Raw genomic sequence first — 57,671 nt, 5'->3', positions numbered from 1 at the left:
GTCTTCCTCGACGAAGGCATCCAGGCCGTGTACCAGGGCATGTGCCAAGCGCTGTGCCACCGGCTTGTCGCGCCAGGCCAGATCTTCGGTCTTCGCCGCGCCCTTCTTGCTCTTGTAGCGCTCGGCGATCTCCAGCAGGCGCTCGGTGGCATCGCTTCGGCGGTTGAGGATCACGTCCTCGACACGCTCGCGCAGGTCCGGCTCCAGTTCGTCGTAGATCGGCATCGCGCCGGCGTTGACGATGCCCATGTCCATGCCGGCGGCGATCGCGTGGTACAGGAACACCGAATGGATGGCCTGGCGCACGGTTTCGTTGCCTCGGAACGAGAACGAGACGTTGGAGACGCCGCCGGAGACATGGCAGTGCGGAAGGGTCTGCTTGATGATGCGGGTGGCTTCGATGAAGTCCACCGCGTAGTTGTCGTGCTCTTCGATGCCGGTGGCGACGGCGAAGATGTTCGGGTCGAAGATGATGTCCTGCGGCGGGAAGCCGATCTCGTCGACCAGGATGCGGTAGGCGCGTGTGCAGATCTCGACCTTGCGCGCACAGGTGTCTGCCTGCCCGGCCTCGTCAAACGCCATCACCACTGCCGCGGCACCATAGCGCAGCACCTTGCGCGCGTGCTCGCGGAACAGCGCTTCGCCTTCCTTCAGCGAGATCGAGTTGACCACGCTCTTGCCCTGCAGGCATTTCAGGCCGGCCTCGATCACGCTCCACTTGGAGGAGTCGACCATCACCGGGATGCGCGCGATGTCCGGCTCGGACATGATCAGGTTGAGGTAGCGCGTCATCGCCGCTTCCGAATCGATCAGGCCCTCGTCCATGTTGACGTCGAGGATCTGCGCGCCGCTGGCCACCTGCTGGCGGGCCACGTCCACCGCCTCCTCGTAGCGGCCTTCCTTGATCAGCTTGCGGAACTGCGCGCTGCCGGTGACGTTGGTGCGTTCGCCGACATTGATGAACAGCAGGTCCGGTGTGATGACCAGAGGTTCCAGGCCGGACAGGCGGGTAGGGCGGACAGGCGTCATGGCAGGCGTCGGCTCAACAGCAGTAGGGCGGGAAGTGCGGGACAGTGGCGGCAACGTTCATGCGGCCTGCTCCCGGGTGCCGGGCAGTGCGCGCGGCGGTAGTCCGGCCACGGCATTGGCAATTGCACGGATATGCTCGGGGTGGAGCCACAGCAGCCGCCGACCAGGTTCAACAGGCCATCCTCGGCGAAGCCGCGCAGGGTGGTGGCCATCTCTTCAGGGGTTTCGTCGTACTCGCCGAACGCGTTGGGCAGGCCTGCATTGGGGTGGGCGCTGACGTAACAGTCGGCGACCTGCGAGAGGGTTTCCACATGCGGGCGCATCGCATCGGCACCCAGCGCGCAGTTCAAGCCGATCGACAACGGCCGGGCGTGGGCGAGAGATGCGTGGAAGGCCTCGGCGGTCTGCCCGGACAGGGTGCGACCGGAAGCGTCGGTGATGGTGCCGGAGATCATCACCGGCAGCCGCGCGCCGCGCGCATCGAACGCTTCCTCCAGCGCATACAGCGCGGCCTTGGCGTTGAGCGTGTCGAAGATGGTCTCGACCATGAGGGTGTCGGCGCCGCCGTCGATCAGGCCCTCGATGGCTTCGCGGTAGGTGTCGCGCAGCTCGTCGAAGCTGGTGTTGCGGAAGCCGGGATCGTTGACGTCAGGGCTGATCGAAGCGGTGCGGCTGGTCGGGCCGATCACCCGATCACGAAGCGCGGCTTGCCCGGGGTGGTTGCGGCCACTGCATCACAGCACGTGCGCGCGACCGCAGCGCCGGCCTTGTTCAACTCGTACACCAGGTGCTCGAGGTGGTAGTCGGCCTGGCTGACCGAGGTTGCATTGAAGGTGTTGGTTTCGACCAGGTCCGCACCGGCCTCGAGGTAGGCGGTGTGGATGTCGGCGACGATCTGCGGCCGGGTCAACAGCAGCAGATCGTTGTTGCCCTTCAGGTCATGGCCTTCCGGTGTGGCGTGATCGCAGCCGGAGCCATGCAGATGGTCATAGCCACCGGCGAAGCGTTCGCCACGGTAATCGTCTTCCTGCAGGTCGTGGCGCTGGATCATCGTGCCCATCGCACCATCGATGATCAGGATCCGCTCGCGCAGGGCGTCGAGCAGGGCGTTGGCACGATCTGGATGCAACCAGGGCAGGGCGGGCATGGCGGTCTCGGGCTCAGGGCTTGTTGGCGATCAGCGAAATCACTTCGAAGTGCGGCGGACGCTTCTCGCGGGTGACCGTCTCCAGGCTGGACACCTGCAGGCCGGCCTTGTCGACGAACCTGCGCAGTTCCTTGTCGCTGAAGCCGAGGTTGACGTGGCCATAGGCCTCCACGGCCGCCTTGTGCTCGTGCCGGGCCAGGCTGCACAGCAGCAGGCGGCCACCCGGTCGCAGTACGCGCGCGGCTTCGGTCACTGCCTGCGCCGGTTTGCTGGCGTAGGTCAACGCGTGCATCAGCACGACCAGATCGAAGCTGCTGTCCTTGAACGGCAGGGCATGCATGTCGCCCTCGCGCACTTCCACGTTGGGCAGGCGGCGCAGGCGTTCACTGGCGGCGGCAACCACGCGCGCGCTGGTGTCGATGCAGATGTAGCGCTTGGCATGCGGGGCAACCAGTTCGGCCAGCACGCCATCACCAGAGGCGATATCCAGCACGTCGCCGGTCTCAAGCAGCGGCAGCGCGGTGCGGGCCAGCGCCTCCCAGGTGCGCCCCGGCGAGTAGTGGCGTTCCATGTCGCCGGCCACGCTGTCGGCCCAGTTCTGGTCGGAGGCGCGGTGGGCCAGCACGGCGGCCACGCGTTCAGCGTCCTGGCGCAGCAGCGGGTCATCGCTTCCGTTGCTCAAGGCATGCCACAATGCACGCTGCGCGGGGTCCAGCTGGGCCTCGTCGAAGCGGTAGTAGGCCGACACGCCGGCACGGCGGTCGCGGACCAGGCCGGCTTCCTTCAGGCGTGCCAGGTGGGTGGACACGCGCGGCTGCGCCAGCCGGGTGATCGCCGACAGTTCGGCCACGGTCAGTTCCTCCTGCTCCAGCAGCGCCAGCAGGCGCACGCGAGTGGCATCGGCGAACACCTTCAGGCGGGTCGACCAGTCTTCCAGATCCATAAACATCTACCTATCGCGATATAGAGATATATTCGCTGAAGGGGCTGTCGCGGTCAAGTCGCCAGCGTACGGAAACTGCCGGGCCCCGGTACAATCGGAGCACCTGGGCGCGCCGTATGCGGCCCATAACTTCATGTACCCGGGAGGGTGTTGTGGATTTCAGCTTTACCGAAGAGCAGTTGATGCTGCAGGACGTTGCGCGGCGCATCGCGCAGGAAAAGATCGCCCCCAGTGCGGAGCATCATGACCGCACCGGCGAGTTCCCGCTGGACAACATCCGCCTGCTGGGCGAGAACGGCCTGATGGGCATTGAAGTGCCGACCGAATACGGCGGTGCGGGCATGGACCCGGTTGCGTACGTGCTGGCGATGGTGGAGGTCGCCGCCGCCGACGCAGCCCATTCGACCATCATGTCGGTCAACAATTCGCTGTTCTGCAACGGCATCCTGACCCACGGTACCGAGCAGCAGAAGCAGACCTACGTACGTGCCATCGCCGAAGGCACGGCCATCGGCGCGTTCGCGCTGACCGAGCCGCAGTCCGGTTCCGATGCCACCGCCATGCGCTGCCGCGCGGTGAAGCAGGCCGACGGCACCTTCGTCATCAATGGCAAGAAGAGCTGGATCACCTCCGGTCCGGTGGCCAAGTACATCGTGCTGTTCGCGATGAGCGAGCCGGACAAGGCCGCGCGCGGCATCACCGCCTTCATCATCGATACCGACAAGGCCGGTTTCGGTCGTGGCAAGACCGAGCCCAAGCTGGGCATCCGCGCCTCGGCCACCTGCGAGATCGAGTTCAACGACTACGTGGCGCAGGCCGAAGACGTGCTGGGCCAGGAAGGCGAGGGATTCAAGATCGCCATGAGCGTGCTCGATGCCGGTCGCATCGGCATCGCTTCGCAGGCCATCGGCATCGCCCGTGCCGCCTATGAAGCGACGATTGAATACGTCAAGGAGCGCAAGGCATTCGGCGCGGCCATCGGTACCTTCCAGATGACCCAGGCCAAGATTGCCGACATGAAGTGCAAGCTGGACGCAGCGCTGCTGCTGACCCTGCGCGCGGCGTGGGTGAAGGGCCAGGGCAAGCGCTTCAGCAATGAGGCTGCCATTGCCAAGCTGACCGCCTCTGAGGCGGCGATGTGGATTACCCACCAGGCGGTGCAGATCCACGGCGGCATGGGGTATTCCAAGGAAATGCCGCTGGAGCGCTACTTCCGTGATGCCAAGATCACCGAGATCTACGAAGGTACTTCGGAGATCCAGCGCCTGGTGATCGCCCGCAACGAAACCGGGCTGCGCTGAGTCGCAGGGCCGCGCCGCCGCAATGGCGGCGCGGCGGTAGGTCCACGCCACGCGTGGATGATGGTCATCCAGATGACGTCATTGCCGTTGGCCTGCAGAGACGCATGCTGCTCTAATGCAGTCCGTTTCTTCGAGGATGACGACGTGATCTATCGCGGTTGGGGAATCATGACGCTGGTGACGCCGATTGCAGCGATCCTGCTGCTGGCGTACTTCTTTCCGCATGACGGCCCCAGGGGCAATACTCCGCTGTCACAGGTTCTGTTGGGCGCAGGCCTCGGCGCAGCGGTGAACGTGGTGCTGGGCCTGTGGCTCAACCGTGCGCCGCGGCGGAAGGGGGAGGCCGCGCCCCACCATTTCTTCTTCGTACCCATGCAGTGGGCCTCGCTGATTCTGGTGGCGGGGTGCGCCGTGGTCGCGGTGATGCGCTGAGGCGTTGCCCGAACAGCGCCAACCAAGGTTGGCGGCTACCGGCAATGCCGTTGTTCCGGTAGATGCCAACCTGGGTTGGCATGAATTCAACTGTGGCAATAAAAAGGCCCCGGATCGCTCCGGGGCCTTCTCGTTCTCAGCGCAGCACCGGATCAACGATCCGGACGATGTGCGGCATCCGCATCGCGCTGGCGTTCCATGAACTCCTTGGACGGTTCGTCTAGCTTGTCGCCCAGCATGCGGCGCACGACCACGAAGAACACCGGGATCATCAGCAGGCCGAGCAGGGTGGCGAACAGCATGCCGCCGATCACGCCGGTACCGATGGCGTGGCGGGAGTTGGCGCCGGCACCGGTGGAGATCGCCATCGGGATCACGCCCATGATGAACGCGAACGAGGTCATCAGGATCGGGCGGAAACGCAGGCGCGCCGCTTCGATGGTGGCATCACGCAGGTTCTTGCCCGCTGCGCGCTGCTCCACCGCGAACTCCACGATCAGGATCGCGTTCTTCGCCGCCAGGCCGATCACGGTGATCAGGCCGATCTTGAAGAACAGATCGTTGGGCAGGCCGCGCAGCATCGACAGGCCGAGGGCACCCAGCACGCCCAGCGGCACCACCAGCAGCACCGCCACCGGGATCGACCAGCTTTCATACAGGGCGGCCAGGCACAGGAACACCACCACGATGGACAGCACCAGCAGCAGGGTCGCAGCGTTTCCGGCCAGGATTTCCTGGTAGGACATGCCCGACCAGTCGTAGCCGAAGCCGGCCGGCAGGTCGTCGTTGACGATGCCTTCCATGGTCTGCATCGCCTCACCCGAGCTGGTGCCCGGTGCCTGCGAACCGACGATGTTGATCGCCGAGTAGCCGTTGTAGCGGCTCAGCGACGGCGGCGCCGACACCCATTCGGACTTGACCACCGTGTTCAACGGGATCATCGCGTTGGTGCCATCGGCGTTCTGGGTCAGGCTGGACGGGCTGTAGAAGCTCTTCAGCGATTCCTGGCCAGTGCGGTACGGGCCATCGGCCTGCATGGTCACGCGCTTGATGCGGCCTTCGTAGAAGAAGTCGTTGACGTACACCGGGGCCAGCATCAGCTGGATGGTGCTGTACACGTCCGACACCGACATGCCCATCGACTGCGCCTGCACGCGGTCCACGTGCAGCTGCAGCTGCGGCGCGTTTTCCAGGCCGTTGGGGCGCACGCCAACCAGGTGGTCCGGCTTCTGCGCGGCCTGGCCGAGCAGGATGTTGCGGGCCTGGGTCAACTGTTCGTAGCCGGCACCGCTACGGTCCTGCAGCCACATGTCAAAGCCACCGAACTGGCCGAGGCCCTGCACGGTGGGCAGGTTGACCACGAAGATCTGCGCTTCCTTGATGCCGTAGAACGCGCCGTTCATGTTCTGGATGAACTCGGGCGCGGTGAACTTGCGTTCCTCCCACGGCTTCAGGCGGATGAAGCCCATGCCCACGTTCTCGCCGGAACCGACGAAGCTGAAGCCGGCCACCTGCAGCATGCCTTCATAGCCATCCTGCTTTTCCAGGATGCCACGCATCTGCGCGAACACTTCGTTGGTCTGGCCCTTGGTCGAGCCCGGCGGCAGCTGCACGATCGCCAGCGCATAGCCCTGGTCTTCTTCCGGCAGGAAGCTGCCCGGCATGCGGGTGAACAGGAAGCCGCACAGCGCGGTCAGCACCACGAACAGGATCATCCAGCGCGGCGCATGGCGCACCGCAGAGGTGATGTGGCCCACATAGGTGTGGCTGATCTTGTCGTAGTACTTGTTGAAGGTGCGGTAGACGATGTTCGGGTTGTCGTTGTGCGTCGGCTTGAGGAAGGTCGCGCACAGCGCCGGGGTGAAGCCCAGCGCCAGGAACGCCGAGAACGCCATCGAGATGGCGATGGTCAGCGCGAACTGCTTGTAGATCTCGCCGGCGGCACCGCCCTGCAGGGCGGAGGGGATGAACACCGCGGCCAGCACGACGGTGATCGCCACCACCGCGCCGGTGATCTGGGTCATCGCCTTCTGCGTGGCCGGCTTCGGCGCCAGGCCCTCCTCGGTCATGATGCGTTCGACGTTCTCGATCACCACGATCGCGTCGTCGACCACGATGCCGATCGCCAGCACCATCGCGAACAGCGTCAGCTGGTTGATCGTGAAGCCGATCATCCACATGCCCAGGAAGGTACCGAGCAGCGCCACCGGGATGACCAGGGTCGGGATCAGCGTGGCGCGGAAGTTCTGCAGGAAGATCAGCATCACCAGGAACACCAGGAACACTGCTTCAAACAGTGTCTTGACCACTTCCTGGATCGAGATCTTGACGAAGGTGGTGCTGTCGTACGGCGAGAACCAGGTGACGCCGGCCGGGAAGCTGGGCTGCAGCTCGTCCATCTTGGCGCGCACCGCTTCGGCCACGTTCAGGGCGTTGGCGCCCGGCAGCAGCTGGATGGCGAAGGCGCCGGTCGGCTTGCCGTTGTACTGGGTGTCGAAGCCGTAGTTGTTGGCACCGAAGGCGACGCGGGCGATGTCCTTCAGCAGCACGCGCGAGCCATCAGCGTTGGCACGCAGGATGATGTTCTCGAATTCCTGCGGCGAGCTGAAGCGGCCTTCGGCCGAGACCGTGGCGGTGAAGTGCTGGCCTTCCGGCGACGGATCCGAACCCAGCGCGCCGGCGGCGAACTGCACGTTCTGCGCACGCACCGCGGCCAGTACCTGGCTGGCCGACAGGCCGTAGCCCTGCATCTTTTCCGGGTTCAGCCAGATGTTCATGGCGTACTCGGAACCGAACTGCTGGGTGCTGCCGACGCCGGGGATGCGCGAGACCTGGTCGAGCACGCGCGAGCCCACGATGTCGTTCAGCGCGTCACGGTTGATGGTCGGGGTATCGGACTGCAGCGCCACCACCATCAGGAAGCCGGCGTTGGCCTTGGCCACCACCACGCCCTGCTGGGTGACTTCCGAAGGCAGGCGTGGCGTGGCCAGCGAGACCTTGTTCTGCACCTGCACCTGGGCGATGTCCGGATCGGTACCGGTCTCGAAGGTCAGGGTGATCTGTGCACGGCCGTTGGAGGCGGACGAGGAGCTGAAGTACAGCAGGTGATCGATGCCGGTCAGCTGCTGCTCGATCACCTGGGTGACCGACTTTTCCGTGGTATCGGCGCTGGCGCCCGGATAGGTCGCCGAGACGGTGACCTGCGGCGGGGCGATGTTGGGATAGGACTCCACGCCCAGGTTGAGGATCGCGATCACGCCGCTGAGCGAGATCAGGATCGCAACCACCCAGGCGAAGACTGGATGTTCGATGAAAAATTTAGGCATGACGGAAGGTTCCCGTTACTGCTTGTTCGAATCGGTGGCGGCCGGCTTGGCCGCATCGGCCTGCTCGGGCTTGGCCGCGTCGGCCGGTGCCTTGCCTGCAGCCGGTGCAGCGCCCGCCGGGGCGGCGCCGCCTGCGGCCGGCTTGCCGTTGGCGTCCTGGCCAGGGGTCCACGGCTTGGCCACCGCCGGTGCACCTTCCTTGACCTTCTGCACGCCGGCCACGATCACCTTGTCACCGGCGGCCAGGCCGTCGCTGACCAGCCAGTTGCCGTTCTGCGCGCCATCGGTCTTCACGTTCTTGCGCACGACCTTGCCGTCGGCGCCGACCACCATCACGTAGCCGCCGGTGGTATCGCGCAGCAGGGCCTGCTGCGGCACCAGGAAGGCGTTGTTGCGCTCGCCCAGGTTGGCCTGGAAGCTGACGAAGGCGCCCGGCAGCAGGATCTGCTGCGGGTTCGGCAGCAGCGCGCGCAACGACACGGCGCCGGTGGCCGGGTCGACCGTGGTCGAGGAGAAGTCCAGCGTGCCCGGCTCACCATAAGTGGTGCCGTCGGCGAGCTTGACGTTGACCGTGGCCTTGCCGTCGCCGGACAGCGCCAGCGCGCCCTTGGCCTGCTGCGCGCGCAGCTGGGTCAGCTCGTCCACGCTCAACGAGAAGTTGACGTACAGCGGGTCGAGCTGGTCGACGGTGGTCAGCAGGGTTACATCGCCCTGGCCCACCAGCGCGCCCTCGGTGACCTGCTGCTTGTTGGCCACGCCACTGATCGGCGCGGTCACTTCGGCATAGCCCAGGTTGATCCGCGAGGAGGTCACTGCCGCTTCGGCCTGTTTGACCGCGGCCAGCGCGGTGCGCTCGGCCGATTCGGCGTTGTCCAGGTCGGACTTGGAGACGAACTGCTGCGGGGCCAGCGAGCGTGCGCGGTCGGCGGCGACCTTGGCGTTGGCGTAGGTCGCGCGGGCCGAGGCCAGCTGGGCCTCGGAGGCGTTGAGCGAGGCACGCAGCGGCGCCGGGTCGATCAGGAACAGGGTCTGGCCCTGCTTGACCTGCGAGCCTTCCTGGTAGACGCGCTTGAGCAGCACGCCGGGCACGCGTGCGCGGACGTCGGCGCTGCGGAACGGCGACAGGCGGCCGACCAGTTCGCGCTGCAGCGGCAGGGTCTGCGGCTTGGCGTCGATCACGCCCACCTCCGGCGGCGGGGGCGTCTGCTGTTCCGGCTTCTTGCAGGCAGCCAGCGCGACAGCAACGGCGCACGTCAAGGCAAGGGTGCGGAGTGGGGCGGTCATCAGGAGGAACTCCGGGGTTGGTTTGTAGACGGGGCCGGCGACGGCTGAGGCGCGAAGGCGCGCAGGAAGCTGTCGACGGAGAACTCTGCCCAGCGCCGACGCAAGAGCGCGTCATCACGGTGGGGGGTATGGAAGCGCTGTTTGTCGAAATCCTGACCGGCGATCATGCTCAGCAGCAGTTCGGCCATGAAGTGCGGGTCGTCATGCCGGAGCTGGCCCTGCATGCAAACGGTTTCAATCCATTCAGCAAGATGAAGCGACAACGCGCCGGCACCATGCCGGTACAGCGTACGCGCCTCTTCGGGAAACTGGGCCGCCTCGGCCGCGATCAGCCGGCAGGCCTGCCCTACGTGCGGTTGGTTGAAATGCTCCAGGAAGTCGGTGGCGAACTGGAGCAGGCTGGCACGCAGGTCGTCACTGCGGAGTGCACGAACCATGGCCCCGGTGGCGTGGCCGACGTGGCGCTGCATTACCCGGCGCAGCAGTTGCTGCTTGCTGCCATAGCGCGAGTAGAGGGTCTGCTTGGAACAGCCGGCATGCTGGGCCACCGCGTCCATGCTCATCTGGATGCCCTGCTGGGCCAGCAGTTCGCGCACGGCATCGAACACGCGCTCATCGCGTGCGTCGAGGGCAACGGGGAGGTAGGCCGGGTTCACGCGGTGGACTATACCGTCCAGTTCAGGATTGTGGAATCGAATCGGCGTCGCCGCGTGTGTCTTCCGGTAACACGCTTTGCCGATCCTGTCGGCAGTGCTGAAGCGGGCGCCAGCTCCATACCGGAGCGAACTGAATAGGCGTCTAAACCGCAGCAAACCCGAATCTGCTTATTCCGTCCTGCAGCAAGGCCTTTTCGTGCGGTAGGGCTACAATTTCATTTTCCCAACTGAGCAAGCGCATCGCTCTGCCATGAAACCGCAAAAAACCGCAGCCAAGACCGTGAAAAACAAGACGAAACCAGCAGAGTCGGAGGTCGCAGTGACCGCTGGTTTCTCCCTGGAGCCGGTGTACACGGCCTTGCGCAAGCGCTACCCCGCGGCCGCACAGGCCGAAGCAGTGGCCTTCGCCACTGACTTCTACAAGCGCATGGAGTCGGACGAGTTCCCGCACCACAGCGCTGAAGAGTGGGCCGCTCTCGCGGCTGAGACGCTGGAATTCGCCCGGGCCCGCAAGGCTGGCAAGGCCAACGTCCGCGTGTTCAATCCGACCGCGAAGGCCAACGGTTGGGAATCGCCGCATACCGTGCTGCAGATCGTCAACGACGACATGCCGTTCCTGGTCGATACCGTCACCATGTCGCTGGCCGAGCAGGGCGTGGGCGTCCACGTGCTGGGCCACCCGGTACTGCGTTTCACCCGCGACAAGGCCGGCAAGCTGGTCAAGGTCGGCGAAGGTGATGCCGAGTCGGTGATGCTGCTGGAAATCGACCGCCAGCCGGCCGATGCGATGGCCGCCATCGAGCAGGCCATCAACAAGGCGCTGGATGAAGTGCGTGCGATCGTGCGCGACTGGCAGCCGATGAAGGACAAGGCGCTGGCACTGGCCGACGACCTGGGCAGCCGCCAGCTGCCCGTCGACGACGCGTCGCGCAAGGAAGCACAGGAGTTCCTGCGCTGGGCCGCTGACAACCACTTCACCTTCTTCGGCTACCGCGAGTACCGCGTCGAGAAGCAGGGCAAGGAAGAGGTGCTGGCGCCGCTGAACGACACCGGCCTGGGCCTGATGCGCGGCAAGGACAAGTCCGCCGCCCGTCCGGTCAAGACGCTGGCCGCGCAGGGCCTGAATACCACGTCCGGTTTGAAGGATGCGCTGATCCTGACCAAGACCAATGCCCGTTCGCGCGTGCACCGCGCCGGCTACATGGACTACATCGGCGTGCTGGAGTTCGACGCCAAGGGCAAGATCATCGGCGAGCAGCGTTTCCTCGGCCTGTTCACCTCCAGCGCCTACAACCGTCGCCCGTGGGAAATCCCGCTGGTGCGCCAGCGCCACGAGCATGTGATGAAGCAGTCCGGGCTGGCCCCGGCCAGCCACAGTGGCAAGGCCCTGCGCCATATCCTGGAAACCCTGCCGCGCGAAGAACTGTTCCAGTCCAGCGAGGACGAACTGTTCCGCACCGCGATGGGCGTGCTGGGCCTGCAGGAACGCGTGCGCAGCCGCCTGTTCCTGCGCCGTGACAAGTACAGCCGTTTCATCTCCGCGCTGGTCTACCTGCCGCGCGAGCGCTTCAACACCGACGTGCGCCTGCGCATCGAAGCGATGCTCAAGGACGCGCTGCACGGCGAGTTCGTCGACAGCTCGGTGGTGCTGGGCGAATCGCCGCTGGCGCAGGTTCACCTGATCGTGCGCCCGAAGCCGGGTGAAATGCTCGACGTCGATACCGCCGAACTGGAGCAGAAGCTGGCCCAGGTGCTGCGCAACTGGCAGGACGACCTGCGCGAAGCGCTGGTGAGCCGCCACGGCGAGACCGAAGGCCTGCGCATCGCCGCCCGCATCGGCAAGGCGCTGCCGGCCGGCTACATCGAAGACAACAGCACCGCCGTTGCCGCCAACGATGTCAGCCAGCTCGACGCGCTGACCGGCCCGGACGACCTGCGCCTGAGCCTGCAGGCCGTGCCGCGCGAAAGCGGCGATGGCCTGCGCCTGAAGCTGTATCGCCAGCTGGATGACATCCCGCTGTCGGACGCGCTGCCGATGATGGAAAACATGGGCCTGCGCGTGATCGCCGAGCGTCCGTACCGCCTGTCGGTCGACAACGCGCCGGTGTACGTGCAGGACTTCGAGGTCGAGTCGACCGCTGGCGCGATCGATGCCGCCAGTGTCGATGAAGCCTTCGGCGAGACCTTCGCCCGCGTCTGGCACGGCGACGCCGAGAACGACGGCTTCAACCGCCTGGTGCTGGCTGCTGGCCTGCACTGGCGCCAGGTCGCCATGCTGCGTGGCTACTGCAAGTACCTGCTGCAGACCGGCGTGCCGTTCTCGCAGGCCTACGTGGAAGGCACCTTCGCGCGTTACCCGCTGCTGGCCCGCCTGCTGGTCGAACTGTTCGAGGCCCGCTTCGATCCGGCCACCGGCCATGAGAGCAAGGACGACATCGCGGCCGGTCAGGCCCAGCTGAAGGCCCACTTCGATGTGCTGGCCGCTGGCGACGATGCCACCCTGAAGGTGCTCAAGAGCGTGGTCGATGCCCGCAAGGGGGACCGCGACGCGCAGATGCAGGCCACGCGCGATGCACTGCTGAAGCTGATGGATCGCGTGTCCAGCCTGGACGAGGACCGCATCCTGCGCTCGTTCATGGGCGTGATCGACGCGACCCTGCGTACCAGCTACTACCAGACCGATGCCAACGGCCAGCACGGCCATGTCATCAGCTTCAAGTTCGATTCGGCGCTGGTGCCGGACCTGCCGAAGCCGCGCCCGTACCGCGAGATCTTCGTGTACGGCCCGCGCGTGGAAGGTACCCACCTGCGCTTCGGCGCGGTTGCGCGTGGCGGCCTGCGCTGGTCGGATCGCCGCGAAGATTTCCGCACCGAAGTGCTGGGCCTGGTCAAGGCGCAGATGGTCAAGAACACTGTCATCGTGCCGGTCGGCGCGAAGGGCGGCTTCTTCGCCAAGACCCCGCCGGTGAACGGCGATCGCGACGCGATCTTCGCCAACGGCGTGGCCTGCTACAAGCTGTTCATCCAGGGCCTGCTGGACATCACCGACAACATCGTCAACAACAAGATCGTGCCGCCGGTGGATGTCGTGCGCCACGACATGGACGATCCGTACCTGGTGGTGGCCGCCGACAAGGGCACGGCGACCTTCTCCGACATCGCCAACGGCCTGGCCATCGCGCACGGCTTCTGGATGGGCGATGCATTCGCCTCCGGTGGTTCGGTCGGCTACGACCACAAGGGCATGGGCATCACCGCGCGCGGCGCGTGGGAATCGGTCAAGCGCCACTTCCGTGCGCTGGGCCGCGACAGCCAGAGCCAGGACTTCACTGCGGTTGGCGTCGGCGACATGTCCGGCGACGTGTTCGGCAACGGCATGCTGCTGTCGCGCCACATCCGCCTGGTCGCTGCGTTCGACCACCGCCACATCTTCCTGGACCCGAATCCGGATGCGGCCACGTCGTTCATCGAGCGTGAGCGCCTGTTCACCCTGCCGCGTTCGAGCTGGGCGGACTACGACACCAAGCTGATCAGCAAGGGTGGCGGCGTGTACCCGCGCAGCCTGAAGTCGATCGAGATCACCCCGCAGGTGCGCGAAGCGCTGGGCCTGGACGAGAACGTCAAGGCGCTGTCGCCGAACGATCTGATGAGCGCGATCCTGAAGGCACCGGTCGACCTGCTGTGGAATGGCGGCATCGGTACCTACGTCAAGGCCGCCAGCGAGCAGCACAGCGATGTCGGTGATCGCGCCAACAACGCGCTGCGCGTGAACGGTGGCGAGCTGCGCTGCAAGGTGGTGGGCGAGGGCGGCAACCTGGGCATGACCCAGCTGGGCCGCATCGAGGCTGCCCAGGCCGGCGTGCTGCTCAACACCGACTTCATCGACAACTCGGCCGGCGTCGATACCTCCGACCACGAAGTCAACATCAAGATCCTGCTCAACGATGTGGTGCGGGCCAAGAAGCTGACCGTCGAGCAGCGCAACAAGCTGCTTGCGTCGATGACCGATGAGGTCGCCGAGCTGGTGCTCAACGACAACTACCGCCAGAACCAGGCGCTGAGCCTGATGGAGAGGATGGCAGTCAAGCGCCTGGGGTCCAAGCAGCACTTCATCCGCACCCTGGAACAGCAGGGCCTGCTCGATCGCCAGATCGAGTTCCTGCCGTCCGACGCCGAGCTGTCGCAGCGCAAGGCACGCGGCCAGGGCCTGACCCGTCCGGAACTGTCGGTGCTGCTGTCCTACTCCAAGCTGGTGGCGTTCAACCAGCTGCTGGATTCGGACATCCCGGAAGACCCGTACCTGTCCAAGGAACTGCAGCGCTACTTCCCGACCCCGCTGCAGAAGAAGTACGCCGACGCGATGGAGCGTCACCGCCTGAAGCGCGAAATCATCGCCACGGCCGTGACCAACCAGACCATCAACCGCATGGGCGCCACCTTCCTGATGCGCATGCAGGAAGACACCGGTCGTTCCATCGCCGAGGTCGCCAAGGCCTACACCATCAGCCGTGAAACGCTGGATGCACGCGCACTGTGGGCGCAGATCGACGCGCTCGACGGCAAGGTGCCGGAGTCGGTGCAGATCGACGCACTGGAAGTGATCTGGAAGCTGCAGCGTTCGTTCGTGCGCTGGCTGCTGTCGCGCCCGGGCGCGATGCCGGGCATCACCGAGGCGGTCAACCGCTACCAGGGCCCGTTCAACGACATTCGCGTTGCTTCGGGCGTGCTGCCGGATTCGCAGCGTCCGACCTACGAAGCCCTGGTGGCCGAGTGGAAGGAAAAGGGCCTGCCGTCCGCGCTGGCACAGCAGCTGGCCGAACTGCACTTCCTGGAGCCGGCGTTCGACATCATCGAACTGGCCCGCACCCGCAAGCTGAAGCCGGTGGACGTGTCCAAGGTCCACTTCCGCCTGGGCGATGCCCTGCAGCTGCCGTGGTTGTTCGAGCAGGTCGACGCGTTGGAGGTCAACGGTCGTTGGCACGCGGTGGCGCGTGGCGTGCTGCGTGACGAGCTGGCAGCCAACCACCGCAACCTGGCCGGGCAGGTGCTGGGCACCAAGGGCAACAGTGCCGAGGCCAAGGTCGCTGCCTGGATGGGCCGCGACGACAACAGCCTGCGCTTCACCCTGGCGATGCTGGCCGAACTGGCCGAGCAGAAGACCCTGGACTACCCGACCGTCTCGGTCGCGGTGCAGCGCCTGGGCCAGCTGGCCGCGCATGGTGCATAAGTGACGTAGTGCCGGGCCGTGCCCGGCGTGCGTGGAGAAAAGGAACGGCCCCGCGAAAGCGGGGCCGTTCTGTATCCGGGGCCGCTGGCCGCCGATGGCTGCCAGCAATCAGTCCATCAACGCGCGTGGCCGTAGCGGGCGACTTCGGCGGCGACACCGTTCATGTGCTGCACTTCGTCGCGCTGGCCGGGGTTGATGGCGCGGTTGCCATCGTCCACGAAGCGCAACGGCGTCGGGTACAGCGGCAGCTTGTTGCCGGCGCCGATGACCGGAACGCCCTGCATGCCATTGACCTTCAAGCCCAGTGCCTTGCCCATTTCCTCACGAAGCATGTCGGTGGAGCAGAGCAGGTTCATTGCCACCGCAAACTGCTTGCGCGGCTTGGAGTGGTGGACGCCGTTGCAGCCATCGGCCACGCCACCGAAGAAGACCCCATCGGCACCGCTGTCGCTGATCACTTGCGATGCGTGGTTGGCGATCCACTCGGGAATGGCATAGGTCGGCAGGTAGTACGGCACGGTGATATTTCGCACCGCCGCTTCACGGAAGCGGAAGGTCGCGCCGGAGTTGTCCAGTGCATCGTTCGTCTTCTTCAGGCTTTCACGCATTAATTCCAGTGCCATGTCCTTCGAACCGATCTCGCCGAGGCGGTCGGAAACGGCAAACACCACGTCGACAGTGGTCGTTTCACGAATCCACTTGTAGTCCCTGAGGCGATAGGACACCTGCTCGCCCGGCAGGATTTTGTCCGACACTCCGGGGCCGACAATCGTGGTCGTCCTTGGTGTCGGATGCGGCCGGACGCCGGTGACATTCTCCACCACCAAGCGTGTCAGGCGCTGGTGCGCATTCGGCAATGTGACCGTGCCCCCGCCCGTGGACACCCAGGTGAGCTGTGCGGCGGCGTTGTCGACCTCGCCACCACGCTCCTTGTCGACGTCGATGCGCTGTACCGGGAAGCGAAGTGCGTGCCAGTAACCGGAGCCAGGGCCGTTGTCGTTGACGAAGATGAACTCGAACGCTTCGCCAGGGCGGGTCCAGATGTGGGCCTCGCGATCAAAGATGTTGCCAGCGCTGATCTTCAGTCCATAGCCTGGGTCGATCACCTTCGAGTCAGCGATCTTGAACCTCCGGCGATCACGGTCCGAGGGACTATCGGGGAAATTCAGATAGTAGCCCCGGAAGTTCTCGTTGGTGGCCGTGACCAGTGTGCGTGCCGTACTCGTCTTTCGCGATGCGTCATTCGGAAGTACGGGGCGATAGGTTGCATGATTCAGTTTCCACACGCGGAAGAAGGGATCAAAGACGTAGTGGTGCACGTCACCCGACTCGATCCGCAGGTTCGAGCGCGGGAACTGCGTATCGGCTGCGATGACCGAGCTCGGCCACGTTGCCGTGTGCCGAATGGTAACCGTGTCATAGGAGTGTGCGCCGTCGGGCAGGCCCACCTGGCCGACATGCTGCCCATCACGGAGATTGAGTACCGTTGCGAGCTTGCGTCCGTTTGAAGGAATGCGCCAGCGCGCTTCGTTCGGGCCATTGATCTCGCGCAGGTGCTTCGGGGACAGGCGCCAGGCCATGCTCATCCTGTTGCTGACGGCCAGGTTCTGGCCGGCGGGCAACATCACCTTTCTGACCTCTGAGGGCAGATGGGTGAATACACCGTCGACCTCCAGATGGCGGGGCGATGTCGCCAGGTTGGCCAGATAGATGGAACGCTCGGACAACGACAGCGAGGTGGGCAGCCGCACCCGGTCCTGCCAGTCATCATTGCGTAGCGTGAAGTACAGATTCGTATAGTTGCCCGGCAGCAGCTCCCGGTAGGCGTTTGATGCCGGGCTCAGGAAGCCGATATGGGCCTTTGCCGCTGCGGTTTGCTGAGAAGTGGCTGCGTCTTGGGCAAGACTGGCCCAGGACGGCAGTAGTGCCGCCAACGCAAGGCTGAGGTGCTTGAAGTTCATGTGTCCTCTCTCTCTGAAGGGTGGAGCGCAATCAGCCGCGGAACGGCGAGTACGCTGCTGCATGGTCGGTGCAGTACCGGACGGGAGCTATCGGACGTTGTCGGTAAACGATGCGAGCAGCCTTCGATGTGTTGGATTTTTTACAGAGTCACCTCGAGCAGATGGAAACCTCCGCGACGTTGTTCGCGTGTGCCAAGCGGTCACGGCTGCCCGCAAAAGTGCGGCTTCCGTCATCCACGATGTAGTTGGTATCGGGCCCAACGCGATTGTTTCCCCGCACATCCAGGGAGCGAAGGAACAATCAGCCTTGGGCGTAGGCCGGTTCTGGAGGGCTGTGGCCGCCGTCGCCCAGGCGTTCTACTTGGTGGCGTGCAGAGGAGGGCATCGCTTGGGAATCGGAAGTCAGACAGGCAGCATTGGAATCGGCAACCTCAGTTGCGTTGGAGCAGTGGCGAGGTATGCTCTATCCACACTTCCAGGGCCCCACGCCTGATGAGCGACACCCCCGCATCGCTTTCCTGGCCAGCACCGCCGAACCTGCACAGATGGCCCGCGCGGCGATGATCTCGCGTTATGGCGATCACGCGCCCGAGCAGGCCGACGTGCTGTGCCCGCTGGGTGGCGACGGTTTCATGCTGCAGACCCTGCACCGGCACGGGCACCTGGGCAAGCCGGTGTTCGGCATGAAGCTGGGCACCGTTGGCTTCCTGATGAACCAGTACCGTGGCGACGATGACGTGCAGGCCCGCATTGCGCGTGCCGAACCGGCCAACCTGCGCCCGCTGGAAATGGTGGCGCTGACCGAGTCCGGGACCAGCACCGGCTCGCTGGCGTACAACGATGTCTCGCTCCTTCGCCAGACCCGGCAGGCGGCCCATATCGGCATCGACCTCAACGGCCAGGAGCGGGTGGCCGAGCTGATCGGTGACGGCGTGCTGGTGGCCACCCCGGCCGGCAGTACCGCCTACAATTATTCCGCGCACGGCCCGGTGTTGCCGCTGGGGTCGCATACCATCGCGCTGACGCCGCTGGCTCCGTATCGGCCGCGACGCTGGCGCGGGCGATCCTCAAGGCCGACACCGAAGTGCGCTTCCGCGTGCTCGATCCCTACAAGCGTCCGGTCAGCGTCACCGCTGATTCGCACGAGACCCGCGATGTGGTCGAGGTGACCATCCGCGAGTCGAGAGACCGTCGTGTGACCCTGCTGTTCGACCCGGAGCACAACCTGGAAGACCGGATCCTGAGCGAACAGTTCGTTTTTTGAGGACAATGGGCGGCCGGCCCCGCCGACCGCTTGAAGGACCCCCACCGATGGGCGACAACTCCCCCCGTTTGCTGACCGTCGCGGTCACCTCGCGCGCGCTGTTCGACCTCGAGGAAAGCCACGCGCTGTTCGAGAGCGATGGCGTGGCGGCCTATGCCGAGTTCCAGCGCCAGCATGAGGACGACATCCTCGGTCCCGGCGTGGCCTTTCCCGTAGTGCGCAAGCTGCTGGCACTGAACCAGGGCGCCAGCCCGGAGAACCCGCGGGTCGAGGTGATCCTGCTGTCGCGCAATTCGGCCGATACCGGCCTGCGTATCTTCAACTCGATCCAGCATTACGGCCTGGGCATCATCCGTGCGACGTTCACCGCTGGCGAGCCGACTTGGCCGTATGTGAAGCCGTTCGGCACCGACCTGTTCCTGTCGGCCAACCCGGAATCGGTGCGCAGTGCGCTGCGCCATGGCATCGCGGCGGCGACCATCCTGCCCAAACCACCGGGCGAGACCGCTGCGGCAGCGGCCGACCAGATCGATACCGGTCGCCCGGCCGGCCAGCTGCGCATTGCCTTCGACGGTGACGCAGTGATCTTCGGTGACGAGAGTGAGCGCATTTCGCGCGAGCAGGGCGTGGAAGCCTTTGGCCGCCACGAACGCGAACGCGCCCGCGAGCCACTCAGTGGCGGCCCCTTCCGCGGCTTCCTGTCGGCCCTGCACACGCTGCAGGAAGTGTTCCCGGCTGGCGACAGCGCGCCGATCCGTACCGCACTGGTGACCGCGCGGTCGGCCCCGGCGCACGAGCGGGTGATCCGTACCCTGCGGGAGTGGGGCGTGCGCCTGGACGAAGCACTGTTCCTCGGCGGCCGGCACAAGGGGCCGTTCCTGCAGGCCTTCGGTGCCGACATCTTCTTCGATGATTCGCAGCACAACATCGACAGTGCCCGCGAGCATGTAGCCGCCGGCCACGTACCGCACGGCGTCGCCAACGAGGGCTGAGCCCGGTAGCTGTTGGCATCGCGGCGCAGCCGCGCCCACCAAGGTGGGCGTCTACCAGAGCGGGGTACAAGGCGGCGGCAGCGCCGGGCCATGCCCGGCGAGCGCAGCGGCATGGGGCTACGGGCTGCCCGACATCCCCAGCTGCAGGTCCACCACTTTCCAGCGCAGGCCCTGCGGCTCCAGCACCACCTTCATCGGTGGCTGGCCGGGGCCGCGATCCACATCGATCACGAAGCGGTCCAGCGCTTCGAAATGATGTTCGGCATTCTTCAACGGCCGCGCCGGTTCAGTTGCGCCGAAGGCGTCGCCACCCTGCAGTTCATTGCGGCCACGCTTCCACAGCACGTGGCCCTGCAGCATCGCGCCGATCCCGGTCGGGGTCACCATGGTTTCCACCGCGGCCCCCCGAGCTGGTCGCCGAGGCCGTAGAGGAGGGCGCCGAACGGGCTGGCCGCCACGTCTGGCCCGGCCTGGCGCACCAGGTAGTCATTGAGCTGCGCGCGCAGGCTGCTGCGCACGCGCGGGAAATCGACGTAGCGCTCCAGGCGCGCAGTGTCGCGCTGCTCGATGGCCTTGGACAGGCCATTGACGGTCAGGTACGGGCCGCCGAACCACCAGGCCGCCAAGGCCAGGACCGGCAGCACAAGCAGTGCGGTGAGCTTCTTCATGCCGGACAGACTGCCGCAACGGCGGCAGTGCCGGGTGAAGACTCACTGACTGGGCGAACCACGGCCATCACCGAAGGCATCGACCAGCCGTTGCCGTTCCGCCGGAGTCAGCGCCTCCAGCCGCGTCGCCAGCACTTCGTCCAGGCTGCGGGTGCGGGTGGTGCCGAGGATGCCGCTGGCAACGCCGGGATGGCCCAGCGTATAGGCGAAGGCGGTCTGGGCCGGGCGCTGGCTGTGGATCGTGGCCACCGCGCGCCGCATCTGGCGGGCACTGCGCATCAGCTGGCGGCTGCTGGGCTTCAGCCACGCGCGCGCCAGATACCAGCCATCGGCCAGCCGTGGCAGGCGCGCACGCGCGGGCAGCAGGTGTCCTTGCGCCAGCACGGTGCCGGCCAGCACGCCGATGCCCACTGCCTGCAGCCGATCGATAAGCGGTTCTCGGTCCTGCTGCAGGGCGTTGTAGTCCAGCAGTACCACATCGAAGGCGTCCGGATGGGCGATCATCCAGCGCAGGGTCGAGGCCGAGTGGGTGTTGATGCCGGTGTACCGGATCAACCCACGTTCGCGCAGGCGCTGCAGTGCCGCCAGCAGGTCGTCACTGATGTCGTGTTCGCTGGCGCCATGCAGCTGGTAGACATCAAGATGGTCCAGGCCTAAGTTGCGCAGCGACGCCTCGCAGCTGGCGGTGATGGCCGCGGGCGAGAAGTTGCGTTGCTCGGCGCCGCTGATGCCGGCCTGGCCGGTCAGCGTGCCGCCCTTGCTTGAGATCACCAGTGAATCGCGCGGGTACTGCTTCAGCAACGGGCGCAGGATGCGGCCCAGGCGCGGCTCGGCATGGAAGCCGGAATAGTTGTGACCGGTATCGAGCAGGTTCACCCCGTGGGCAAGCGCATGTTCGACCACGGCAGCCGCCTCATGCTCGGGGAAGCGGCGATGACCCCAGAAGCCGGAGCAGCCCAATCCGATCGGTGAAACGGCCAGGCTGGTGCGGCCGAGCACGCGCCGCTGGCGGGCCAGCGGAAGATTCTGCGACATCAGAATTCCAGGTCCAGCGCAGCGCACAGGTAGTCGACGAACGGGCCGAGCGCGGCCAGGTCCTTGCCCAGCGTGGACAGCAGGCGTGGGCCGGTCATCGTGGCGTCGTCCAGCGAGCGCCACATCACCCAGTTGCGGTGCTTGAGGTCGTCGATGAACTCGAAGTCGGCCGGGAAGCCACGAGGGGGACGCACCAGCTTCTCGCTCTCCTCGAAATCGAAGCGCTTGCGCAGGGCCGGCGCGTGCGCGGCGGCCTTCCAGCTGCCCGGGTTGTCGAGGATGAAATGGCGCACGCGGCGCTGGGTTTCCGGTTCCGGATGCCACAGGCCGGCGCCGACGAAGCTCTCGCCGGGTTGCAGGTGCACATAGAAGGACGGCGCGGCCACCTCTCGGCGGCGCTCATGGAACAGGCGCGCACCCTGCCAGGTCTTGTACGGTGACTTGTCGTTGGAAAAGCGCGCGTCACGGTGGATGCGGAACAGCGAGCCACCGACGCCGCGGGTATCGGCGCGGAAGTGCTCGCTGACCTCGGCCAGTGCCGGCTGCAGGTCGCCCAGCAGGCGCAGGAACGGCTGCCGGACGTGGTCTTCATACTGCTGGCGGTGGTCGTTGAACCAGGTCTTGTCGTTGTGCCGCGCCAGACTGCGCAGGAACTTGAAACTGGCGTCCGAGAAATAGGTGCTCACAGCGTCTCCTGCAGGTGCTGGCCCCAGTCGCGCAACGATTGCAGCAGGGCCTGGCGCCGCGCGTCGCCGGGCGCTTCGGCGGCCAGTGCATCAAGCTGTTGCTGGTACTGGGGCAGGTTGAGTTCGCCCAGGCCGCCGTCGCCGAGCAGGCGCTGGCGGCGGTAATCCTGCCAACGCTGGTGTTCGGCCGGCGCGAGGCTGCCGGGATGGTTGCGTGCGCGGTAGCGGAACAGCAGCTCTGGAAGGCGCGGGTCGCGGAAGCGGCCTTCCAGCGCGGCCAGCTGCTCCGGCGCGGTGGTGCGTGCCAGCGCGAGCAGCGGCTTGTCGCCGTTGCCGAGGAATCCGTCGTACAGCGAGGCATCGACATCGGCCACGGTCGCGACGCGGGGCTGGTTGTAGACCTGGCGTGCCTTCTCGGCCAGCTGTGGAGCGAACGCGCGCAGCCGTTCCACCTTGGCCTCGATCGCGGCCACGTCCAGGCCGAGGCGCGCATGATCGTCGGCGCGCAGGTGGTTCCATGCGATCAGTGCCGGCACCTTGTTCAGGTGTACTTCCTTCAGCGGCACGCGTGTCACGCCTTCGGGCAGCTCGCTGGCCCGCATGTACAGGCGCTGTGCGATCACCTCGGGCGGCAGCTCCAGCAGGTCGTCGATCTCGCCTTCCAGGTCGAACACGATCACCCGGTTGTTGATGGTCGGGTGTACGGCCAAGGGCAGAACCGGTGCGGCGCAAAGGCGGCTGGCAGGGTAGCGCATGGAAATGTGCAGGACCGGCTTCATCGCGGCCACGTCCAGCAGGCCGCCGACGAAGCGCTTGTCGCGCAGCTTCAGTGCGTACTCCCACAGGCGCGGCTGCGACTGCTTGAACAGCCGAGCCATGCCGATGGTGGCGCGCACGTCTGACAGCGCTTCGTGCGCATCGCCTTCGCGCACGTTGTTGGCCTCGGCCAGGTGCTCGAGCTTGAACGAGGTGGCGCCGTCTTCGCGCAGCGGCCACCGGATGCCGTCCGGGCGCATCGCGCGCATCAGCCGCAGCATGTCCAGCAGGTCCCAGCGTGAATTGCCATTGCGCCACTCGCGCTCGTAGGGATCGTGGAAGTTGCGGAACAACCCGTAGCGGACGAACTCATCGTCGAAGCGCAGGGTGTTGTAGCCAAGTGCGCAGGTGCCGGGGCGCGACAGCTGCTCGTTGATGCGGTCGAAGGCTTCGGCCTCGCTGATGCCCTCGGCCAGGGCCTGCTGCGGGGTGATGCCGGTGACCAGGGTGGCCATCGGCGAGGGCAGCAGGTCGTCTGCCGGGCGCACGAAGAAGCTGACCGGCGTGTCGATCTCGTTGAGGTCGGCATCGGTGCGGATCGCGGCGAACTGCGAGATGCGCGTGCGCCGCGGGTCCTGGCCGAAGGTTTCCAGGTCGTAGAACAGGAAGCTGTCTGCCATCAGTGCGCGCCCTCCAGGACCGGCAACTGCGCGTGGACCTGCGTTTCCAGTGCGGCCCAGTCGATGTTGTCCAGTGAATCGTGACCGGCGGTGGCTGCAACCAGCAGGTCGCGCTGCAGTTCGGTGCGGCGCAGCGCCTCGGCGTAGGGCGTGTGCAGGAAGGTGACCATCGTGTAATGCGGCACGAAGCGGGTCGGCCAGCGCCGCTGCAGTTCCTGCTCCAGCTCGCGTTGCAGCAGGAATGCAGGGTCGGCCACGCGGTCGCGCATCTCCAGGTAGTTCTCAAGCGCCATCTGCTGGATGGCACGTGCATTCGGTTTGCGCTCGGCTTCGAACGCGGCGAACGCGCTTTCCAGGTCATCGGCCTCCATCAGCTGGCGGGCCAGTGCAACGCAGTCCTCGAATGCGCAGTTCATGCCCTGGCCGTGGAACGGCACCATCGCATGCGCGGCGTCACCGATCAGCACGGCGCGGCCCTGCTGATGCCAGCGTTCCAGGGTGAGCGTGCCGAGCAGGCCCGGTGGGTGTTGTTCCCAGTCCTTGCGCAGGTTGGGAATCAGCGGCAGGGTGTCGGCGAACTCGCGCGCGAACAGCGCCTCGGCCTGCGCGCCGGTGTTGACCGTGGCAAAGCTGGGATCGCCCTGGTTGGGCAGGAACAGGGTGACCGTGAAAGTGCCTTCGTGGTTGGGCAACGCGATGCACATGTAGTGGCCGCGCGGCCAGATGTGCAGCGCATTGCGCTCGATGCGGAAGCCGCCGTCGGCGGCCGGCGGGATCTCCAGTTCCTTGTACGAATGGTCAAGGAAGGCGATGTCCTCGCCCAGCGGCGCACGACGGTTCATCGCCGCGCGCAGTGCCGAGCCCGCGCCGTCGGCACCGATCAGGGTGTCAAAGCGGATGTCGTGCGGGCTGTCGTCACGGTCATCGATGAAACGCGCGTAGCCCGCGTCGAAATCCACGGTGTGCAGGCGGCGATGGAAGTGCACGGTGGCACCAGCCTGTTCGGCCAGTTCCAGCAGCGTGGTGTTCAGATCGCTGCGATGGATCGACCAGATCACCTCGCTGTCGTCGCGGCCATAGCGCTGCAGCTGCGGTTCGCCGTCGCGTGGATGCACCATGCGCCCGCGCATCATCACCGCGCGCGCCATCACCTCGTCTTCCACGCCGGCCTGGCGCAGTGCATTGCGCCCGCGCTCGGCCAACGCCAGGTTGATCGAACGACCGCTCTCGTAGTCGGCAATGCGGGGATCGCCACGGCGTTCGTACAGGGTGATGCGCCAGCCTTGCCGTGACAGCAGGATGGCCAGCAGGGACCCGGCAAGGCCGGCACCGATAATGCTCAACGAGCGGGAGGCGTGTGCGATCAACGAACTGTCCAGCAGCAGGGGAGGGGGCGGCTTACAGGCCGGCCCAGGCTTCCACTTCCTCGACGAAATGGTGCACGTCCAGGTAGCGGTTGTAGAGCGGGGTGGGCGAGATGCGGATCACGTCAGGCTCGCGCCAGTCGCCGAGCACGCCGATGCCGCGCAGGTGCTCGAACAGTGCACGGCCACGCTCGCGGCCACCGATCACGCGCAGTGACAACTGGCAGCCGCGGCGCTGCGGATCGGCCGGGGTAATGATGTCCAGCACCTGCGGCAGGCGTGCGCGGACCAGTGCTTCGAGCAGGCCGGTCAGCGCCAGCGATTTGCTGCGCAGCGCCTCCATGCCGGCACGCTCGAACAGGTCCAGCGAGGCACGCAGTGGTGCCAGGCCGAGGATCGGCGGATTGCTCAACTGCCAGCCTTCGGCACCGATGGCGGGGGTGAACTGGGGCGCCATCTGGAAGCGGGTCGATTCCTCATGGCCCCACCAGCCGGCAAAGCGCGGCAGGGTGGTGTCGCGATGGTGGCGCTCGTGCACGAACGCGCCGGCCACCGCGCCCGGGCCGCTGTTGAGGTATTTGTAGTGGCACCACACGGCGAAATCGGGCGCCACCTCATGCAGGCGCAGCGGCAGGTTGCCAACCGAGTGCGCCAGGTCGAAGCCGATGCGTGCGCCCTGCAGGCGTGCGGCGCGCGTGATCGCATCGAGGTCGAAGGCCTGGCCGGTGCGGTACTGCACGCCGGGCCACAGCACCAGTGCCAGGCGCGGGCCGTGCTCGGCGATGGCGCGTTCGATCGCGGCCAGCGAAATCGTGCCGTTGGCTTCGTCCGGCTGCACTTCCACCAGACACTCGGCCGGGTCGAAACCATGGAAGCGGATCTGAGCTTCCACCGCGTGGCGGTCGGTCGGGAATGCGCCGGCTTCCATCAGGATCACCGGACGCTGCGTGGTCGGCCGGTAGAAGCTGACCATCATCAGGTGCAGGTTCACGCTCAGCGTGTTCATCGCTACCACCTCGCTGGGCAGTGCGCCGACCACGCGGGCCAGCTGCGCGCTCACCAGGCGGTGGTAGGACAGCCACTGCGTCGGGCCGGTGAAGTGGCCTTCCACCGCCAGTTCGCCCCATTGTTTCATCACTTCCTGCACCGCTGCCTGCGCACCGCGCGGCTGCAGGCCCAGCGAGTTGCCGACGAAGTAGGTCTGCTCGCCGCCTCCATGGCGCGGAATCAGGAATTCGCCACGCAGCGGGCGCAGCGGATCGGCGGCGTCCAGGGCGATGGCGTGGGTGCGGCTGAGCAGGTCGGACATGGTCGGGCAACAGGCTGCAACGGGACCGCCAGTGTAGCGCCTGGCGGCGTGCCTGCCGCCGAACCTGTAGAGCCGAGCCCATGCTCGGCTGCCGGGCCACGAAGCCGAGCATGGGCTCGGCTCTACAGGGGCGGGTGCTCAGCCCGCCGCCGGCACCGGCAGCGGATCCACGTGCCCGCACTGGCTGCAGGTACGCAGTTCCAGGCTGGCGTGGTAGCGCGCAAACACCTTGGGCAGGTCGGTTTCGATGTTCTGCAGCGGGAAATACTCTTCGTGCAGCTTGTGGTTGCAGCGCTCGCAGTGCCAGATCACGCCGTCCATCTCATGCGGCAGCCGCTTGCGCTCGACCACCAGGCCGATGCCCCCGGGCGGGCGCCGCGGCGAGTGCGGCACCTTCGCCGGCAACAGGAAGATCTCGCCGGCGCGGATCGGAATGTCGCGTACCGCGCCGTCCTCCTGCACCTTCAGCACCATCTCGCCTTCGAGCTGGTAGAACCACTCGGGGCCTTCGTCGTAGTGGTAGTCGGTACGCGAGTTCGGCCCGCCGACCACCATCACGATGAAATCGCCGTTGTCGATCATCTTGTTGCCCACCGGCGGCTTCAGCAGGTGGCGGTTCTCTTCGATCCAGGCGTGCAGGTTGATCGGTGGAGCGAGCATGGTGGTCATCCGTGTGGGGATCAGTCGCGACGGCCCTTGCGCGGCACGAAGGACAGCGCTTTTTCATACGCTGGCTGCAGCTCTTCCAGCGAACCGACGTCGATGCCCATTTCACGCACGCGTCCGTCTTTCAGGCTGTAGACCCAGCCGTGCACCATCAGCTTCTGGCCGCGGGCCCAGGCATCCAGCACGATGGTCGAGCGGCAGAGGTTGGCGACCTGCTCGATCACGTTCAGCTCGCACAGCCGGGCGTGCTTGAGTTCGTCGTCTTCGATGGCGTCGAGGATGCCCTGGTGCTTCTGCACCACGTCACCGACATGGCGCAGCCAGTTGTCGGCCAGGCCGACGCGGGTGTTGTGCAGGCAGGCATGCACGCCGCCGCAGCCGTAGTGGCCGACGATCAGGATGTGCTTGACCTTCAGCTGGTCCACCGCGTACTGCACCACGCTCAGGCAGTTAAGGTCGGTGTGGGCGACCACGTTGGCGACGTTGCGGTGCACGAACACTTCGCCCGGCGCCATGCCGATGATCTGGTTGGCCGGCACGCGCGAATCGGAGCAGCCGATCCACAGGTACTCGGGATGCTGCTGCTTGGCCAGCTGGTGGAAGAAGTCGGGGTCCTCCTTCTCGATGCGGTCGGCCCAGTCGCGGTTGTTCTGCAGCAGCTTGTGGATGTCTTTCATGTTCGGGTCCCTGGCGTCGGGTGGGGGCGCACCGCAGCCATCCAGCTGCGACGTCGCGGGAATCGGGGGTGTTCAGCCGCTGCGGGCGGCCTGTTCGCGGTGCCAGCGCATCCACTGCGCCAACTCGGTGGAGGAAGGGGTGCCCAGCTGTTCCAGTTCGGCGATCACGGCGCGCTGGTTGGCGTCGGGATGGTTCTGGCTCAGCTTCAGCTTCAGCTGCACGTGTTCAACCTGGAAACGGAAGCCGACGATGGCACGCAGTTCCGGGCCATGTTCGGCACGCGTGGCATCGAACTGCCAGGCCTGGCCGACGCTGGCTTCGAAGTGGTCGCTGATCGCGCCGACCAGCCCGGCCAGCGCATCGGTATCGTCGAAGGTGTGCAACTGGCCACGCAGCTCGGCGGCGGCGTAGTTCCAGGTCGGCACCCGTGCGGCAGGCTCCTTGTCCGGATACCAGCTGGCCGAGACGTAGCCGTGTGGTCCGTCGACCAGCACCTTGGCCGCACCGCCGTGGCGCGACTGCGGGTTGGCGCGGGCCCAGTGCCCGCGCAGCTCGATGCGCTCGCCCTCGCGCCGGTACAGCACCGGCATCCGGGTCAGCTCCGGCAGGCCATCGCTGCCGGGGTGAGCACCGTGACGAATGGATCACGCGCCAGCAGGCGGTCCAGCCAGAGCAGGTCGGTCTCGGCGAAGGCGCGTGGAGTGAACATGCCTGGATCAGGCGCGCGCGCCCAGCGACTGGATCATGCGGCCGCGCAGGCCTTCGTCGTTGTCGGCCTGCGGCGGCTGCACTTCGTGCAGGCTGAAGCCACGCACCAGCGCGTCTTCCTCGTCCAGACCGTCATACTCGACGAATTCGGCGTCGAACAGCTGCGAACGGGCGGTGTCTTCGCTGTCATAGCTCAGCGTGTTGCCGTCGCTGTCGAGCACCTCAGCGGTGCCGGCCGGGCGAACGCGCAGGCGCGCCCAGATCAGGGTGTTGCCGAGGCTGGCCAGCCACCAGCTGTCGCGCGAGGCGGAAATGTCATTCATGGGGGTTACCAGAGCGAGGCCAGCCAGAGCAGGGCGGCCATGCCCAGTCCGGCCAGCAGGGTCAGCAGCGATACCCAGGCCGGCGTCGCCAGCCCGGACAGCGAGCGGTCCGGCTGCTGGCGATAGTCGCGGCGCAACAGCCAGGCCAGGGCATCGGGCTTGAGGAAGGCGCCGCTGCCGAAGCGCTCGGCGAGCGCCGGATGGCGGTCGCGAACGTGCACCAGGGTCAGCGGCCAGAAGATCACGAAGGCACTGAACCCGGCCACTGCAACGCCGACGAAACCCAGGGCGAAGAACAGGGTCATGGGAGCCGTACCTCCGTGGACGTGTGGGGCTTAGAAGTCCGCGCTGCCCGGGGCGCGCGGGTAGGGGATCGCATCGCGGATGTTGGACAGCCCGCAGACGTACACCACCAGGCGTTCGAAGCCCAGCCCGAAGCCGGCGTGAGGCACCGAGCCATAGCGGCGGAAGTCGCGGTACCAGCTGTAGTGCTCACGATCCAGGCCGAACTGGGCCATGCGCGCGTCCAGCACGTCGAGGCGCTCCTCACGCTGGCTGCCACCGATGATCTCGCCGATGCCCGGGGCCAGCACGTCCATCGCGGCAACGGTCTTGCCGTCGTCGTTCAGGCGCATGTAGAAGGCCTTGATGTGCTCCGGATAGTTGGTCACCACCACCGGACGGCCGACATGCTCCTCGGTCAGCCAGCGCTCGTGCTCGGTCTGCAGGTCCAGGCCCCATTCCACCGGGAAGTCGAACTTCCTGCCGGACTTCTGCAGCAGGCTGACCGCATCGGTGTAGTCGATGCGCTCGAACGGTGCGTTGATGAAATCTTCCAGCTTGGTGATCGCGTTCTTGTCCACGCGCTCGGCGATGAAGGCCAGGTCGTCGCTGCGCTCGTTCAGCACGGCGCGGAACAGGTACTTCAGGAACTCTTCGGCCAGGCGTGCGTCTTCGGCCAGGTCGGCGAAGGCGATTTCCGGCTCGATCATCCAGAACTCCGCCAGATGGCGGGTGGTGTGGCTGTTCTCGGCGCGGAAGGTCGGGCCGAAGGTGTAGACCTTGCTCAGCGCCAGGCAGTACGCCTCGACGTTCAGCTGGCCGGACACGGTCAGGAACGTTTCCTTGCCGAAGAAGTCGCGGCTGAAGTCGATCGCGCCCTTCTCGTCACGCGGCAGGTTCACCATGTCCAGGGTGGACACGCGGAACATCTGGCCGGCGCCTTCGGCATCGGAGGTGGTGATGATCGGGGTGCTGATCCAGTTGAAGCCGTTCTCGTGGAAGAAGCGGTGCACGGCCTGGGCCAGGCAGTTGCGGATGCGGGTGACTGCGCCGAACAGGTTGGTGCGCGGGCGCAGGTGCGCCACTTCGCGCAGGAACTCCGGCGACATCGGCTTGGGCTGGATCGGGTAGGTGAGCGGGTCTTCGACCCAGCCGACCACTTCCAGGGCGCTGGCCTGGATCTCGAACGACTGGCCCTTGCCCTGCGACTTCACCAGGGTGCCGGTGGCGATGACCGAGCAGCCGCTGGTCAGGCGCTTGATCTCGTCGAAGTTGCCCAGGGTGTCGTTGGCCACGATCTGGATCGGGGCGAAGCAGGAGCCGTCGCTCACATTCACGAAGGCCAGATTCGCTGAACCGCGCACCGTGCGCACCCATCCGCGTACCGTGACTTCGCCGCCTTCCGGGATCTTCCCGGCAAGCGCATGTTCAACGCTGACCACCGTCATGACTTGAATCCTCTGCTGATCGACTCGATCTGTGAACACGGGAGTTTACCGGTTGCAGCGTTCTGCTTGCGAGGCATTTTTCGTGGCAACGGCTCCTTATAATGTCCCCGTACCTCTGGAGTAGCCCCATGGCCGTCAGCCTGACCCCCATTGCCTTCGAGCGCGTGCAGCGCTTTGTCGCCCAGACCCCCGGCGCGCTGGGCCTGCGTTTCGGCGTGACCAGGACCGGCTGCTCCGGTTGGGGCCACGTGACCGACCTGGCCCGCGACGAGCGCGAGGGCGATACCGTGTTCGACCAGGACGGCGTGAAGATCTATGTCGACGCCAAGAGCCTGGCGCTGGTGGACGGCACCGTGATCGACTTCGGCAAGCATGGCCTGAGCGAGACCTTCACGTTCAGCAACCCGAACGCCACCGCCGAATGCGGCTGCGGCGAGAGCTTCACCACCGACGCCGACAAGGCCTGACGCGCGGCTTTGGCGCCCGCCGGACATGGCCCGGCGCTACCCGCCTGGTGGGTGCCGACCTTGATCGGCACCGGGGCAGGGCACCCCGGTTCAGAAGGTCGGGTGCCCCCGGTTGCCCGTCATCCCCATCTGCGCCATAATGCGCGGCTTCCTGCCTTCCTGGCGGGGATCCTTGCCCCACCGCGGTCTCAACGGCGGGGGCTGTCCGGCCGCGAGGCCACATCCGAAAGGTAGAAAAAACATGAGTCGTCATTACGAAATCGTGTTCATGGTCCACCCGGACCAGAGCGAGCAGGTCCCGGCCATGATCGAGCGCTACAAGTCGCTGGTCGAGAACGGCAACGGCACCATCCACCGCCTGGAAGACTGGGGCCGCCGCCAGCTGGCGTACCCGATCCAGAACCTGGTGAAGGCCCACTACGTGCTGATGAACATCGAAGCCGACCAGGCCGTTCTGAACGAACTGACCGAGAGCTTCCGCTTCAACGACGCCGTGCTGCGCAACCTGGTCATCAAGCGTGACGAGGCTGACACCGAGCAGTCGCTGATCATGAAGAGCAAGGACGAGAAGGGTGACAAGCCGGAGCGCGGTGAGCGCCGTCGTCGTGACGACGAAGAAGGCGAGTCCAACACCACCGCTGACAACGAAGCCGGCGACGACGCCGCTTCCGCCGCCTAAGGAGCCTTCCCATGTCCAAGTTCTTCCGTCGCCGCAAGTTCTGCAAGTTCACTGCTGAAGGTGTGAAGGAGATCGACTACAAGGATCTCAACACCCTGCGCCAGTACCTGACCGAGAACGGCAAGATCGTGCCGAGCCGCGTCACCGGTACCAAGTCGAAGTACCAGCGCCAGCTGGCGACCGCCGTCAAGCGCGCCCGCTTCCTGGCCCTGATCCCGTACACCGACAACCACGACGTCTGATGCCGGCGGGGCGGCCCGGTGCCGCCCCCGCTGTGCCAGCTATTCGGACAGCCTTTGTTGCGGGGCATCGCCTCGCTAACGAATAACTCATCTGGAGCAATACCATGCAGCTGATCCTCCTGCAGAAAGTCACCAACCTCGGCAACCTGGGCGACCTGGTCGACGTGAAGCCGGGCTACGGCCGTAACTTCCTCGTGCCGCAGGGCAAGGCCGTGCCGGCCACCGAGAGCAACAAGGCCGAGTTCGAAGCCAAGCGCGCCGAGTACGAAGCCAAGGCCCAGGCCATCCACGCAGAAGCTGAAGGCCGCAAGGCCAAGCTGGAAGGCGCGAGCGTGACCATCGCCGCCAACGCTTCGACCGAAGGCAAGCTGTACGGCTCGGTCGGCCCGCGCGACATCGCCGAAGCCTTCACTGCCGCCGGCCTGCCGCTGGAGAAGAGCGAAGTCATCCTGGGTGAAGGCGCCTTCCGCAACATCGGCGAATACGACGTGCTGGTCCACCTGCACGCCGACGTCGAGACCACCGTCAAGGTCGTCGTCGTCGCCGAAGCCTGATCCCACGCCGCAAGGCCTGGCATCACCGCAGAACGGGCGCCCGCAAGGGTGCCCGTTTTGTTTTATGGTTCCGTTTCGCCAGCTCGGGCCACGTGCGGCCGGCGGGGCAGGGCCGGGCAATGGTTCCACGCCCATTCGTAGAACACGGCCACATCGGTATACTCAGGGCGTCACACCCGTTCCACGGGCATCGATCCCAACAGGATCAATGACTTGGAGGGTAAACGCAGGCCGCTTGCCGGCCCCAGTCCGGAACCCCTATGCGTCTTTCCACGATCAAGCTGTCCGGCTTCAAGTCGTTCGTCGATCCGACCACCCTGCACCTGCCGACCAACATGACCGGCGTGGTGGGGCCCAATGGCTGCGGCAAGTCGAACATCATCGACGCCGTGCGCTGGGTCATGGGCGAGAGCTCGGCCAGCCGCCTGCGCGGCGACTCGCTGACCGACGTGATCTTTTCCGGTTCCAACGCCCGCAAGCCGGTGTCGCAGGCCACGGTCGAGCTGATCTTCGACAACTCCGACCACACGATCTCCGGCGAGTACGCCGCGTTCAACGAAATCTCGGTCAAGCGCACGGTCAGCCGCGACGGTACCAGCAACTACTACCTCAACGGCACCAAGTGCCGCCGCCGCGACATCACCGACCTGTTCCTCGGCACCGGCCTGGGCCCGCGCAGCTACTCGATCATCGAGCAGGGCATGATCAGCCAGATCATCGAGGCGCGCCCGGAAGACCTGCGCGTCTACCTGGAAGAGGCGGCCGGCATCTCCAAGTACAAGGAGCGCCGCAAGGAGACCGAGACCCGCATCCGCCACACCCGCGAGAACCTGGACCGGCTGGGCGACCTGCGCGACGAGATCAGCAAGCAGCTGGAGCACCTCAAGCGCCAGGCCAAGCAGGCCGAGCAGTACCAGGCCCTGCAGGAAGAGCGCCGGGTCAAGGATGCCGAGTGGAAGGCGCTGGAATTCCGCGGCCTCGACGGGCGCCTGTCGAAGCTGCGCGAAGGCCTGTCGCAGGAAGAGACCAGGCTGCAGCAGCTGATCGCCGACCAGCGTGATGCCGAGGCGCGCATCGAGACCTCGCGCGCGCGGCGCGAAGAGGCCGCCGACGCGCTGAACACCGCGCAGGCTGCGGTCTACCAGGTCGGCAGTACGCTGGCGCGCCTGGAACAGCAGATCCAGCACCAGCGCGAGCTGTCGCAGCGCCTGCACAAGGCGCGCGATGAAACCCAGCAGGCGCTGGCTGAACTGGGCCAGCACATCAGCGGCGACGAGGCCAGACTGAGGGTGCTGCGCGAGGCGGTGGAGGCCGCCACTCCGCAGCTGGAAGCACTGCAGGAAGAAAACGAGATCAAGCAGGAAAGCCTGCGTGAGGCTGAAGAGCGGCTGGCCAGCTGGCAGCAGCGCTGGGAACAGCACACCTCGCAGAGTTCGGAAGCCTCGCGCGCCGGCGATGTCGAGCGCACGCGCGTGGACTACCTGGACAAGCAGATCCTCGACGCCGACCGGCGTCGCGAGGCCCTGGCCGCCGAACGCGCAGGCCTGGACGTGGACGCGCTGGAAGAAGCCTTCGAGCAGCTGCAGCTGCAGCACGACACGCAGAAGGCCGCGCTGGATGAACTGAGCGAAGACGTCGAGCTGCGCAAGCAGGGCGTGGCGGCGGTGCAGGAACAGCAGCGCAATGGCCAGAACGAACTGGCCGAACTGCGCAAGCAGGCCAACGGCCTGCGCGGCCGTCTGGCCTCGCTGGAAACCCTGCAGCAGGCCGCGCTGGGCCAGGAGCAGGGCGCGGCAGTCGCCTGGCTGAAGGCGCGCGGGCTGGATTCGGCGGCGCGTGTCGGCGAACGCCTGGATGTCGATGCCGGTTGGGAAAACGCGGTGGAAAGCGCGCTTGGCCAGTTGATCGAAGGCGTGCTGGTCGATGACCCGGCCAGCCTGGTCGACACGCTGGGCGAAGTGGGCGAGGGCCACATTGCACTCGTCGCCAACGATGGCGCGGACCTGAAGGTGGCGCCGACCTCGCTGGCGGCACGCGTGCGCGGCCCGGCGGCGATCCGTCGGCTGCTGGCGCACCTGCATGGTGCGAAGGACCTGTCCGAGGCGAAGGCCCTGCAGGCCAGCCTGCCGGAAGGCGATTCGATCATCACCCAGGGCGGCGAGCGGCTGGGCCAGGGCTGGCTGCGCGTGTCGCGCTCCGGTGCCGCCGAGCAGGGCGCGCTGCTGCGCGAGCGTGAGATCAACGAACTGCGTGAGCAGATCGAGCAGCTGCAGGACCGCGAGGCCGAGCTGGAAGAGCAGCTGAGCGGTTTCCGTGAGCAGCTGCAGGCGGCCGAGCAGCAGCGCGAGGACGCGCAGCGCGCGCTCTACCAGGCCCACCGCGCGGTGTCCGAGCTGGCCGGCCAGCTGCAGGGCCAGCAGGGCAAGGTGGAAGCGGCACGCACCCGCATCGACCGCATCGAGGGCGAGCTGAAGCAGTTGCAGGAAACGCTGGAAGCCAACAACGAGCAGGCGCGTGAAGCGCGCTCGCGGCTGGAGAGTGCGGTCAGCAGCATGGGCGACCTGGAATCGACCCGGCAGCGGCTGGAGGGCGAACGTCGGCAGTTGACCGAGGCCCGTGACCTGGCCCGCGATGCCGCCCGTGCGGTACGCGAGCGCGCGCATTCGCTGGCCTTGACCCTGGAATCGCAGCGCGCGCAGCTGGACTCGTTGAGCCAGGCGCTGGAACGCATGGGCACCCAGCGCGGGCAGCTGGACGCGCGGCTGGGCGAGCTGCACTCGCAGCTGGACGAAGGGGATTCGCCGGTCGAATCGCTGCAGGCCGAACACCAGAACGCGCTGGAAGAGCGCGTGCGGGCCGACCGTGTGCTGACCGAGGCGCGAACGCTGCTGGACGGCATCGACGCCGAGCTGCGCAACTACGAGCAGACCCGCCACCAGCGCGACGAGCAGGCGTTGGCCCAGCGCGAGCGCATTTCGCAGCGCAAGCTCGACCAGCAGGCCTTGGTGCTCAGCGCCGACACCCTGCAGGCGGCGGTGGAAAAGGCCGGCTTCGTGCTGCAGGACGTGCTCAATGCACTACCCGAGGACGCCCGCCTGGGCGACTGGGAGCAGGCCGTGCACCAGATCGACGCACGCATGCGCCGGCTGGAGCCGGTCAACCTGGCCGCCATCCACGAGTACGGCGAGGCTTCGCAGCGTTCGGACTACCTGGATTCGCAGCACGCCGACCTGACCACGGCGCTGGAAACACTTGAGGATGCCATCCGCAAGATCGATCGCGAGACCCGCGGGCGCTTCAAGGACACCTTCGACCGCGTCAACGCCGGCGTCCAGGCGCTGTATCCGCGCCTGTTCGGTGGTGGCCACGCCTACCTGGAACTGACCGGTGAAGACCTGCTCGACACGGGTGTGACCATCATGGCGCGCCCGCCGGGCAAGCGCGTGTCCAGCATCTCGCTGCTGTCCGGCGGCGAGAAGGCGATGACCGCAGTGGCGCTGGTGTTCGCCATCTTCCAGTTGAATCCCGCCCCGTTCTGCCTGCTGGACGAGGTGGACGCCCCGCTGGACGAAGCCAACGTCGGCCGCCTGGCCAACATGGTCAAGGAAATGAGCGAGAAGGTGCAGTTCCTGTTCGTCAGCCATAACAAGGCGACGATGGAGGCCGCGCACCAGCTGTCGGGCGTGACCATGCGTGAGCCGGGTGTCAGCCGCCTGGTCAGCGTGGACCTGGAAGAAGCGGCGCGATTGGCGGGCGCGGCCTGACGTGCCATCCTAGTTACCTGAATGAATTAGCCGGAGAACCTATCGAATGTCCGACACGGCACTGTTGCGCATCGGCATCCTGGCCGCCGGCCTGCTGTTGATCGCCGCGATCTTCCTGTTTGGCCGTCCGAAGAAGAAGCCCCAGGGCCGTCGCGTGGAGAACACGGAACCGGCCAGTGGCGAGCGCCGCGAACCGGTCCTGGGCGAGGACGGCGTCGTGGTGGCTGAGGGCCGCGTCGAACCGGGCATGCGCGGCGAAGGCGAGCAGGCCGAACTTGGCCTGGCCGACACTGACCCGGGCGCGGCCAACGACCTCGGCAAGCGCACTACCCAGGATTTCGACAAGATCGTCTCGCTGTTCGTGGCCGCCCGTGCCGGCGAGCAGCTGCGCGGCGAAGACATCGTGGTGGCGGCCGAGAAGACCGGCCTGGTATTCGGCCACATGAACGTGTTCCACCGCCTGGTGGAAGGCCACCCCGAGCGCGGCCCGATCTTCTCGATGGCCAGCATCATGAAGCCGGGCAGCTTCGACATGGCCAACATCCGTGCCATGGAAACCCCGGCCATCGCCTTCTTCCTGACCCTGCCGGCGCCGCTGACCGCGCTTGATGCCTGGAGAAGATGCTGCCGACCGTGCAGCGCATGGCCGAGCTGCTCGATGGCGTGGTGCTGGACGACAGCCGCAATGCCTTGGGCCGCCAGCGCATCGCGCACATCCGCGACGAGCTGCGTGCCTACGACCGCCAGCACCAGGCACCGCCGCTGACCAAAACCCCGCGCTGGTAAAGCCTGTTGTGCCGGCCAACGGTCGGCACCCACCCGGTAGATCCACGCCATGCGTGGATGGAGCGAACCAAGGTTCGCCCCCACCGACAGGGTCAGGCCGGTACGCCGGCCACCTTGGCGAACGCACGGCGGAATGCGGCCATCTCGTCTTCGGTGCCGACGGTCACGCGCACGCGCTGTGGCCAGATCGGCCAGCTGCGGCCAATGATCACGCCGTTGTCTGCCATCGCCTTGGCAAAAGCGGCGCCGTCGCGCTGCACATCCACCACGAAGCAGTTCGCTTCCGACGGCACGCAGCTGAAGCCACGCTTGCCCAGCCACGCGATGGTGGCCTGCCGCACCTTGGAATTCTGCAGGCGCCGCTGCGCGATCAACTGGGGATCCTGCAGGCTGGCCAGTGCCGCGGCCAGTGCTGGCACGGGCAGCGGGTTGTCGCCCAGGCTGGCCAGTTCGCGCAGGCGGTCAGGGTGTGCGGCCGCCATGCCCAGGCGAAGGCCGGCCATGCCGTACAGCTTGGAAAACGTGCGCAGCACGATCAGGTCATCGCGCTGCGTCACCTGGGTGATCAGGCTCGGCTGCTCGCTGTACTGCAGGTAGGCCTCGTCGACCAGCACGCGGGTCGATGCGGGCTTGTGGGCCAGCAGCCAGGCGAGCTCATCCGGTGGGCTGATCGAACCGGTCGGGTTGTTCGGATTGCACACATACACCAGCCCGGTCGGGCGCGCTTGCGCGGCGGCGACCATCGCACGCAGGTCATGCGCGCCGTCGTCGCGCAGCGGCACCTTCTGCACGTATGCACCGTGTGCGGCGGCGACCTCGCCCAGGGTCTCGAAGGTCGGGTCGGCCACCACCAATCCCGCCTGCGGCCCGGTCCACACCGTGGCGGCGCGGTTCAACGGCTCGCTTGAGCCGGGATAGAGGCGCACGTGGTCGGCCGGAATACGTGCCTGCTCGATGAAGGCATCGCGCACCTGTGCGGCCAGGGCGAAGCGGTAGCGGCCGCAACTGGCGATACTGTCGCGCGCGGCCTGCTGGGCCGCCGGCGAGGGGCCGTAGGGGCACTCGTTGAAGTTCAGCAGTACCACGCCTTCGGCAGGGGCCGGGGCGACGGCGGCCGCAGGTTGGGCCTGGCCAAGCCGCGGCAGTCCGCTGCCAGCGACGGCGAGGCCGGCACCGGCCAGTTGCAGGAAGCGTCTACGGGAAGCAGGCAGGGTCACGGGTGGGATTCCGAGGAGTAGCCTTCGCACGCTAGCGCTGGTTACGGTGGGCGGCAAGCCCGCTTTTTGTAGTGCCGAGCCATGGTCGGCTGCAGGTGTGCCAACCAAGGTTGGGCACCTGCCGGGGCGGGGAGATGGTTGGCATCCACCAGGGCAGGGGGGCGCCCGTCGAGCATGGCTCGGCGCTGCGAAGGGGGGCATTACAGGGCCTGACGGCCGGGCGCGGTAGAATCCCCGGCCATCCCAGAACCACCGGATTCCGATGAGCTCCAGCCCCGCCGAACGCGCCGAAGATCTCCGCCGGCAGATCGCCCAGGCCAACCGCGCCTACCATGAGCTGGACGCCCCGGAGATCCCCGACATCGACTACGACCGGATGGTGCGCGAGCTGGAAGCACTGGAGCGCGAACATCCGGAACTGGCCCGGGCCGACAGTCCGACCCAGCAGGTCGGCGCGCGTCCCTCCGGCCGTTTCCCCGAAGTCCGCCATGCGGTGCCGATGTTGTCGCTGTCCAACGCCTTCAGCGATGAGGAAGTGGCGGATTTCGTGCGCCGCATCGATGAACGCCTGGGCCGCCGCAGCCTGCAGTTTTCGGCCGAGCCGAAGATGGACGGCCTGGCGATCAGCCTGCGCTATGAGGATGGTCATTTCGTGCTCGGCGCGACCCGCGGCGATGGCAGCACCGGCGAGGACGTGACCGCCAACCTGCGCGAGATCGGCGATGTTCCCAAGCGGCTGCACGGCAAGGACTGGCCGGACGTGCTCGAGGTGCGCGGCGAGGTCTACATGGCGCGTGCCGATTTCGAGGCCTACAACGAACGTGCGCGCCTGCACGGCGGCAAGGTGCTGGCCAACCCGCGCAATGCGGCGGCCGGGTCGCTGCGCCAGCTCGACCCGAAGATCAGTGCGCAGCGCAGGTTGAGCTTCTTTGCCTACGGTACTGGTGAAGTGCAGGGCGGCGAGCTGCCCGATACCCATTCGGGCACGCTGGCGCAGCTCGGCGCCTGGGGTTTCCCGGTCAGCGCGCTGTGCAAGGTGGTGGAAGGCACCGACGGCCTGCTCGGCTACTACCGCGATATCGGCGAGCGCCGCGACGGCCTGCCGTTCGATATCGATGGCGTCGTCTACAAGCTCGATGACCGTGCCGGCCAGCAGGCGATGGGGTTCGTTTCGCGCGCGCCGCGCTGGGCCATCGCGCACAAGTTCCCGGCACAGGAACAGAGCACCACCGTGGAAGCGATCGAGATCCAGATCGGCCGCACCGGTGCGGCCACACCCGTCGCGCGGCTGGCGCCGGTGGCTGTGGCCGGCGTGATCGTATCCAATGCCACCTTGCACAATGCCGACCAGATCGCACGTCTCGATGTGCGTGTCGGTGACAGCGTGATCGTGCGCCGTGCCGGCGACGTGATCCCGGAAGTGGTCAGCGTCATCCTCGACCGACGCCCGCAGGACACCTCGCCCTGGCAGATGCCGACGCGCTGCCCGGTGTGCGGCTCGGAGATCGTGCGCGAGGAAGGGGCGGCCGCATGGCGCTGTTCGGGCGAGCTGTCCTGCCCGGCGCAGCGCAAGGAAGCCATTGCCCATTTCGCTTCGCGCCGCGCGATGGACATCGACGGCCTGGGCGACAAGTACATTGAAACCCTGGTCGACGCTGGCATCGTCAAGAGCGTGGCCGACCTGTACCGGCTCAGTCGTGACCAGCTGCTGCACCTGAAGCTGGTGCTGGACGCTGAAGATCCCTCGGTGCTGGCCGCCGCACTGAAGCTGCACCTGCCGGCTGAAGGCAGTGGCGCGGTGCTCAATGCGGTGCTCAGGCTGGACGGCAACGATCCGGGCTGGCGCGCGCAGGCGCTGGCGCAGCCGGCCCGCTTCGAATGGAACACGAAGAAGATCGCGACCAAGTGGGCCGACAACCTGATCGCGGCCATCGACGCCAGTCGTGCCGCCACGCTGGAACGGCTGCTGTTCGCGCTGGGCATCGAGCACGTGGGCGAAAGCACGGCCAAGGCGCTGGCGCAGTGGTTCGGTGACCTGGAACTGATCCGCCACCTGCCGTGGCCATTGTTCAAGCGTGTGCCGGACATCGGTGGCGAAGTGGCGCGGTCGCTCGGCCACTTCTTCGAGCAGCAGGGCAACCAGCAGGCCATCGATGACCTGCTGCAGGTCGGCCAAGTCCGCATCAGCGATGTGCACGCGCCCAGCGCCAGGCTGCGCGAGGGGCTGGACCTGGCGCAGCTGTTGGTCGAATCAGAGATTCCCGGCATCACCCGCCTGCGCGCGGAGAAACTGGTGGCCGCGTTGCCCGGTGCCCAGGCGGTGCTCGACGCCGAGCATGGGCAGTTCGTCAACGCAGGATTGCCGGACGACACCGCGCGTGGCCTGGCCCAGTGGCTGGACAGCGAGGGCCATGGCGCGATGCTGCTGGCAGCCGAGAAGGCGATGCAGCAGATCCTGGCCAAGGCACCGGCGCTGGCCGAGATCGTGGCCGGCCCGCTGGATGGGCAGACCGTGGTGCTGACCGGCACCCTGGCCCAGCTCACCCGCGATGCCGCCAAGGAGCGCCTGGAGGCCCTCGGTGCAAAGGTCTCCGGCAGCGTTTCGAAGAAGACCAGCTTCGTGGTCGCCGGTAGCGAAGCCGGTTCCAAGCTGGACAAGGCGCAGTCGCTGGGCGTGCCGGTGTGGGACGAAGACCGCCTGCTGGCCTATCTGGCCGAACACGAGTGACGATCCCGCCGGGTGTCCCCGCGCCCGGCATGAAACACAAAGGAACACCGATGCAGACCGCCCCGCTGGATTTCCGCCTGGCCACCCGTGCCGACGAGGAGCTGTTGATCGCGCTGATGCGCGAGTTCTACGCCGAAGACAGGATCGACTTCGATGACGCGCGCGTGCGTCGCGGCGTGGACGCGCTGCTGGCCGATCCGCGCAATGGCGAAGTGCTGTTGTGGATGGACGAGGCGGGCGAGGTAGTCGGCTACGCGGTGATCGCGATGGGCTTCAGCCTGGAGCAGGGCGGCCACTTCATGCTGCTGGACGAGCTGTACCTGAGCCATCGTGCGCGCGGTCGTGGTCGCGGCAAGCAGGCGCTGGCCATCTGCGAACAGCGCGCTCGCGGTCGTGGCGTCAGTCGCCTTCGCCTGGAAGTGAACCACCACAACGAACTGGCACGCCGCCTGTACCTGGCCAGCGGCTACATCGACGATACGCGCGATCTGCTGACCCTGCCGCTCGACCATCCGCGCCCGGAGGGCATCCTGTGAGCGAGGCCCTGCTGCGCGCGCTGCAGCAGCGTGCCGAGCTCAATGCGCTGGTGCGCCGCTTCTTCGCCGAGCGCGATGTGCTCGAGGTGGAAACGCCGATCCTGTCGGTGGCAGGCAACACCGAGCCGAACATCGACAGCTTCCACACCGATTTCACCGGCCATGTCGATGCCGGTGGCCGTCGTCGCTGGCTGCGCACTTCGCCGGAGTATCCGCTCAAGCGCCTGCTGGCGGCCGGTGTGGGCGACTGCTACGAGCTGGGTCGGGTATTCCGCAACGGTGAGGCCGGCGGCCGCCACAACCCCGAATTCACCATGCTGGAGTGGTATCGGGTCGGCTGGGACCACCATCGGTTGGTACAGGAGACCGCCGAGCTGATCGGACAGGCGCTGGCCCTGGTTGGACGCCGTGCAACCCTGCACGTGCTGAGTTACCGTGAGCTGTTCCAGCAGCACCTTGGCGTGGATCCGTTCGAGGCGGATGAGTCCACGCTGCGTGCCGCGTTGGGCGAGGTGCACATTGACCCGGTCGGATTGACCCGTGATGACTGGCTCGACCTGCTGATGACCCATCGTATCCAGCCGCATTTCGACGACGCGGTCATGACCGTAGTGCATGACTGGCCAGCCAGCCAGGCCGCGCTGGCACGCATCCGCGCCGGCACGCCGCCGCTGGCCGAGCGTTTCGAGCTCTACCTGGGTGCAGTGGAGCTGGCCAACGGCTATCACGAACTGAACGACGCCGACGAGCAGCGCGCCCGCTTCCGGCGCGACCAGCAGCGCCGCCACGAACGTGGGCAGGTGCAGCCGCCACTGGATGAGGCGCTGCTGGCGGCGTTGCCAGCGTTGCCGGCCTGTGCCGGCGTGGCGGTGGGTGTCGATCGCCTGCTGATGGCGATGAACCGCACGCCACGCATTGCCGATGTGCTGGCCTACGACTTTGCCCACGCGTGACGCCCGCGCGTTGCTGAACATCCCAGGCTGAACGAAACGCGGGTTCTGCGCGCTTGCGTCGGCAAGCGGGATGATGCTTTTATCACGGCCAATGCCGGACACTGGCATGCAGTTCATCCATTCCTGCTGGGGAAGGCTTTGGTCAAGTGGTTTGCGGTTGTCGCTGCACCGATGTACTCCATTGCGCTCTGGGGTGCCTGGCTGCCGTCGCCGGCGTCGGCCCAGCAGGTGGGCTACGACGATGAAGTGGTGACCTGCGAGTCCCGCGACATGGGCTGGGTGCACTGCGACATCGACGTAGCCAACGGCGTCGATCTGGTGCGCCAGCTCTCGAGCAACAGCTGCATCCGCGGCAGCGAGTGGGGCACCGACCGCAGCGGCGTGTGGGTCACCCTTGGCTGCCGCGCCGAATTCCGGGCGCGCCGTGCGCAGGGTGTGGCACCTGCGGCAACGGAAGGCAAGCGCCTGGTGCGCCGCGTGGTGCGCTGCGAATCCAATGGCCGTCCGCAGAGTTGCCCGGTACGCCTGGATGGCGCGCCGGTGCGCCTGCTTCGCCAGTTGTCGGTGCTGCCGTGCCGGGAAGGCCAGGGATGGGGCTACAAGCGCAATGAAGTCTGGACCAGCCGTGGCTGCCAGGGCGATTTCGAGGTGGCCGACGAGGATGGCCGCTTCGTCGATGTGCCGCGCCGCCTGACCTGCGAATCGAAGTCGAAGAAGCGCCGCTTCTGCGGCGCGAGCATCTCGGTGGGTGCTGTGGTCTCCGAGCAGCTGTCCAGCACGCCCTGCGAGGAAGGCAGCACCTGGGGCTGGAACCGCAACGGGATCTGGGTGGATGGCGGCTGCCGCGCCGAATTCTCGGTGAATTGAGCCGGGGCAGGCTCCAACCACGCGGGGCGTGGCCCTACAATGGGCCCATGAACACTGCCTCCGACATCGACTACGCCCGTTACGACCACATCCGCCCGATCCTGTGGACCGGCGATGCCTTGCAACTGCTGGACCAGCGCAAGCTGCCGTTCGTGGTCGAGCACGTGGTCTGCCATGACAGTGACGAGGTTGCCAGCGCCATCCACGCACTGACCGTGCGTGGCGCGCCGGCGATCGGCATTGCCGCCGCCTGGGGCGTGGTGCTGGCCGCGCGCGAGGTGCAGGCGGCCGACGGTGCGCACGCGTTGCAGCAGCTGGAGCCGGCACTGCAGCGCCTGAACGCATCGCGCCCTACTGCGGTCAATCTGGCCTGGGCGCTGGCACGGATGCGCCGTTGCCTGAACGCTGCCGGCGCCGACTGGAAGGCGTTGCTGGAGTCCGAAGCGCAGGCGATCGCAGAGGAAGACCTGGCGGCCAACCGCCACATGGGCGCACTGGGCGCTGGCCTGATCGAGGCTGGCAGCGGTGTGCTGACCCACTGCAATACCGGCTCGCTGGCCACCGCCGGCTTCGGTACCGCGCTGGGCGTCATTCGCGCCGGCATGGCCCAGCACCGCATCGCGCGCGTGTTCGCCGGCGAGACCCGGCCGTGGCTGCAGGGTGCACGCCTGACCGTGTGGGAGCTGCAGCAGGACGGTATCGATGCCACCCTGATCGCCGACTCGGCGGCCTCGCACCTGATGAAGACCGGTGCCGTGCAGTGGGTGATCGTGGGCGCAGACCGCATCTGCGCCAATGGTGATACCGCCAACAAGATCGGCACCTACCAACTGGCCATTGCCGCACGCCACCACAGCGTGAAGTTCATGGTGGTGGCGCCGTCCTCGACCGTGGACATGGAGACCGTTGACGGCAGCCAGATCGAGATCGAGCAGCGCGACCCGGGTGAGCTGTATGGCGTGGGCGGTGCCCGCACCGTGGCCGAAGGCATTGCCGCCTGGAACCCGGTGTTCGATGTCACCCCGGGCGAGCTGATCGACGCCATCGTGACCGAGCGCGGGGTGATCCTGAACCCGACCGCCGAGAACATGCGCGCCGCCTTCGGCGGTTGAGGCGGGCAGGGTTGCGGATGTCTGTAGAGCCGAGCCCACGCTCGGCTCAGCCAGCGAATCCGCCGCAGCCGAGCATGGGCTCGGCTCTACAGGATAGGTGGGGCCCCTAAGTTCCTGATTTGTGCCGGTAAAATCCCCGTAAAGGGAGGCGGAAAACGGCCTGTTGTGGTAGTATCCACAGGTTGAATCGAGGTTCCGGCACGACCCCTCCCGCAGGGGGCTGCGCCGGACTGGACCGCTACCAGACAACGGAACCCGAATGGCAGAAACCGCCAAGGAAATCATCCAGGTCAACCTGGAAGACGAGATGCGCAAGAGCTACCTCGATTACGCCATGAGCGTGATCGTGGGCCGCGCGCTCCCGGATGCGCGCGACGGCCTCAAGCCGGTGCATCGCCGCGTGCTGTTCGCGATGAATGAACTCAACGCGCACAGCAACAAGCCCTACTTCAAGTCGGCGCGTATCGTCGGTGACGTCATCGGTAAGTACCACCCGCATGGCGATCAGTCGGTATACGACACGCTGGTGCGCCTGGCACAGCCGTTCTCGCTGCGTTACATGCTGGTCGATGGCCAGGGTAACTTCGGCTCCATCGATGGCGACTCCGCCGCGGCAATGCGATACACCGAGGCGCGCATGTCGCGCCTCGCGCACGAGCTGATGGCCGACATCGACAAGGAAACCGTCGACTTCCAGCCCAACTACGACGAAAAGGAACTGGAGCCGACGGTCATGCCGACCCGGTTCCCGAACCTGCTGGTCAACGGCTCGGCCGGTATCGCGGTGGGCATGGCGACCAACATCCCGCCGCACAACCTGAGTGAATCGATCAACGCCTGCATTGCGCTGATCGACAACCCGGAGATCGACGTCGACGGCCTGATGGAGTACATCCCGGGCCCGGATTTCCCGACTGCCGGTATCATCAACGGCACCGCCGGCATCGTCGCTGGCTACCGCACCGGCCGTGGCCGCGTGCGTATCCGTGCCAAGGCCGATATCGAAGTGGCCGACAATGGCCGCGAATCGATCATCGTCACTGAAATTCCTTACCAGGTGAACAAGGCGCGTCTGATCGAAAAGATCGCCGAGCTGGTCAAGGAAAAGAAGATCGAAGGCATCAGCGAGCTGCGCGATGAGTCCGACAAGGATGGCATGCGCATCTACATCGAGATCAAGCGCGGCGAATCTGCCGAGGTTGTGCTGAACAACCTGTACCAGCAGACGCAGATGGAATCGGTGTTCGGCATCAACATGGTGGCGCTGGTCGACGGCCGCCCGCAGTTGATGAATCTGAAGCAGATGCTGGAGGCGTTCGTCCGCCACCGTCGCGAAGTGGTCACCCGCCGCACCGTGTTCGAGCTGCGCAAGGCGCGCGCCCGCGCCCATGTGCTGGAAGGCCTGACCGTCGCGCTGGCCAACATCGACGAGATGATCGAACTGATCAAGACCTCGCCGAACCCGAACGAAGCACGCGAGCGCATGCTGGCGCGCGTGTGGGAGCCGGGCCTGGTCGGTGCGATGCTGGGTGCCGCCGGTGCCGAAGCCTCGCGCCCGGAAGACCTGCCCAAGGGCGTGGGCCTGATCGAGGGCGGCTACCAGCTGACCGAGATCCAGGCCACCCAGATCCTGGAAATGCGCCTGCACCGCCTGACCGGGCTGGAGCAGGACCGCCTGACCGACGAGTACAAGCAGCTGCTGGAAGTGATCGCCGGGCTGATCCACATCCTGGAAGATCCCGACCGCCTGCTGCAGGTGATCCGCGAGGAGCTGGTCAACGTCAAGGCCGAGTTCGGCGACGAACGTCGCACCGAAATCCGCCACAGCGAAGAAGACCTGGACATCCTCGACCTGATCGCACCGGAAGACGTGGTGGTCACCGTGTCGCATGCAGGTTACGTGAAGCGGCAGCCGGTGAGCGTGTACCGCGCACAGCGCCGCGGTGGGCGTGGCCGCAGTGCGGCGGCGACCAAGGAAGAGGATTTCATCGAACAGCTGTGGCTGGTCAACACGCACGACACGCTGCTGACCTTCACCAGCTCGGGCAAGGTGTTCTGGCTGCCGGTCTACCAGCTGCCGGAAGCGGGTTCCAACGCCCGCGGCCGTCCGATCATCAACTGGATTCCGCTGGAACCGGGCGAACGCGTGCAGGCCGTGCTGCCGGTGCGCGAGTACGCCGATGGCCAGTTCGTGTTCTTCGCCACGAAGAACGGTACGGTCAAGAAGACCCCGCTGGGCGAGTTCGCCTTCCGTCTGGCCCGCGGCAAGATCGCGATCAACCTCGATGAGGGCGATGCGCTGGTCGGCGTCGGCCTGACCGACGGCCAGCGCGACATCCTGCTGTTCGCCTCCAACGGCAAGACCGTGCGCTTCGGCGAGGACAAAGTCCGCTCGATGGGCCGTACCGCAACCGGCGTGCGTGGCATCAGGATGCCGGCCGGCGAGGAAGTGGTCAGCCTGATCGTGGCCGAAAGTGCCGGTGGCATCGAGGACGAGAACGAGGACGACAACGGTGTCGAGGAAGCCGCCGCCACGGGTGATGCGGTGATCGATAGTGCCGACGACGCCAGCGTGCAGTACATCCTCACCGCCACCGAGAACGGCTACGGCAAGCGCACCCCGCTGCCGGACTACCCGCGCAAGGGCCGTGGCACGCAGGGCGTGATCGGCATCCAGACCACCGAGCGCAATGGCAAGCTGGTCGCCGCAGTGCTGATGGGCTCCCGCGACGAAGTCCTGCTGATCTCCGACGGCGGTACGCTGGTGCGTACGCGTGGCTCGGAAATCAGCCGCGTCGGCCGCAACACCCAGGGCGTGACCCTGATCCGCCTGTCCAAGGACGAGAAGCTGCAGGCGGTGGAGCGCATGGATGCCTCGATCGACGAGGACGAGGACGAGGTGGCAGTCGCCGCCCCGGCCACGACCGACAGCGCCCCGGCTGCGGCCAGCAGCGAGGACGCCGCACAGGACTGATCCTGCCGCGAGCCTGAGGCACCCGACGACGCCGGCCCTGTGCCGGCGTCGTCGTATCCGGATGCCACGCATACGCGCGCGCTTCACGCAGGCGGTGGGATAACGACGCATGCTGCCCCCGGAGATCGACGATGTCCGCCACGCCGCAGTCCGCTCCTGCTCCCGTCCGCGCTTCCCGGCACCCTCTCGTTACCGTGCTGTCGCTGCTGCTGGTCGTGCTCGGCCTGGTCATCGGCGGGCTCGGCGCGTGGCTGCTCAGCCTGGGCGGGTCTGCGTACTACGCCATCGCCGGGGCCGGCCTTCTGGCCAGTGGCCTGTTGTTGTTCGGCAATCGCCGCAGCGGCGCGCTGCTGTATGCGCTGGTGTTCGTCGGCACGCTGCTGTGGACCTGGTGGGAATCGGGCAGCGACTACTGGCGCTGGGTGCCGCGGCTGGGCCTGGTGACCGCGCTCGGCATCGTGCTGGCGCTGCTCGCGCCGACCCTTCGCGAACCGGTTTCAAAGCGCCTGTCGCGCAGCGTGGCGGGCGTCCTGATGCTGGTGTTCGTTGCGGCGTTCGGGTTGGCGTTCGCGCCGCACGGCGAAGTGGACGGCCACCAGCCGTTCCCGGAAGGCGCGGCCAGCGCCGGGCTGGAACCCATGCGGGATACCACCGGCCTGCAACCGGCCGACCTGCCTGCCGAAGGGGACTGGCCGGCGTGGGGCCGCAGCAATGCCGCCACCCGCTATTCGCCGCTGCAGCAGATCACCCCGGCCAACGTGGCCACGTTGCAGCTGGCCTGGCAGTTCCGCACCGGTGACCTGCCGAAGAAGCGCTGGGGTGCGGAAACCACGCCGCTGAAGATCGGCGGCCGTCTGTACCTGTGCACTGCCCGTAACCGCCTGATCGCGCTCGACGCCGCCAGTGGCAAGGAAGTGTGGCGCTTCGATCCGAAGGTGAAGGACGCCTCGATCCCGTACACCGCGGCCTGCCGTGGTGTGAGCTACTACGAGCAACCGGCAGCGCCGATCCTGGCCGATGCCACCCTGGCCGATGCCGCGGCCGATCTGGCGTTGCCCGAGCCGCCACCCAGCGTGAGCCGCAGCGCTGCACCGGGCAGTCGTCCGGCGTGCTGGGCGCGCATCATCGAAGGCACGCTGGACGGGCGCATCATTGCAGTGGATGCAGATAGCGGCCGTCCCTGCGCGAACTTCGGCAACAACGGCCAGGTCGACATCACCCTCGGCATGGGTGAGGTGCCACCCGGCTATGTGTCGATCACCTCGCCCCCGGCCATCGTGCGCGGCGTGATCGTCACCGGCCACCAGGTGCTGGATGGTCAGCGCCGCGACGCGCCATCGGGCGTGATCCAGGCCTACGACGCGATCACCGGCAAGCTGCGCTGGGCGTGGGACATGGACCAGCCCGAGCGCAGCGGCCTGCCGCCGCATGGGCAGACCTACACGCGCGGCACGCCGAACATGTGGACCACCGCGACCGGTGATGAGGCGCTGGGGCTGGTCTATCTGCCGCTGGGCAATTCTGCGGGCGATTACTGGAGTGGCTCGCGTACGGAAAACCAGAACCGCTATGCGACGTCGCTGGTGGCGATCGATGTGGCCACCGGCAAGCCGGCCTGGCATTTCCAGGCCGTGCGCAAGGACGTGTGGGATTACGACCTGGGTTCGCAGGCCAGCCTGATCGATTACCCGACGGCGGCAGGCAAGGTGCCGGCACTCCTGCTGCCGACCAAGCAAGGTGATCTCTACATCCTCGACCGCCGCAACGGCCAGCTGCTGACCGCTGCCGAAGAGCGCAAGGTGCCGGTCGGCGGTGTCGAACCGGAACAGCGCTCACCCACGCAGCTGTTCTCGCTGTACCACACGCTGCGCCGCGAGCATGACCTGACCGAGCGCGACATGTGGGGCATCACCCCGATCGACCAGCTGATCTGCCGCATCCAGTTCCGCAAGGCCTATTACGAAGGCTTCTACACGCCGCCGAGCAGTGATCGCCATTCCATCGAATACCCCGGCTACAACGGCGGTTCGGATTGGGGCAGTGTTTCCATCGATACGCGCCGCGGCGTGATCGTGGCCAACTACAACGATATGCCCAACTACAACCGGCTGGTGCCACGTGCCGAAGCCGATCGCTTGGGCTGGCTGCCGCGCGAGAAGATCCGTGCCGACAGGGGCGGTGGCGAGGGGGCCGGCGATCCGCAGGTGGGAACGCCGTATGGCATCCAGGTCAACGCTGGCTGGCGGCTGCCGTTCACGGGTCTGCTGTGCAAGCAGCCTCCCTACGGCGGCATCCGTGCCATCGACCTGCGCACCGGCAAGCTGTTGTGGGATCGTCCGTTTGGCAGTGCGCGCGGCAATGGGCCGTTCGGCATCCGTTCCGGCCTGCCGATCGAGATCGGCACGCCGAACAACGGCGGTTCGGTGGTAACCGCCAGCGGGCTGATCTTCATCGCCGCCGCCACCGATGATCTGCTGCGCGCCATCGACCTGAAGACCGGCAAGGAGCTGTGGCACGCGGCGCTGCCCGCGGGCGGGCAGGCTACGCCGATGGTGTATGAACAGGACGGACGCCAGTTCGTGGTGATCATGGCCGGCGGCCACCATTTCATGGAAACCCGAACGGCGATTACGTGATGGCGTTTGCCCTGCCGAACTAGCGGTTGCCGGCCTGAACACGCACGCGGGGCTGTGACCGCTGTAGCCGAAGTTGCGCTGGCGACCGGGCAGCATCCATCATCGGAACAGGCTGGGGCCGGCCAACCCCCCAGGGAAGGAAACGCATGCTGAACTCTGAACGCCTATCGGGGCGTGGCACCCGGTTGCTGGCAGGACTGCTTCTGCTTGGCCCCTGCCTGTGGGCAAGCGCTCAGGCGCAGCCCCAGCCCGCCGCACGCAAGGTGCCCAGTGGTGCCGAACTGATTGCCGGCGATGCACGCCTTCTGAGCCCTGCCTATGCGCCCTGCATGGCGGCCGCGGTCACCGCACTGGACGCCCGTCGTCGTTGTGTCGACGCTGAATTCAAGGTGCACGACGATGCGCTCAACGCCGCCTACAGTGCGGCGCGCTCCACGCTGACCGCCAGTGATCAGCAGGCGCTGCGCGATCTGCAGCGGCAATGGCTGCGCCAGCGCGACAGTCGTTGCCCGGAAGGCAGCACGGCCGTTGCCCAGCTGGATTCACAGCAATGCCGCACGCACATGACCCTGCTGCGTGCCCGCCAGCTGCAGGGCGGCGGTGCGGCGGCGCTGGTGGCGGAAGCCAGGGCGGCCCCGGCGCCGGCGCAGGCCGCTGTGCATACCGCCGATGCCGCGCCCGACAAACAGGGCAGGATCGTCCTGCGGCCCGGCGAGGGCAGGATCACGCCTGCATTGCAGGTGGTCTTCCAGGTGGCCGACTGCGGCGGCACCGACAACGTGACGACCTGCAGGGTGCGGAGCATGGGCGTGACCCGTGGCGGGCGCAACGTGGCGGTCACGGGCGTGCAGCCGCGCCTGACCCGCGCTGGCGCCGATGCCCAGGGTGCGGCGGCCGTGCTGCTGACCGTTTCGGATTTCAATGGCGATGGCGTGCCGGACCTGCAGGTGTGGCAGGACAACAACGGTGTCTACAACGTTCCGGCGCATGCGTTCTACCTGTTCGACGCCAAGGTCAACCGCTATGTGCGTGCCAAGGCATTGGAAGCGGCCATCGGCGGGCGCGACATCGACCATATCGACAATGGGCGGTTCGTGCTGCGCGCGAAGGTCAGCCCGTGCGAGCGCGAGGACAAGGTCATCCAGCTGCGCGGAACCGGGCCACGCACGCTGCTGCAGCGCCGCTATGACACCTGCAGGGGCGAGGCCCCTACCGAATCGGACCTGCTGAAGTAGGTCTTCCCCCGACGAACGGATGCGTTCCGGAACTGGCGAGCTGAAGGATGAGCGAAGGCTATGGAAAAGGTGGGGTGGGCTTCGGCCTGACCCGGGACCAGTCGGTCGAGATGATCGTGCGTACCAGCATCGACAACGGCATTACCGACCATCGGCAGATTGCCTATGTGCTGGCCACAGCGCAGCACGAATCGCGGGATTTCGCCGCGCCCGAGGAAGCGGTGCGGTACCAGATCGGCATGGGTGTGGAATCGCTGCCGTATGAGCGGATCGAATGGCATCGCATCGAGGCGTTCGCCGTCACGGTCGAGGTGTTGCGGCAGAGTCCCTAGCGTGGATGCAGCTGGGGTGACGACCGTCATGGACCTGGCCAATCTGCGGCAGGTGAAGCGGTTCCAGATCGTGGGCGCTGAAACGCCGGACAAGATGAAGCTCGCCCAGGCCTGCAAAGCGGAGCGCTGGTCTCACCTGCATTGCTGCAGCGGGCCACCACGGCGCAGAACCACAAGGGCTGGTATGGCTTGGTTTCGTGGTGCAGGGCGAGGGTAGGGAGCACCGGTACGGCCACGAAGACGGTGCGCCTGCTTCCCGCGAACGGCAGTCGACCAGCGGTCGACTCTACCCAATCAATGTTGCTCGGTTGGTGCCGGTACCCGCACCATCTTCGTCATCAGGTGGTCCACCACACCCGCCGGGTCGGCAGTGCGGCCGACATGCGTGCTCGACATCTGCACAACCGAGCTGCGCTTGGCGGTGAGGAAGTGGAAGCGCGCACGCGCGGGCAGCTGCGCGATGGGGCCGGCGCTGGCGTCGCCGCGGCAGATGGCCACGATCGCATCCAGCCACGGCTGCAGCGCCTCCTGATCAAGCGCTGGAGCGAACGCGTGCAGGCGTGCCGGATCGATCTCGATGGCCGCTTCCAGATGGCGCGCGCCGGGGCAGGAGACGATCACTCCGACGTTGATGAACTCCTCGCGTTCCACCCGCGGTACCACGCGGATGACCGCATAGTCATACGTGTGCAGCGTGGGCACGGACGGCCTCCTGCACGAACACCGCACGCACTTTCAGGCGATGCTTGAGATAGTCGATGTAGCCCTGGCGATAGGCCTGCGGACTGTCGAATGCCGGCTCGTTGACCAGCCAGCTGTCCGGCACCAGGCCGACGATGCGCTCGATCTCGGCATCGCTCAGGCGCGCGGCCAGTTCGGCATCCACCCCGGCGATGCGGCTGGCGAACGACAGCAGCACATGGTCGCGGATCAGCACGAACGGCTTTTCGCAGGCATCGCCGGCGTTGGCCCAGTCGTGATGGAAATACATGGCCGCACCGTGGTCGATCAGGTACAGCCTGCGGTGCCATACCATCAGGTTGGGGTTGCGCGTGGTGCGATCAACGTTGCTGGTGAATGCATCGAACCAGACGATGCGCGAGGCCAGGTCTGCATCCACCGGCATCGCCGCCGGATCGTAATTGATCGCACCCGGCAGGTAGTCCAGGCCCAGGTTCAGGCCCTCGCTGGCGCGGATCAGCTCCTGGATTTCCGGGTCGGGCTCGGTGCGGGCGAACTCGCGGTCCAGCTCGACGAACAGGATTTCCGGAATCGGCAGGCCCAGCGTGCGTGCCATCTCACCGGCAATCAGCTCGGCGATCAACGCCTTCGGGCCTTGGCCGGCGCCGCGGAACTTCAGCACGGCCATGCCGTCGTCGTCGGTCTCGACCACGGCGGGCAGGGAGCCGCCTTCCCGTAACGGGGTGATGTAGCGGAGGGCATGTACGGTGCGCATGGGCGCATTCTAGCGTGGGTGCAGGTACAACCCTCTGATCGGCGAGGACCGATTTCGGCCTTCACCTGTCCCTTCCGCCTGCGATGGCAGCATCGTGCTCCAGGAACCCTTGGGTTCATGGGCGCACTGGCACTCTCGATGCCGAGGCTTCGGGCTGGGCACCTGCTCGGCTGCCAGCGACGCGCACTGCGAAGCGGAAACCTCATCCACGATGTCCAGCAGGCTACGGAGGTGCACCGATGAGCGATGAATTCACTCCCATGCTGCCGCCCTTGGACGATGCCAAGGTCGAGGAAATGATCGGCAAGGTGGTGCTGGTGGGCGTCACCCGCTATGGCGGTGACGGCCAGGTGCAGGGGCTGGAACAATACGCCGGTACGGTGCTGCGCATCAGCGCCGACGAAGGCGTGGTGCTGGCGGACGAGAATGACGGCCATGAGCGCTATCTGCCGCCGATGCTCGACCAGTACCTGCCCGCCGAGCCCGGCGAGTACCGCATGCGGAACAGTGGCATGATCGTGGTCGACCCCGATTACCTGACTGCCTGGGACCTGCACGCCCAGCAGTGACGACAGACCACGCCTGGCAGATGCCGGTCCATTGCCGGCCTCTCCGGGCGTGTCCCACTTTGCCCCATCCGGCCACTAGCCCTTCCGGCCCATTCACGACAACCCCTGCGGTGCTAGATTCGGGACCTTGCCCGATTCCGGGTACCCATTCACACCCAGGGGATAAGGATGCTCATCCGTCGAACCTCTCTGGCGGCGGCCGTTGCCGTTGCCACCTTCGGCCTGCTGGCCGCTGGCCCGGCGCTTGCAGACTACGCGAAGCCGCCGGAGCACCTGCTCAAGGTGTTGAAGGCACCGCCGCCGCCGGCGCCGAACGTGGCCCCGGGTGGCCAGCGCCTGCTGCTGACCACTGCGCAGACCTACCCGTCGATCAGCCGTGTCGCCCAGCCGTACCTGAAGCTGGCTGGCGTGCGCCTGGAACCGAAGAACCGCAGCCGCCATGACACCCCCGGTGGCTATGGCATCCCGGCCTGCGTGGCCGACTTCACCCTGGTCGACATCGGCAGTGGCCAGCAGACCAAGGTCAATCTGCCGCAGGGCTGTGCCACCGGCGCGCTGTGGTCGGCCGATGGCAGCCACTTTGCGTTCCAGAACGCGGTCGATACCAGCGTGCAGCTGTGGGTGGGCGATGCCGCTACCGGCCAGGTGAAGCAGGTGCCGAATGTGCAGCTGAACCCGATTTTCGGCTATACCGTGCAGTGGCTGGGCGGCAGCCAGAACCTGCTGGTGAAGCTGGTGCCGGCCAACCAGGGCCCGGCGCCGTCCAACGGTGGCGTGCCGACCGGCCCGGATGCGCAGGAGTCGCTGGGCAGCAGCGGCGAGAGCAGCACCTACGAAGCCCGCGATACGCTGACCAGCGTGCATGACGAAAAGCTGTTCGCCTACTACGGTGCCTCGCAGCTGGCCGTGGTCGATACCGTCGCCAACAGCGTGCGTCCGGTCGGCCAGCCGGCACTGTTCAACGACGTCAGTGCCGCACCCGATGGCGTGCACGTGCTGACCGAATCGATCAAGGCACCGTATTCGCACGCGGTGACCTACCAGCGCTTCGCCAACGACGTGGCCGTGCTGGACATCGCCAGCGGCAAGTCCACGCCGATCGCCAGCCTGCCGTTGGCCGACCGCGTGCCGGTGCACGGCGTACCGGAAGGTCCGCGCGGTTTCGACTGGCGTGCCACCGATCCGGCCACCCTGGTCTATGCCGAAGCGCTGGACAAGGGTGACTGGAAGGTCAGCGTGCCGCATCGCGATCGCGTGCTGATGCTGAAGGCGCCGTTCAACGGCAAGCCGGTCGAGATCACCCGCACCGCACAGCGCTTCGAAGGCTTCGCATGGACTGCCGATCCGGCCGTGGCGTTCCAGTTCGAGAACGACGAGAACCGCCACTGGATGCAGACCCGCATCGTCGATGTGGACCAGCCGAAGAAGGAAGGCCGCCTGCTGTGGGACATGTCCAGCGATGAGCTGTACGGCAACCCCGGCAACCTGGTCTTCACCCGCCTGCCGAATGGCGCGCAGGTCGTGCGCCGGGAGGGCGATCACGTGTTCCTGAGCGGCCGTGGCGCCTCGCCGCAGGGCGACCGTCCGTTCCTCGACCGCCTCGACCTGGGCACGCTGAAGAGCGAGCGCCTGTTCCGCAGCAGCGCCGATGCCTACGAGCAGTTCCTTGGTTTCAGCAATACGCCTGGGCGCTACCTGACCTGGCACCAGTCGGTGATCGATCCGCCGAATGCCATCATCCGCCAGCAGGGTGAGGCGGTGGCCGATGCGAAGACCGGCGAGGCGCAGTTCGCGTCCACCGCCACCGCGCTGACCAAGCTGGTCGACCCGACTCCGGAAGTGCGCCAGATCAAGAAGCAGCTGGTGACCTACAAGCGTGCTGATGGCGTGGACCTGTCGTTCACCCTGTACACGCCGCCGGGCTACAAGGAAGGCCAGCGTGTGCCTGCGATCCTGTACGCCTACCCGGCCGACTTCGCCAACGCCGCGCAGGCGGGGCAGGTGTCCGGTTCGCAGCAGACCTTCACCCGCCTGCAGCCGTACCGCCTGATGCTGCTGGCCGGCTACGCGATCATCGACAACGCCTCGTTCCCGATCGTAGGTGACCCGAAGAACGCCTACGACACCTACCTGGAGCAGCTGGAAGCTGACGCCAAGGCGGCGGTGGACAAGGCGGTGGACATGGGCGTGGTCGATCGCAACCGCATCGGCGTGACCGGCCACAGCCATGGCGGCCTGATGACCGCCAACCTGATCGCCCATACCAACCTGTTCAAGGCTGGCGTGGCGACCAGCGGTTCGTACAACAAGACCTTCACCCCTTTCGGCTTCCAGAACGAACGCCGTTCGGTCTGGCAGGCGCAGGACGTGTACCTGAAGGCCTCTCCGTTCTTCTATGCCGACAAGATCAAGCTGCCGCTGCTGCTGGTCCACGGCGAGGACGACGCCAACCCGGGCACTGAGCCGTTCCAGTCGCGCAAGCTCTACCAGGCGATCCGAGGCAACGGTGGCATCACGCGGCTGGTGATGCTGCCGAACGAACCGCACTGGTACACCGCGCTGGAATCGAACGAGCAGCTGGTGGCGGAAATGCTGAACTGGTTCGACACCTACGTGAAGAACGCCAAGTAAAGAACGCCAAGGCCGCCTCCGGGCGGCCTTGGCGTATCGGAGGAGGGAGTCAGACCCTGCACGTTGAATTCATTGCACATTGACAGAGAGTCAGCTCCTTTCGGATGATCGCAGCGTCAGGCAGCATCCAGGAGCGGCATGCGGGATCGGGAGCGATGGATTGTCATGGACGGCCCGGCACGGAGGGCATTGATGGTCGTCCTGCTTGTGTCACTGGCCGGTTGCGGACGCAGTGAAGCCGAGCGGGCCAAGGAAAGGTTGACGGGGGTCATCGGTGGTACTGCACTGAATGCCAGAGCCCAGGCGGTCTGGATCTGGGAGCTCGATCGGGAAGCTGATAACCAAGGCATCACGCCATGCGGGCCGACCCTGCGCAGTGCAACCTTCCAGTTGCGCTGGCCCGAGATGGCTCCTCGTACGAAAGCCAACCGCGACGATTACAACACCCATCACTCCGGTGGAACGGGTGATTCACAGTGGATCGAGATTGGGATGTCTCAAGGGGGACCGGGGAGATCGTCTCGTTGCAGGGAACGCGGAGCGTGCGCTCGGTCGTGATCCGGCATGGGGGATGCCATACCAGGTTTCGCTCGAGTTCGGATGGGATGAGACCTTGGGACTTGAGATGGCACGGCCCAGCGTTTCCGAGCCCAAGAGCTACAATTGGAATCGGATCAATTATTCCGATACCTTCGCGATCGGGGCAACGCCCAACGTGCTGATTCGTTGCATGACCGGGCCGCAGTACCGACCTCCGCACTGGACGCCGCTCTGCGAGGCGACGCTGGAAGATGCCAATCTGAAGCAGGTCCACCTGAGCATCAGGTATCGTCAGAACCTGCTGCCACACTGGCGCGATATCGAGCGTGATGTCCGCCAGTTCCTGCGGAGCGTCCAGAGGGAATGCCCGATGCCGGGCCACGGGCCTGGCATCGCAGCTGGTACAGCGGCTTGATCGCCTGTTTCGGCCTGCCTGCATTGCGCGGCAGTCCGTGATGCGGCAGGAGCCGGGCAGGAAGGTGCAGAGGCTGCGCAGCTGGCCGCCTGGGTACCGGTGCGGCGGGTGGCACGCGAGGCCCCCGTGGCGGTTCTCAACAGTACCTGATGGATCCGGAGGGTGACCTCGTGTCATTGGCCGTTGCGATTGCGTAACCATATGTGATGCGGGTGCCATGGCGTGCGGAAGCTGCGATACGCTGCAGGCCTGTTGCTGTCTGCCATGGGTTTCACCTATGAAGTCCAAACGTGTTGTCGCAGTGTTGGCGCTGGTGATGACGCCGAGCCTGCATGGCCAATCACTCCCCTCCGAACTGGCGCAGCTGGGCATTGTCGCCGGCATGCCTTATGCCAAGGCCAAGCGCCTCATGGATGCGGCAGGGTGGCAGGTGAGTCCGGTTCAGGGCGCGCCTGAGTCACTCGAGGGCTTTCCGGAAGTCGGATGCCAAAGGGGCGCCAAGCAGTGCGCGACGACCTTCGAAAAGGAAGGTCAGCAGATCGCGGTGCGGCTGGGCACTACCCTGGCAGGGCAGCCGTTCGTGCAGGGCGTGGACTGAGCGCTCATTGCGTTCAGGCCAGCGGCAACCGGTCCTGCGCGTGCGACAGCCGATCGTGCAGCTCGCGCACATGCTCGGCCTTGGCATGCACCCGGGAGGTGTCGCCGAAGCTGCGCAGGTAGGTGCACGCGGCAAAGCCGGCACTCTTCTTTTCGTACTCGGCAATCCAGGCCAGTCGATCCGGATTGTTGGCCTGTTCGGCTGACCACGCGGCC

The 57,671-nt window shown here is 66.4% G+C and carries 40 protein-coding genes and 7 pseudogenes (2 of these 47 running past the window's edge); 24 read left to right on the top strand and 23 right to left on the bottom strand.

Annotation, left to right across the window (positions count from 1 at the left end):
- The 3 genes and pseudogenes from metH to DL544_RS13555 form a co-directional block, all read right to left on the bottom strand.
- A protein-coding gene (metH, locus tag DL544_RS13565; protein WP_139727348.1) for a methionine synthase crosses the window boundary here: on the bottom strand, positions 1–1,029 show its beginning. It extends 1,656 nt beyond the left edge of the window; only the first 1,029 of its 2,685 coding nucleotides appear in the window; the start codon lies at positions 1,027–1,029; the stop codon falls past the left edge of the window.
- A 57-nt stretch (positions 1,030–1,086) separates the two neighbouring features.
- A pseudogene (locus tag DL544_RS13560) lies at positions 1,087–2,176 on the bottom strand (homocysteine S-methyltransferase family protein).
- Between the two features lie 13 nt (positions 2,177–2,189).
- Positions 2,190–3,119, bottom strand: coding sequence for an ArsR/SmtB family transcription factor (locus tag DL544_RS13555; protein ID WP_049465810.1), 930 nt, complete (start codon positions 3,117–3,119; stop codon positions 2,190–2,192).
- Between the two features lie 152 nt (positions 3,120–3,271).
- Here DL544_RS13555 and DL544_RS13550 point away from each other — a divergent pair, with 152 nt between their 5' ends.
- On the top strand, positions 3,272–4,420 hold the full coding sequence (locus tag DL544_RS13550; protein ID WP_005417433.1) for an acyl-CoA dehydrogenase family protein: 1,149 nt from the start codon (positions 3,272–3,274) through the stop codon (positions 4,418–4,420).
- A 57-nt stretch (positions 4,421–4,477) separates the two neighbouring features.
- Positions 4,478–4,852: a hypothetical protein gene (locus DL544_RS13545; protein WP_255312973.1), complete on the top strand. Its 375-nt coding sequence runs from the start codon at positions 4,478–4,480 to the stop codon at positions 4,850–4,852.
- A 152-nt stretch (positions 4,853–5,004) separates the two neighbouring features.
- On the opposite strand, the gene DL544_RS13540 is transcribed toward DL544_RS13545, so the two are convergent.
- The 3 genes from DL544_RS13540 to DL544_RS13530 are packed head-to-tail and all read right to left on the bottom strand — an operon-like array spanning position 5,005 to position 10,118.
- Positions 5,005–8,178, bottom strand: coding sequence for a multidrug efflux RND transporter permease subunit (locus tag DL544_RS13540; protein ID WP_053499470.1), 3,174 nt, complete (start codon positions 8,176–8,178; stop codon positions 5,005–5,007).
- Between the two features lie 15 nt (positions 8,179–8,193).
- Entirely contained in the window at positions 8,194–9,462 is a 1,269-nt protein-coding gene (locus DL544_RS13535; RefSeq protein WP_069139730.1) for an efflux RND transporter periplasmic adaptor subunit, read from the bottom strand.
- Positions 9,462–10,118: a TetR/AcrR family transcriptional regulator gene (locus DL544_RS13530; RefSeq protein WP_005417420.1), complete on the bottom strand. Its 657-nt coding sequence runs from the start codon at positions 10,116–10,118 to the stop codon at positions 9,462–9,464. The genes DL544_RS13535 and DL544_RS13530 overlap by 1 nt, the downstream gene beginning before the upstream one ends.
- A 250-nt stretch (positions 10,119–10,368) precedes the next feature.
- On the opposite strand from DL544_RS13530, the gene DL544_RS13525 reads away from it, so the two are divergent.
- On the top strand, positions 10,369–15,345 hold the full coding sequence (locus tag DL544_RS13525; RefSeq protein WP_065186195.1) for an NAD-glutamate dehydrogenase: 4,977 nt from the start codon (positions 10,369–10,371) through the stop codon (positions 15,343–15,345).
- 116 nt (positions 15,346–15,461) lie between these two features.
- On the opposite strand, the gene DL544_RS13520 is transcribed toward DL544_RS13525, so the two are convergent.
- On the bottom strand, positions 15,462–17,306 hold the full coding sequence (locus DL544_RS13520) for a hypothetical protein (protein ID WP_139727346.1): 1,845 nt from the start codon (positions 17,304–17,306) through the stop codon (positions 15,462–15,464).
- Positions 17,307–17,764: 458 nt separating this feature from the next.
- Between DL544_RS13520 and DL544_RS13515 the strand changes: the two are divergent.
- Positions 17,765–18,570, top strand: a pseudogene (locus DL544_RS13515) (NAD kinase).
- A gap of 47 nt (positions 18,571–18,617) precedes the next feature.
- Positions 18,618–19,562 (top strand): 5'-nucleotidase, encoded by a 945-nt coding sequence (locus DL544_RS13510; protein WP_005417414.1) that lies wholly within the window; start codon positions 18,618–18,620, stop codon positions 19,560–19,562.
- Between the two features lie 117 nt (positions 19,563–19,679).
- Here the strand turns inward: DL544_RS13510 and DL544_RS13505 are convergent.
- The 12 genes and pseudogenes from DL544_RS13505 to asnS form a co-directional block, all read right to left on the bottom strand.
- Positions 19,680–20,230, bottom strand: a pseudogene (locus DL544_RS13505) (DUF2939 domain-containing protein).
- Positions 20,231–20,272: 42 nt separating this feature from the next.
- A complete protein-coding gene (locus DL544_RS13500) occupies positions 20,273–21,265 on the bottom strand; it encodes an aldo/keto reductase (protein WP_065178612.1) in 993 nt (330 codons plus the stop codon).
- A complete protein-coding gene (locus tag DL544_RS13495) occupies positions 21,265–21,951 on the bottom strand; it encodes a DUF2461 domain-containing protein (RefSeq protein WP_053500718.1) in 687 nt (228 codons plus the stop codon). The genes DL544_RS13500 and DL544_RS13495 overlap by 1 nt, the downstream gene beginning before the upstream one ends.
- On the bottom strand, positions 21,948–23,387 hold the full coding sequence (gene sbcB, locus DL544_RS13490) for an exodeoxyribonuclease I (protein ID WP_065197221.1): 1,440 nt from the start codon (positions 23,385–23,387) through the stop codon (positions 21,948–21,950). Before sbcB ends, DL544_RS13495 begins: the two co-directional genes overlap by 4 nt.
- The gene (locus tag DL544_RS13485; RefSeq protein ID WP_111127397.1) at positions 23,387–24,754 is read right to left on the bottom strand and encodes an FAD-dependent oxidoreductase; all 1,368 of its coding nucleotides are present in this window, start codon (positions 24,752–24,754) and stop codon (positions 23,387–23,389) included. Before DL544_RS13485 ends, sbcB begins: the two co-directional genes overlap by 1 nt.
- A gap of 31 nt (positions 24,755–24,785) precedes the next feature.
- Positions 24,786–26,060: a kynureninase gene (gene kynU / locus DL544_RS13480; protein WP_005417408.1), complete on the bottom strand. Its 1,275-nt coding sequence runs from the start codon at positions 26,058–26,060 to the stop codon at positions 24,786–24,788.
- Between the two features lie 138 nt (positions 26,061–26,198).
- Positions 26,199–26,720 carry a 3-hydroxyanthranilate 3,4-dioxygenase gene (locus DL544_RS13475; protein WP_049439577.1) on the bottom strand — a complete coding sequence of 174 codons (522 nt, stop codon included), beginning with the start codon at positions 26,718–26,720 and terminating at the stop codon, positions 26,199–26,201.
- Between the two features lie 20 nt (positions 26,721–26,740).
- Entirely contained in the window at positions 26,741–27,403 is a 663-nt protein-coding gene (can, locus tag DL544_RS13470) for a carbonate dehydratase (protein ID WP_005417406.1), read from the bottom strand.
- A 72-nt stretch (positions 27,404–27,475) separates the two neighbouring features.
- Positions 27,476–28,113: pseudogene (locus tag DL544_RS13465) on the bottom strand (FMN-binding negative transcriptional regulator).
- Positions 28,114–28,120: 7 nt separating this feature from the next.
- Entirely contained in the window at positions 28,121–28,435 is a 315-nt protein-coding gene (locus tag DL544_RS13460) for a hypothetical protein (RefSeq protein ID WP_005417404.1), read from the bottom strand.
- A 5-nt stretch (positions 28,436–28,440) separates the two neighbouring features.
- On the bottom strand, positions 28,441–28,740 hold the full coding sequence (locus tag DL544_RS13455) for a hypothetical protein (protein WP_139727344.1): 300 nt from the start codon (positions 28,738–28,740) through the stop codon (positions 28,441–28,443).
- Between the two features lie 30 nt (positions 28,741–28,770).
- Positions 28,771–30,165, bottom strand: coding sequence for an asparagine--tRNA ligase (gene asnS, locus DL544_RS13450; RefSeq protein ID WP_065186192.1), 1,395 nt, complete (start codon positions 30,163–30,165; stop codon positions 28,771–28,773).
- A gap of 128 nt (positions 30,166–30,293) precedes the next feature.
- Here asnS and DL544_RS13445 point away from each other — a divergent pair, with 128 nt between their 5' ends.
- The 6 genes and pseudogenes from DL544_RS13445 to zipA all read left to right on the top strand — a co-directional run bounded on the left by DL544_RS13445 (position 30,294) and on the right by zipA (position 36,657).
- Positions 30,294–30,632: a HesB/IscA family protein gene (locus tag DL544_RS13445; RefSeq protein WP_005417401.1), complete on the top strand. Its 339-nt coding sequence runs from the start codon at positions 30,294–30,296 to the stop codon at positions 30,630–30,632.
- 241 nt (positions 30,633–30,873) lie between these two features.
- Positions 30,874–31,311, top strand: a complete 438-nt coding sequence (gene rpsF / locus DL544_RS13440; RefSeq protein WP_005417400.1) for a 30S ribosomal protein S6 — start codon at positions 30,874–30,876, stop codon at positions 31,309–31,311.
- A gap of 11 nt (positions 31,312–31,322) precedes the next feature.
- Entirely contained in the window at positions 31,323–31,553 is a 231-nt protein-coding gene (gene rpsR / locus DL544_RS13435) for a 30S ribosomal protein S18 (protein WP_002804494.1), read from the top strand.
- Between the two features lie 104 nt (positions 31,554–31,657).
- Positions 31,658–32,107 carry a 50S ribosomal protein L9 gene (gene rplI / locus DL544_RS13430; RefSeq protein ID WP_005417398.1) on the top strand — a complete coding sequence of 150 codons (450 nt, stop codon included), beginning with the start codon at positions 31,658–31,660 and terminating at the stop codon, positions 32,105–32,107.
- A 260-nt stretch (positions 32,108–32,367) separates the two neighbouring features.
- Entirely contained in the window at positions 32,368–35,871 is a 3,504-nt protein-coding gene (smc, locus tag DL544_RS13425; RefSeq protein ID WP_139727342.1) for a chromosome segregation protein SMC, read from the top strand.
- A 46-nt stretch (positions 35,872–35,917) separates the two neighbouring features.
- Positions 35,918–36,657 (top strand): annotated as a pseudogene (gene zipA / locus DL544_RS13420) (cell division protein ZipA).
- 92 nt (positions 36,658–36,749) lie between these two features.
- Here the strand turns inward: zipA and DL544_RS13415 are convergent.
- Positions 36,750–37,874 carry a pyridoxal phosphate-dependent aminotransferase gene (locus DL544_RS13415; protein ID WP_139727340.1) on the bottom strand — a complete coding sequence of 375 codons (1,125 nt, stop codon included), beginning with the start codon at positions 37,872–37,874 and terminating at the stop codon, positions 36,750–36,752.
- 256 nt (positions 37,875–38,130) lie between these two features.
- On the opposite strand from DL544_RS13415, the gene ligA reads away from it, so the two are divergent.
- The 9 genes and pseudogenes from ligA to DL544_RS22020 all read left to right on the top strand — a co-directional run bounded on the left by ligA (position 38,131) and on the right by DL544_RS22020 (position 51,247).
- Positions 38,131–40,602, top strand: a complete 2,472-nt coding sequence (gene ligA / locus DL544_RS13410) for an NAD-dependent DNA ligase LigA (protein WP_425604899.1) — start codon at positions 38,131–38,133, stop codon at positions 40,600–40,602.
- Between the two features lie 50 nt (positions 40,603–40,652).
- Positions 40,653–41,138 (top strand): GNAT family N-acetyltransferase, encoded by a 486-nt coding sequence (locus tag DL544_RS13405; protein WP_053497333.1) that lies wholly within the window; start codon positions 40,653–40,655, stop codon positions 41,136–41,138.
- Complete coding sequence (gene epmA / locus DL544_RS13400; RefSeq protein ID WP_070489070.1) at positions 41,135–42,091, top strand: EF-P lysine aminoacylase EpmA; 957 nt, start codon at positions 41,135–41,137, stop codon at positions 42,089–42,091. Before DL544_RS13405 ends, epmA begins: the two co-directional genes overlap by 4 nt.
- Positions 42,092–42,229: 138 nt before the next feature.
- Positions 42,230–42,958, top strand: a complete 729-nt coding sequence (locus tag DL544_RS13395) for a DUF3011 domain-containing protein (protein ID WP_053497330.1) — start codon at positions 42,230–42,232, stop codon at positions 42,956–42,958.
- Positions 42,959–43,005: 47 nt separating this feature from the next.
- Positions 43,006–44,070 (top strand): S-methyl-5-thioribose-1-phosphate isomerase, encoded by a 1,065-nt coding sequence (gene mtnA / locus DL544_RS13390; protein WP_139727336.1) that lies wholly within the window; start codon positions 43,006–43,008, stop codon positions 44,068–44,070.
- A gap of 259 nt (positions 44,071–44,329) precedes the next feature.
- Positions 44,330–47,044 (top strand): DNA gyrase subunit A, encoded by a 2,715-nt coding sequence (gene gyrA / locus DL544_RS13385; protein ID WP_139727334.1) that lies wholly within the window; start codon positions 44,330–44,332, stop codon positions 47,042–47,044.
- A gap of 131 nt (positions 47,045–47,175) precedes the next feature.
- A pseudogene (locus DL544_RS13380) lies at positions 47,176–49,703 on the top strand (membrane-bound PQQ-dependent dehydrogenase, glucose/quinate/shikimate family).
- A 123-nt stretch (positions 49,704–49,826) separates the two neighbouring features.
- Positions 49,827–50,915 (top strand): lysozyme inhibitor LprI family protein, encoded by a 1,089-nt coding sequence (locus DL544_RS13375; protein ID WP_065196064.1) that lies wholly within the window; start codon positions 49,827–49,829, stop codon positions 50,913–50,915.
- A 47-nt stretch (positions 50,916–50,962) separates the two neighbouring features.
- On the top strand, positions 50,963–51,247 hold the full coding sequence (locus DL544_RS22020; RefSeq protein ID WP_081275806.1) for a hypothetical protein: 285 nt from the start codon (positions 50,963–50,965) through the stop codon (positions 51,245–51,247).
- Positions 51,248–51,541: 294 nt separating this feature from the next.
- On the opposite strand, the gene DL544_RS13360 is transcribed toward DL544_RS22020, so the two are convergent.
- Together DL544_RS13360 and DL544_RS13355 are read right to left on the bottom strand one after the other, a co-directional pair.
- Positions 51,542–51,949 (bottom strand): DUF3037 domain-containing protein, encoded by a 408-nt coding sequence (locus DL544_RS13360; protein ID WP_065186185.1) that lies wholly within the window; start codon positions 51,947–51,949, stop codon positions 51,542–51,544.
- Positions 51,927–52,703 (bottom strand): HipA family kinase, encoded by a 777-nt coding sequence (locus tag DL544_RS13355; protein WP_065186184.1) that lies wholly within the window; start codon positions 52,701–52,703, stop codon positions 51,927–51,929. Before DL544_RS13355 ends, DL544_RS13360 begins: the two co-directional genes overlap by 23 nt.
- Positions 52,704–52,942: 239 nt before the next feature.
- Between DL544_RS13355 and DL544_RS13350 the strand changes: the two genes are divergently transcribed.
- The 4 genes from DL544_RS13350 to DL544_RS13335 all read left to right on the top strand — a co-directional run bounded on the left by DL544_RS13350 (position 52,943) and on the right by DL544_RS13335 (position 57,456).
- Positions 52,943–53,272 carry a hypothetical protein gene (locus DL544_RS13350; RefSeq protein ID WP_061480047.1) on the top strand — a complete coding sequence of 110 codons (330 nt, stop codon included), beginning with the start codon at positions 52,943–52,945 and terminating at the stop codon, positions 53,270–53,272.
- A gap of 168 nt (positions 53,273–53,440) precedes the next feature.
- Positions 53,441–55,903, top strand: a complete 2,463-nt coding sequence (locus tag DL544_RS13345) for a S9 family peptidase (RefSeq protein ID WP_139727330.1) — start codon at positions 53,441–53,443, stop codon at positions 55,901–55,903.
- A 571-nt stretch (positions 55,904–56,474) separates the two neighbouring features.
- Positions 56,475–56,858, top strand: coding sequence for a hypothetical protein (locus DL544_RS22015; RefSeq protein ID WP_255312972.1), 384 nt, complete (start codon positions 56,475–56,477; stop codon positions 56,856–56,858).
- A 277-nt stretch (positions 56,859–57,135) separates the two neighbouring features.
- Positions 57,136–57,456 carry a hypothetical protein gene (locus tag DL544_RS13335; protein ID WP_005417358.1) on the top strand — a complete coding sequence of 107 codons (321 nt, stop codon included), beginning with the start codon at positions 57,136–57,138 and terminating at the stop codon, positions 57,454–57,456.
- 13 nt (positions 57,457–57,469) lie between these two features.
- Here DL544_RS13335 and DL544_RS22535 read toward each other — a convergent pair.
- Positions 57,470–57,671, bottom strand: a pseudogene (locus DL544_RS22535) (hypothetical protein); it runs 780 nt beyond the window's last position.

The organism is Stenotrophomonas sp. pho (genome assembly GCF_006228405.1).
Taxonomy (GTDB): domain Bacteria; phylum Pseudomonadota; class Gammaproteobacteria; order Xanthomonadales; family Xanthomonadaceae; genus Stenotrophomonas; species Stenotrophomonas sepilia.
This window is presented reverse-complemented; position numbering and strand designations above follow the sequence as displayed.

Bases quoted from the DNA above. Each gene is read 5' to 3' on its own strand.
- DL544_RS13335 (WP_005417358.1), top strand. From the start codon at position 57,136: ATGAAGTCCAAACGTGTTGTCGCAGTGTTGGCGCTGGTGATGACGCCG.
- DL544_RS13460 (WP_005417404.1), bottom strand. From the start codon at position 28,435: ATGAATGACATTTCCGCCTCGCGCGACAGCTGGTGGCTGGCCAGCCTC.
- DL544_RS13455 (WP_139727344.1), bottom strand. From the start codon at position 28,740: ATGACCCTGTTCTTCGCCCTGGGTTTCGTCGGCGTTGCAGTGGCCGGG.
- DL544_RS13445 (WP_005417401.1), top strand. From the start codon at position 30,294: ATGGCCGTCAGCCTGACCCCCATTGCCTTCGAGCGCGTGCAGCGCTTT.
- DL544_RS13350 (WP_061480047.1), top strand. From the start codon at position 52,943: ATGAGCGATGAATTCACTCCCATGCTGCCGCCCTTGGACGATGCCAAG.
- DL544_RS13540 (WP_053499470.1), bottom strand. From the start codon at position 8,178: ATGCCTAAATTTTTCATCGAACATCCAGTCTTCGCCTGGGTGGTTGCG.
- DL544_RS13500 (WP_065178612.1), bottom strand. From the start codon at position 21,265: ATGTCGCAGAATCTTCCGCTGGCCCGCCAGCGGCGCGTGCTCGGCCGC.
- DL544_RS13525 (WP_065186195.1), top strand. From the start codon at position 10,369: ATGAAACCGCAAAAAACCGCAGCCAAGACCGTGAAAAACAAGACGAAA.
- DL544_RS13345 (WP_139727330.1), top strand. From the start codon at position 53,441: ATGCTCATCCGTCGAACCTCTCTGGCGGCGGCCGTTGCCGTTGCCACC.
- DL544_RS13375 (WP_065196064.1), top strand. From the start codon at position 49,827: ATGCTGAACTCTGAACGCCTATCGGGGCGTGGCACCCGGTTGCTGGCA.
- sbcB (WP_065197221.1), bottom strand. From the start codon at position 23,387: ATGGCAGACAGCTTCCTGTTCTACGACCTGGAAACCTTCGGCCAGGAC.
- DL544_RS13520 (WP_139727346.1), bottom strand. From the start codon at position 17,306: ATGAACTTCAAGCACCTCAGCCTTGCGTTGGCGGCACTACTGCCGTCC.
- DL544_RS13555 (WP_049465810.1), bottom strand. From the start codon at position 3,119: ATGGATCTGGAAGACTGGTCGACCCGCCTGAAGGTGTTCGCCGATGCC.
- rpsR (WP_002804494.1), top strand. From the start codon at position 31,323: ATGTCCAAGTTCTTCCGTCGCCGCAAGTTCTGCAAGTTCACTGCTGAA.
- DL544_RS13545 (WP_255312973.1), top strand. From the start codon at position 4,478: ATGATGGTCATCCAGATGACGTCATTGCCGTTGGCCTGCAGAGACGCA.
- gyrA (WP_139727334.1), top strand. From the start codon at position 44,330: ATGGCAGAAACCGCCAAGGAAATCATCCAGGTCAACCTGGAAGACGAG.
- DL544_RS22020 (WP_081275806.1), top strand. From the start codon at position 50,963: ATGAGCGAAGGCTATGGAAAAGGTGGGGTGGGCTTCGGCCTGACCCGG.
- rpsF (WP_005417400.1), top strand. From the start codon at position 30,874: ATGAGTCGTCATTACGAAATCGTGTTCATGGTCCACCCGGACCAGAGC.
- DL544_RS22015 (WP_255312972.1), top strand. From the start codon at position 56,475: ATGCCATACCAGGTTTCGCTCGAGTTCGGATGGGATGAGACCTTGGGA.
- DL544_RS13510 (WP_005417414.1), top strand. From the start codon at position 18,618: ATGGGCGACAACTCCCCCCGTTTGCTGACCGTCGCGGTCACCTCGCGC.
- DL544_RS13355 (WP_065186184.1), bottom strand. From the start codon at position 52,703: ATGCGCACCGTACATGCCCTCCGCTACATCACCCCGTTACGGGAAGGC.
- mtnA (WP_139727336.1), top strand. From the start codon at position 43,006: ATGAACACTGCCTCCGACATCGACTACGCCCGTTACGACCACATCCGC.
- DL544_RS13535 (WP_069139730.1), bottom strand. From the start codon at position 9,462: ATGACCGCCCCACTCCGCACCCTTGCCTTGACGTGCGCCGTTGCTGTC.
- can (WP_005417406.1), bottom strand. From the start codon at position 27,403: ATGAAAGACATCCACAAGCTGCTGCAGAACAACCGCGACTGGGCCGAC.
- kynU (WP_005417408.1), bottom strand. From the start codon at position 26,060: ATGTCCGACCTGCTCAGCCGCACCCACGCCATCGCCCTGGACGCCGCC.
- DL544_RS13405 (WP_053497333.1), top strand. From the start codon at position 40,653: ATGCAGACCGCCCCGCTGGATTTCCGCCTGGCCACCCGTGCCGACGAG.
- asnS (WP_065186192.1), bottom strand. From the start codon at position 30,165: ATGACGGTGGTCAGCGTTGAACATGCGCTTGCCGGGAAGATCCCGGAA.
- smc (WP_139727342.1), top strand. From the start codon at position 32,368: ATGCGTCTTTCCACGATCAAGCTGTCCGGCTTCAAGTCGTTCGTCGAT.
- rplI (WP_005417398.1), top strand. From the start codon at position 31,658: ATGCAGCTGATCCTCCTGCAGAAAGTCACCAACCTCGGCAACCTGGGC.
- DL544_RS13475 (WP_049439577.1), bottom strand. From the start codon at position 26,720: ATGCTCGCTCCACCGATCAACCTGCACGCCTGGATCGAAGAGAACCGC.